Here is a 55,796-nt window from a genome sequence, read left to right on the forward strand (position 1 = left end):
GCCGAGCTCGATGCCGGAGGCCATCAGGCCCTTGGCCACGCCCGCGACCTCGCCGGCGAACTCGGCGGCGGTGACGTCCACCCACTTGCCGCCCACCAGCTTCCGGAAGGGGACGTGCTGCGGACATTCCTTCTCGTAGCGGAACACCGTGTCGGCCATCGAGATGTCGTCCGGAACGGAAAACGACTGCGGAACTTCGAACTCTCGCACTGAGGATCCCTCCAGGAACTACTGATCGGTACGGGTGTGCATTGGATCACATCGTAGGGGACCGTGCACAGTCTTCGTTGTCCGGATTGACCGGATGTAATCTGCGGGAAACGAGATAGCTGTTACCGAAAGTCTCGGGAACTGGCCCGTTTGCCCCCTGTGCAGCGACGACAGAGGCGTAGATCACAATCGCAGGGCAGTGCTCACCTCCGTGTCCGTGAGCTGGTGAAAATCTCGATACGCACCGCCGACCCCGCCGAGCCACCGCGGCACCAACGGGCACACCACCTCGTCTGCCTCGTCCGCGAGCCTGGTCATCGCCTCCTCCGACGACACCGGCATCGCGACCACCACGCGCCGGGCACCGCGAGCGCGCGCGACCCGGCACGCGACGGCCGCGGTCGCCCCGGTGGCCATGCCGTCGTCGACGATCACCACCAGCCGCCCGGTCGGCGGAACGCCGGGCCGGTCCCCGCGGAGCAGGCGGACCCGACGGTCGAGTTCCCGCCGCTCCGCTGCCTCGACCTTCGCGATCGCCGGCTCGCCGACCCGCGACTGTGCGATCACGTCCGCATTGAGCACCCGCACGCCGTCCTCGCCGATGGCACCCATCGCAAGTTCCGGCTGCCACGGCAACCCGAGTTTTCGGACCACGATCACGTCCAGGTCGCCGCCGATCGCGCGGGCCACCTCGGCGGCGACGGGCACACCACCACGCGGAAGTCCCAGCACCAGCGGTGCGGCGTCACGCAGGTGCGTCAGGGAGGCGGCCAGTTCGCGGCCAGCGTCGGCGCGGGTGGCGTAGTGCATCTCGACTTCGACGGTACGCCGCGGGCCGGTCGGGGCCTACCTCTCGACGACGCCGAACCTGCGCAGGGCCAGCGCCGGGTTCTTGGCTCTGGCCTCGGAAATCCGGGCGACGCTCAGCTCGGCGCGGGCGGTTCCGACCTGCTCCCCGAGGGACGCGAGCACCACGCCCATCGGGTCGACGATCATCGAGTTGCCGGACCCGCTGCGGCCGCACTGGTCGGAGGCCGCGACGTAGATCGTGTTCTCGATCGCCCGGGCCCGCACGAGCGTCGTCCAGTGGTCCTCCTTGAGGGGACCGGGAACCCACTGCGCGGGCAGCGCGAGGACGTCGGCGCCCGCGTCGACGATGCGCCGCGTCATCTCGGGGAAGCGCAGGTCGTAGCAGGTCTGCATGCCGAAGGTGAGGCCGTCGACGACGAACGTGGCCGGCGGCGTGACGTCCCCGGCCCGGATCACGTCGGACTCGCGGAAACCGAAGGCGTCGTAGAGGTGGATCTTGCGGTAGACGGCCGCGATCCCGCCGTCGGGCGCGACGGCGACGAGGGTGTTGGACACGTGGTCGTCCCCGGCGAGAGACTCGGTGACACCGGCGACCACGTGCACGTCGAACTCGGACGCGATCCCCTGCAGTCCGGCGAACCACGGACCGTCGAGGGGTTCCGCGGCGGCGGCGAGGCTCTCGTCGATCCGCCCGCCGGTGTACATCGCGTACTCGGGGGCGATGACGACCCGGGCGCCGCGGGCGGCGGCTTCGCCGACCAGGGCCCGCACCGCGGAGAGGTTCTCGTCCTTGTCGGTGCCCGAGGCGAACTGGGCCACTGCGATGTCGACCATGCGACCCATTGTGCCGGGCGACCGTTCCCGGTCGCCCGGCAGCGAGCTCACTCCGCCGTGGAGGCGAGGTTGCCTTCCAGGTACGAGTGGTACGCGGGCAGGTCGAGCATGCCGTGTCCGGACAGGCCGATGACGAGGACCTCGGGCTCGGTCAGGTTCTTCGCGTACTCGGCGCAGGCCGCGATGGCGTGCGAGGACTCGGGCGCGGGCACGATGCCCTCGGCGCGCGCGAACTGGACGCCTGCGGCGAACGAGTCCGTCTGGTCGACGGCCTGGCCGGTGACGTAGCCGAGTTCGACGGTGTGACTGAGCAGAGGCGCCATGCCGTGGTAGCGGAGCCCACCGGCGTGGATCGGGTCCGGGACGAAGTCCTGGCCGAGGGTGTGCATCTTCATCAGCGGCGTCAGGCCGGCGACGTCGCCGTGGTCGTAGCGGTACTCGCCCTTGGTGATCGACGGGCACGCAGCGGGTTCGACGGCCATGACGCGGGTCTTCGCCCGGCCGTGCAGGACCTCGCGGATGAACGGGAACGCGAGACCGGCGAGGTTGGAACCGCCTCCCGCGCAACCGAACACGACGTCCGCGTTCTCCTCGCCCGCGGCCCGGAGCTGCTCCACGGCTTCGAGTCCGATGACGGTCTGGTGCAGGACGACGTGATTGAGCACGCTGCCGAGGGCGTACCGGGTGGCCGGCTCGGACGCGGCGACCTCGACCGCCTCGGACACCGCGATGCCGAGGCTGCCCGGGGTGTCGGGGAACTCGTCGAGGATCTTGCGTCCGGACGCGGTGAGCGGGGACGGGCTCGGGTGCACGGTGCCGCCGTAGGTCTCCATCAGGAAGCGGCGGTACGGCTTGGAGTCGTAGGAGGCGCGTACCTGCCACACCTCGAGGTCGATGCCGAACTTCGCGCACGCGAACGACAGTGCCGAGCCCCACTGGCCGGCACCGGTCTCGGTGGTGATCTTGGTGACGCCGTCCTGGGCGTTGTAGTAGGCCTGTGCGACGGCGGTGTTGGTCTTGTGGCTGCCGACGGGGCTGACGCCCTCGTACTTGACGTAGATGCGGGCCGGGGTGCCGAGGGCCTTCTCGAACTCTCGGGCCCGGATCAGCGGCGCCGGACGCCAGGTCCGGTAGACCTCACGGATCGGTTCCGGGATGGCGATGTACGGCTCGGTGGCCGCCTCCTGCGCGATGAGTTCGGACGCGAACAGAGCGTCGAGGTCCGCGGGGGTGACGGGCTCGCCGGTCCCCGGGTGCAGGTGCGGCGGCGGCGGCACCGGAAGGTCGGCCGCGATGTTGTACCAGTGGGTGGGGATCGGCGTATCGGACACGAGCTCTCCTGCTGCTGGGTGGGCGACTTCTGACCCGCATTGTGCCGGTGAATGTGATCAGGGATACGGGGCGGGTGCCTTCGAGTCGGCCACCCGAAGGGCGATCGACTAAACTCCAGGTGAAATGAGTGACACCGAGCAGTACCCCGAGCCGGAAACCGACAGCACAACCTTTGCCGATCTCGGCATCGACGATCGGGTGCTTCGGGCACTGAACGACGTCGGGTACGAGTCGCCCTCCCCGATCCAGGCTGCCACGATTCCCCCGCTGATGGCGGGCAACGACGTCGTCGGCCTCGCGCAGACCGGCACCGGCAAGACCGCCGCGTTCGCCGTGCCGATCCTCTCCCGCATCGACACCGAGCAGAAGCGGCCACAGGCCCTCGTCCTGGCGCCCACCCGGGAGCTGGCACTGCAGGTCGCCGAGGCGTTCGGCAAGTACTCCGCGCACATCCCCGGCCTGCAGGTGCTGCCGATCTACGGTGGCCAGTCCTACGGCGTGCAGCTGTCCGGGCTGCGTCGCGGGGCCCAGGTCATCGTCGGTACGCCCGGCCGCGTGATCGACCACCTGGAGAAGGGCACCCTCGACCTCACGTCCCTCGACTACCTGGTGCTCGACGAGGCCGACGAGATGCTCAAGATGGGCTTCCAGGAGGACGTCGAGAAGATCCTCGCGGAGACCCCCGAGTACAAGCAGGTCGCGTTGTTCTCCGCGACCATGCCGCCCGCGATCCGCAAGATCTCCAAGCAGTACCTGCACGATCCGGTCGAGATCACCGTCAAGGGCAAGACCTCGACCGCCACGAACATCACCCAGCGGTGGGTGCAGGTCGCGCACCAGCGCAAGCTCGACGCGTTGACCCGGATCCTCGAGGTCGAGCAGTTCGAGGCGATGATCATCTTCGTCCGCACCAAGCAGGCCACCGAGGACCTCGCGGAACGTCTTCGCGCACGCGGATTCTCCGCCGCCGCGATCAACGGCGACATCGTGCAGGCGCAGCGTGAGCGGACCATCGGCCAGCTCAAGTCCGGTGCCCTCGACATCCTCGTCGCCACCGATGTCGCGGCCCGCGGCCTCGACGTCGACCGCATCTCGCATGTCGTGAACTACGACATCCCGCACGACACCGAGTCGTACGTGCACCGCATCGGCCGCACCGGCCGCGCCGGCCGCACCGGCGACGCCCTGCTGTTCGTGGCACCGCGGGAGCGGCACCTGCTCAAGGCGATCGAGCGGGCGACCCGGCAGCCGCTGACCGAGATGCAGCTGCCCACCGTCGAGGACGTCAACGCGCAGCGTGTCGCGAAGTTCGGGGACTCGATCACCGAGTCCCTGGGCTCCGAGAACCTGGCGCTGTTCCGCAAGCTGATCGAGGACTACGAGCGGGAGCACGACATCCCCCTCGCCGACATCGCGGCCGCGCTGGCCGTGCAGTCCCGCGACGGCGAGGCGTTCCTCATGGAACCGGAGCCGCCCGCCCCGCCGCGCAAGGAACGCGAGCCGCGCGAGCGTCCGCCGCGCCGGTTCGACGAAGGCCCGAAGGTCGGCCGGGACGGCCAGGAGCTGGCGACGTACCGGATCGCCGTCGGCAAGCGGCACCGGGTGGTGCCGGGTGCGATCGTCGGTGCCATCGCCAACGAGGGCGGCCTGCGCCGCAGCGACTTCGGGCACATCAGCATCCGCCCGGATCACAGCCTCGTCGAACTGCCCGCCGATCTCGCGGACGAAACCCTCGAGGCCCTCCGCAGCACCCGGATCTCCGGTGTCCTCATCCAGCTCACCCCCGACTCGGGGCCGCCCGGGCAGCGGCCGCAGCCCGGCAAGGGCAAGGGACGGTTCGACAAGGGCGGCAAGTTCGACCGCAAGCCCAAGCGCGACCGCTACTGATCCCTACCGGTGACGCCGACCCGCCCGGACGATCGGGCCGGGTTCGGCGCCACCAGAGCGGTCACCTCGTCTCGACCGAGCACTCCACCCCGTTCCCGGCCGTCCGCGAGTGCGGCCGGGGAGAGGGCGGCGCGGATCTCGCTGTCGTAGGCGGCGAGGTCGACGGGGTCCATCGAGGCGGGGCGATAACCGATCGCTGCGCCACGCCGGTCGACGACGCCGGTGAGCAGCGCCGCCTGGTCGAGGTCCCCGCGCCGCAGCGCGGCGCACGCCAGGGTTGCGACGGCCACCAACCAGGACGTGATGTCGTCGTTGTCGACGCAGACCTGGACCATCCGGGTCAGTTTCGCCTCCGCCGGTCCGCCGTGGCGGCCCTGGGCGAGGTCCACCTTCGCGCCGATCCACAGTGCCGACGCCTCGCACCAGCCGTAGCCGCAGCGAGCGGCGACGGCCGCCGATTCGGCGAGGTGTGTTGCGGCGGAATCGAAGTCGCCGGCTCGGAAGTCGGCGGTGCCGAGACACATGAGGGCTTCGGCGGCGGTGAACTCCCGACCGGTCCGTCGCCCGAAGTCCAGGGACGCCGCGGCGTGTGCGCGGGCCTGGTCGACCAGCCCCGACCCGGCCTCGAAGAACGCCAGCGTGGACTCGGCGTCGGCGCGGGCGGCGGGATCGGCGAGGTCGGCGGCGAGGTCGGTGAGCAGTCCGAACGCGGTGAACACACCGGGGAGGTCGCCCGCCAGGTAGTGGATGACGACGGCGCCGGCGACCGCGCGGGCGTGGACGGGCAACGCGGCCTGCTGGACGGTGCCGCCGCGCGGTGTCATCGCGGGGGAGAGCCATCGGATCGCCTCGGCGACGTGCCCGCCGCGGTACCAGTACCAGTACACGCCACCTGCGATGCGCAGGTAGGTGTCGATGTCGTCGTCGCAGGCCGTGAGCGCGGCACGGACGTTCGCGATCTCCAGTTCCATCCGGCGCATCCACCGGGAACTGTCCGGTCCGCGCAGGCCCGTGAACGCTGCGTCGGCGAGGTCGCAGACCCAGTCGGTGTGCGCCCGGCGCAGGGCGACGGTGAGGTCGGGTTCGCGGACGAGCGCCGCGTAGCCGCGCATCGTCTCCAGCATCCGATACCGGCGCGGATCGCCGCCGACGACCGACACGAGCGACTTGTCCACCAGGGACGTGAGGTTCGTCAGCAGGGCGGCGTCTCCGACGACGACGTCCGCCGAGTCGAGGTCGAATCCGCCCTCGAAGACGGCGAGCGACTGGAACAGGTGCTGTTCGGGTTCGGTGAGCGTCTGATACGACCATTCCACCGCCGCCAGCATGGTGGTGTGCCTCGCGTTCGTGCGCGGTCCGCCGCGGAGCAGCGCGAACCGATCGTCGACGAGTGCGCTCAGCTGCCGCACCGACAACGTGCGGCACTGGGCGGCAGCCAGTTCGATCGCCAGCGGCATGCCGTCCAGTTCGGTGCAGAGTTGGGTGAGCATGGCGAGTTCGTCGTCGTCGGGCTCGAACACGCCGAGCTGAGCCGCAGCGCGAGCGACGAAGAGTGCGACGTCGTCGCCATCGCCCAGCGGCGGTACCTCGTATGCGAATTCCCCTGCGGCGAAGAGTGCCTCGCGACTGGTCGCGAGGACTCGGATGTCCGGGCAGCGGGTCAGGATCGCGGTGACGACCTCGGCGACGGACGCCACGGCCTGTTCGCAGTTGTCGAGCACGAGAAGGGTGTCACGGCCACGCAGGACCTCGGTGATGCCGTCGACACCGCCGGGCACCGTCAGTCCGAGCGCGGTGGCGAGTGCGTCCGCGACCTGGTCGACCTCCCGGGCACCCGCGAGCTCGACCAGCCACGGACCGTCGACATCCGTTCGGGTTCTGGCTGATTCCAGTGCCAGCCTGGTCTTTCCCATTCCTCCGGGCCCGGTCAGGGTGACCAGCCGGTGGCGCTCCAGGAGCCTCGTCAGGTCCGCGAGTTGTGCGCGGCGCCCCACGAGCGGAGTCAGGGCGAGTGGGATGTTGTGCGCGAACGGGTCCGACGCCCGGGCAGGGGCAGGATCGGGCTCCGGCTCAGGCTCGGGCGCGATCGTTGCGGCGGCCGGCTCGGGCAGCAGGAGGTGATCGTCGTGGGCGAGGATCGCGGACTGCAGGGCGAGCAGGCTCGGCCTGGGGTCGGTGCCGAGTTCCTCGGCGAGGACCTCCCGGGCCCGGCGCAGCGCGTCGAGGGCGTCGCCGGGCCTGCCCGCGAGGTAGTGCGCACGCGCCAGCAGTTCCCATGCGCGTTCGCGGAGCGGGTGGATCCGGGTTAGCGCGTCGAGTTGTGCTGCAGCCCAGGCGTGCTCGCCGATCTCGAGCGCTGCCTCCAAACGGTCCTCGGTCGCGTCGGTCCGGAGTGCGTCGAGCCGGCGAGCCTCCACCGCGACGGTGCCGGATTCGGTGACGTCCGCGTAGGCGTCGCCGCGCCAGTGGTCGAGCGCCGTGTCCAGCGCCTCGGCGGCTGCCGTGAACTCGCCGCGAGTCAACCGGTCCCGGCCCAGCCCCGCGAGCGCGGTGAACTGCTGCCAGTCGGTGGCGTCCGGCTCCAGGGCGTAGCCGTTGCCGCGGCGTACGAGGACGCGGGACTGCGCGCCGGGCCGGTGCGGATCGAGCACCTTGCGGATCCGGGCCACGTAGCCCTGCAGGGTCTGCCGCGCACTCGGTGGCGGTTCGTCGCCCCACAGTTCGTCGATCAGGGCGTCGTCTGTGACCGCCTCGCCCGCCGCCACCGACAGCCGGGCGATCAGGGCGCGTGGGATCGGGCCTCCGACCGAGACGTCGGCATCGCCGACCAGCACGCGCACCGGACCGAGAACTTGCAGGTAGACCGACATCGGGGGCGGCGGTGCGGAACTCGATCCGGGCATGGGCACCAGCATAGGTTTCCGGCTGCCAGTGGACTGCAAGTGGATTGCAAGTCGGGTGAAGCGCACGCCCAGTCGATTCCAAGAGGTGCCGGGCATCGTCTGTCGTGTCGGAAACGCCGACACGTCCAACGAAGGAGACGAACATGCGCAACACCACCATCACCGAGATCCCCGCGGCCGGCGCCGAGCTGAACGAGGCGGAGCTCGCGTCCGTGGCAGGCGGCATGCGCGATCGCGGCCGCTCCAGCAAGGTCATCGACGTCGTCGACGGCTGGACCGGGACCGACCCCGACTTCTGATCGGGACGAACGGGGCCCCCGGGGTGCTGCCCACCAGGGCAGCACCCCCGGGTGCCGGCCCCGTCGACATTCCACCACCGCCACCCACAACGAGGAAGCTGCGATGTCCACCGAAATCCTCGTCCTGACCCAGCCCGGTGACACCCACGCCGACGCGGTGACGCGGCGGCTGGTGGCCTCCGGTGCCCGGGTCACGACGGTCGACCCCGCCGAGTTCCCCTCGGCGGCAACTCTGTCCCTGCGCCTGTCGTCGACGGGTGCGATCCGCCGGACCCTGCAACGCGGTGACGAGTGCGTCGACCTCGACCGGATCGACTCCGTGTGGTTCCGTCGTCCCCAGGACCCGCGCGCCCACGACGAGATCACCGATCCCGCGGTCCGCGAGTACGTCGAGCAGGAGTGCGAGGCCTTCGCCGGTGCGCTGTGGGACGACCTGGACGCGCTCGCCGTCCCCGGTACCCGCTCCGACATCCGGCTCGCCGGCCGCAAGCAGATCCAGCTGCGGCTCGCAGGGCGGCTCGGGTTCGAACTGCCACCCACTCTGATCACGACCGACCCCGACGCGTTCCTCGACTTCTGGGACGAGCACGAGGGCCGGGTCGTCACCAAGCCGCTGCAACGGTCCTGGCTGATCCGCGGCGACGAGAGTTTCGCCCGGATGGCCGAACCCGCGAGCACCGTCGACATCGCAGCGGCGGAGTCGATGCGGCTGTGCCCGCTGATCGTGCAGGCATACGTCCCCAAACGGGTCGAACTGCGGGTGACGGTCGTCGGCACCCGGGTGTTCGCCGCCGAGATCCACAGTCAGGACAGCAATCACACCCGACTCGACTGGCGGTGCTACGACCCGTCCACCACCCGGTACGGCGTGCACACCCTGCCCGACGACGTGGCCCGGCGGTGTGTCCTGCTCGTCGCCGAACTGGGTCTGCGCTACGGCGCGATCGACCTGATCCTCACGCCGGACGGGCGCTACGTGTACCTCGAGGTCAACCCCTCCGGGCAGTGGCTGTGGATCGAGGACGCCACCGGCCTGCCCGTCACCGCGGCGATCGCGGACCTCCTGCGGTCCGGCGCCGACCGACATCTGACCCAGCCCGCGATCGGAGCACTGTGATGGCCCACCCCACTGACACGGTCACGGCGGACGATTCCCCGACGACCCTGCTCGCCGATGCGCTGGGGCTGCTGCGCCGGCTCGACCCCCGCGAAGCGGGCGCCGAACGGGCACTCGAACCGCTGCGCGCCTGCCATCCGGGAAGCCGGATGCGCCTGCTGCGGCACCGCGAGGCCGTCGACGAGTCCGTGCACTTCGGACTACTCATCACCGAGCCGGGCGCGGGCACCACGACGCTGTCCTGGACGCCGGAGCACGCCGTGCCGTGGTCGTTGCGCGGCAGCCAGCGCACGGCCGAGTCGATGCTGTTGCGGGTCAACGGGGAACCGCTCGCGATCGAGGAGGCGATGGGGTACCTGGACGTGCTGTGGGAGGAAACGCAGCTGCTCGAACGCCTGGTCACCGTGTGCCTGGTGCGTCAGGAGCTCGCCGAACGTCCCGTCCGCCTCGACCCGGAGGCGCTGCAACACGCGATGGACGCGTTTCGCCGGGCCCGCGGGCTGCTCACCCCGGACGCGACCGGGGAGTGGATGCGTGAGCGCGGGCTCGGGATCGAGGCGCTCGAAGACCTGGTGGAACGGGAGGCTGCGATCGCGGAGCTCAAGGCGCGGATCCTCGCCGAACGACCCGTGGACCGCTCCGAACTCGATCGTGCGCGGATCGTGCGGGTCCGGTTCACCGAGCGTTCCCTCGCGGACGCGTTCGTCGCGATGGTCCGGGGACGGACCGGAGCGTGCGACGTCCGGGCGGTCGCATCGGCCGCCGCCGGGGCGTTCGCGGTCGCCTCCGCGGTCACCGGCACGGAGTTCCTGGAGGTGCCCGCGAACTCCGTCGGCAGGTCCGCCGCGGGCACGGTCCTCGGACCGCACGCGGACGGGGACGGGGACGGCTGGACGGTGACGCAGGTGGTCGCGGTGTTCCCGGCGACCCCGGGGCCACGCACGGACCGGCAGGTTGCCGACCTGGCATTCGAACGCTGGGTCGCGGATCGCCGTCGGGACGCCAGGATCGAGTGGTTCTGGGGCCCTGCCGCGAAGACGCCCACCGGGGCGGTGACGTCGACGTGAGCGTGCCGGTCGTCGTCCAGGAAGGTCTGAGCGACTGCGGCGCCGCATGCCTGGCGATGATCCTCGGGCACCACGGCCGCCGCACGACCGCAGCCGAGATCGCCGACGAGATGGGCGCCGGACGTGACGGGCTGACCGCCCTGGCTCTCGTCCAGTCCGCGCGCAGGCACGGACTGGAGGCCCGCGGCGTCGGGGTGGCCGCGGACCGTGTTGCAGACGGCGGCGCGACGCTTCCCGCGATCGCGCACTGGTCGGACAATCACTTCGTCGTCGTCGAGGCCGTGACGCGGACGTCGGTCCGAATCGTCGACCCGGCGCGGGGCCGCCGCCGCCTGACCCACGAGGAGTTCGACGAGCGGTACTCGGGTGTGTTGCTCGAATTCGGTCGAGGCACGGTGGAACCGCGGCGCCGGGCGCCGCGCGGGCCGTGGCGGCGCCAGGCCGTCGAGACGGCGCGACGTAGCCGGGGCCTGCTGGTCCGGATCGTGATCGCCTCGGTGGTGTTGCAGTCCCTGGCCATGGCTCTGCCGCTGACCGCGGGGGTGCTCGTCGACCGGGTGATACCGGATGCGGACCTGACGCTGTGGTGGGTGGTGGCCGGGGTCGTCGCCGTCGCCGTGTCCGCGCATCTGGTAACCGGGCTGGTGCGCAGTGCCCTGCTGGTCCGGCTGCGGACCCGCATAGACCGCGATCTCACCTCCGCGGTCGTCGACCGCCTGATGCGGTTGCCGCTCGGATGGTTCACGCGACGTGGGACCGCCGACGTCACAGCTCGGATCGCGTCGGCCGGCGCACTGCGCGAACTCGTGACCGGACCGGTGCTCGCCGCCGTCCTCGACGGCCCGATCGCCGTCGGCTACATCGTCGTCCTACTGTGGCTGTCCCCGCCACTGGGAATCGGGGTGTGCGTGTTCGCGCTCGTGCAGGCCGCTCTGCTGCTGACGACGGCCGGTCGCGTCGTGGAGGCGGGCCACCGCGAGCTCGCGTCCGCCGCCGCTGCCGAGGGGGCACTGATCGATGCCGTCGGCGGCATCGAGACGATGAAGGCGTCGGGCGCGGAGGACGCAGTCGCGGCCCGATGGGCGTCGCGGTTCGAGGTCGCGATCCGCGACGCGGCGACCGGCGCGAGGCTGCAGGGCCGGCTCGACGCCGTCCTGCAGGCGCTGCGGGTCGCCGCGCCCGCAGTCCTCGTCTCGGTCGGCGCGCTCCAGGTCGTCGCCGGGACCCGGTCGCTCGGAGACTTGATCGCGCTGAACGGAATCGCCCTCGCCGCTCTCGCACCCGTCGGGTCGCTCGCCGGAACGCTGCAGCGACTCCAGACCGCGGGTGCACACCTGCGACGACTCGGCGACATCCTGGTCACACCGCCGGAACAGGACGGCGTGGACACGCGTCCGGCGCCGGTGCTTCGCGGTGGGATCTCGGTGCACGGGCTCGGATTTCGCTACGATCCGCGGGCACCCTGGGTGCTTCGCGAGCTCGACCTCGACATCCCCGCAGGTGCGACGGTGGCACTCGTCGGCCGTTCCGGTTCCGGCAAGAGCACCCTGGCGCGACTCCTGCTCGGGCTCGTGCCGCCGTCGGAGGGGTGTATCGCCTACGACGGTGTGGATGCGGCGAACCTCGAGGTGCGCTCCCTGCGAGCGCAATTCGGGGTGGTCACCCAGGAGTGCGCCCTGCTCGGCGGCACCATCGCCGACAACATCGCACTGTGTCGTCCGGCCGCGACGCGCGCGCAGGTCGCCGCCGCCGCCCGGATCGCGTGCCTGGACGGCGAGATCGACGCCATGCCGATGCGCTACGACACCGTGCTCCGGGACGGCGGCGGGCTCTCCGGTGGTCAGCGGCAGCGCCTCGCCATTGCGCGCGCCGTCCTGTCCGACCCCCGGATCGTGCTGCTCGACGAGGCGACGAGTGCGCTGGACTCGGTGACGGAGGCGGCGGTGACGGCGAACCTCGACGAGTTGGACCAGACGCGCATCGTCATCGCGCACCGGCTCAGCACGATCCGTGACGCGGACCTGATCGTCGTCCTCGACGGCGGCCGGATCGTCGAGCAGGGCACCCACGACGCCCTGCTCGACGCGGACGGCGCCTACGCCGATCTGGTGGCGGCGGCTGTTCACCAATGACGGACGTGTGGGGCCGCTTGTGGGCTGGATCGGACCTCGAGATGGGTCAGACGAATAGCATGCCGCCGTCGATGAGTGGCGACTGACCCGTCATGTAGTCCGAGTCGGGGCCGGCGAGGTAGGCGACGAACCCGGCGACATCCTCGGCTGTCTCCGGCCGTCCGAGGGTGATCTGTGCGGCTTGTTTGGCGAAGGATTCTCCGAGTGGAACGCCGTCGCGTTCGGAGAGGATGCGGTCGATCTCCTCCCACATGCCGGTGTCCACCGTTCCGGGGGAGTAGCCGTTCACGGTGATTCCGTATCGGGCGAGTTCCTGTGCAGCCGACTGGGTGAGACCACGAACAGCGAACTTGGTCGCGGAGTACACGCCGAAGATCGGTTGGCCGGAGTGGGCTGCGATCGACGCGGCATTGATGATCTTGCCTCGGACGCCACGCCGGATGAAGCTCTCGGCGGACGCCTGGATTCCCCACAGCACGCCACCGATGTTGATGGCGGTCAGGCGATTCAGATCTGCCGGGGTGACGTCGGACAGCGGCAGAACCTGAGCGACGCCCGCGTTGTTGATCATGATGTCCAGTCCGCCGAGGGAGTCCTCGCACTCCCGTACCGCAAGGTGGACGGATTCCTGTTCGCTGACATCGCATTTCAGTGCGACCGCGCGTCGGCCTGTCTCGGTGAGTTCGTCCACGACGCGTTGTGCGCCCGCCATGTCGATGTCGGCAACGGCGATGTGTGCCCCGTCGGCGGCCAGTCGCTTCGCGATGGCGCGTCCGATTCCCTGTGCCGCGCCGGTGATCAGTGCGATCTTGTTCTCGAGTGGTCCGGTCATGATGTTGTTCCTTGTTCGTCGGTGATCTATTGGGCGGTGTATCCGCCGTCGATGACCAGTTCGGTACCGGTGACAAACTTGGCCTCGTCCGAGGCGAGGTAGAGAACTCCGTATGCGATGTCTTCGGGGTCCCCGATGACTCCGAGTGGGTGCTTCGCGCGCATGGCGTCCAGATAGCCGGGATCCTCCTCGCCCTTCGCGAGATTGAGTGGCGTGAGGATCGAACCGGGGCACACCGCGTTGACGCGAATTCCCTCCGGTGCGTACACTATTGCGTCGGTCTTCGCCATCATCCGAACCGCGCCCTTGGCGGCGTGATAGCTGGGGGAGTCGGCGTTGCCCACCAGCCCGTAGATCGAGGAGATGTCGACGATGCTCTTGCCGCCCTCGCTCCGGCGCATCAGCGGGATCGCGTGCTTGGTGCACAGGAACGGCCCGGCGACGTTGACGGCAATCATGCGTTGCCACTGCGCGTAGTCGACCTGGTCGGGCGGTTCGCCGGGGCCCGAGATGCCCGCGTTGTTGACCAGGATGTGCAGGGCACCGAATCGTTCTTCGACCTCGGTGAACGCGAATCGGATCGATTCCTCGTCCGTCACGTCGACCTGGTGGTAGCTGGCTCGCACACCGTCGGCGTCGAGTTCGTTCACCAGGGTCGTGCCGGCGGACTCGTCGACGTCAAACACGGCAACGGAGGCTCCCTGGCGGGCAAGGAGTTCGACGATGCTGCGGCCGATCCCGGCCGCGCCCCCGGTGACCACTGCGGCCTTTCCGAGGACGCGGCCGCGGTCGTGACGAGTCATCCGTCGATCCGCATCTCGACGTGGAGCAACTCCACTGTCTCACTGGTGCATTCGATGTCGATGCGGCCGTGTGCCGGAAGCGCAAGCGCAGAATTCTTCTGGAGCGCAAACTTGGTGCCGTCGGAGTTGGTGACGGTCGCGGTGCCGGAGAGGAAGAACAGCGAGTGCTCGAGTTCGTCCGACTCGAGGGTGAGCGTCTGGCCCTCGTGCAGGGTGTCGATCCGGATGTCGTTCCACGGTCCGGCCATCACCTCGCGAATGTTGCTCGGCTCCTGGTAAAGGTTGGCGAACTTGTTGCTCATGTCAGGTGTCCTTTCGGGTCAGGCTTGGACTTCGCTGGGCCGGTAAGCCGGCAGCAGTTCGACGATCGACGGGGGCAGGGCTTCCACCACGATGAACTCGAGGTCCACATCGCCGATGTTCTCGATGGAGTGGCGGCCGTTGAGCGGCGTCATGGCGAGGTCGCCGGGACCGACGTCGCGGGTTTCGCCGTTGAGCGTCATGCGGCCGTGTCCTGCAACGATGTAGTAGATCTCTTCGGTTCGAGTGTGGATGTGCTCGCCGACGGCGGCGCCGGGGGCAAGCCGGTTGTGCTCGTACGAGTCCCAGTGCGCGTAGAGCATCAGGCCGGTGACGAAGCGCTTCCAGCGGTTGACTCCGCGGCCGCCGTGCAGTCCGTGAATCTCGCTGGGGCAGCCGGTGTCGGCCACGATGAGGGGGTGAGCCATGATTCCTCTTTCTCTGTGTGGTGGTGGGATGTTCGTGGGGTGGCCTGCCGCCGGTCAGACGGCGCGTCGGTGCTCGCGGGCGCCGGTGAAGTGGTTGAAGATCAGTGCCACGAGGATGATCACGCCGTAGGTCGCCTGCACCCAGTAGCTCGGCACCCGGGACAGGGTCAGGATGTTCTCGATGATTCCGAGAAGGACGACGCCGAGGAACGCACCGATCATCGATCCCTTGCCGCCGTTGAGGCTGATGCCGCCGATGACCGCGGCGGCGAACACGGTGAAGATGAGCCCGTCGCCCTGGCTCGAGGTTGCGGCGGCGATGCGAGCGGTCATCATGAAGCCGGCGAAGGCGGCGATCAACGCACCGACGAGGAACACGGTCATCGTCAGGCGGAGGGTGTTGATTCCGGATGCCTCCGCTGCGGCGGGGTTGCCGCCCATCGCGTAGAGCTTCCGCCCGGTGGGGTGGTTCCGCATGAACAACCACGCGACAGCGAAGATCAGAACGAACAGCCAGACCTGAATCGAGATGCCGAAGATCTTGGTGCTGCCGAGGAACAGCATCGGCTCAGGAAGTCCGCTGAGGGTTTGTCCGCCGGAAACCCCCATCGTGATGCCGCGGAGCAGGATCAGCATCGCGAGGGTGACGATGAAGGCATTGAGCCGCAGCTTGGCGACCAGGAAGCCGTTGATCAATCCGACGATCGCGGCCAGCGCGAATCCCACTCCCATCGCGAGATAGGCATTGAGTTCGATTCCGATCCCGCCGGCGATCTCGGGCGCGATGAGCCACGCGGCGATCATCGGTGCGACGCCGACAATCGACTCCAGTGACAGATCGAAGTACCCGGAGATCAGGATGATGCTTTCCGCGACCACCACGACACCGAGGACAGCCGAGGTGACCAGGACGTTGTTGATGAGGTTGTTCGGCGACAGGAACCGCGGAGACAGGATCGCGCCGAGCACCATGACGGCGATGATCACTGGTACAAGGGCAAATTCGCGTAGCGCGGGTGAGGTGCGCAGTCGTTGGCTCCATGTGGGACCGGTGTGCGTGTGTGTGGTGGCCGGGTTGGTCAATTGCGCAGTCATGATCGTTCTTTCGGGGAGGCTGTCGGGTGGAGACCGGGGACTAGGCGGTTGCGCCCTGGATGCTGCGGACGAGTTCGTCCTCGGCGTAGCCCTGGTCCAGCTCGGCGGCAATCGAGCCGCGGTACATGACCAGGACCCGGTCGCACGCTGCGAGATCGGCGTCGTCGGACGAGACGACGAGGACCGAGCGACCCTCACGGGTGAGGCTCCGCAGGGACTCGTAGATCGATTCCTTCGCTGTCACGTCGACACCTGCTGTCGGGTTGATTACCACGACGGTGTCCGGATCGGAGGCCAATGCCCGAGCCAGCACGACCTTTTGCTGGTTTCCGCCGGACAGTTCCTCCACCGATTGAGTCGGGCCGCTGCATGCAATCGACCAGGATGTGGAGAGCTCGTTGAATCGGGAGCGTCGGACGCGCCCATCGACCAGTCCGACCTTGTTCCGGATGCGATGCAGGATGGTGAGGGTGGCGTTCTCCTCGATCGACATCTGGGGCACGTAGCCGTTGTGATGACGATCCTCGGGGACGAATCCGATTCCTGCCTTGATGGCCGCCAGTGGCTTACCGATCGGGAGAGCTGCACCGTTGTGGCGGAGCTTGCCCGACCCGGGAACCACATGACCGGCGACCACCTGTCCGAGCTGGACATGACCGGCTCCGTCGAGACCGGTGATTCCCACACACTCGCCGACCTTGACGTCGAACGAGACGTCACTGACTCGCGACTCGACGGTGATTCCGCTGACTTCGAGGCGGGGCGGCAGGTCCGCCCGAATCGAGCTCGACGTGTTAAGTGCGCGCTCACCGGTGGTTGTGCCACCACTGCCGGTCATCGCTGCCACCAGGCTGTGCATGGTCAGTTCGGACGTGGCCTTGTCCAGCACGTCACGCCCGTCGCGCAGCACCGTGACGCGGTCGCAGATCTCGAAGATCTCTTCCAGATGGTGTGAGACGTAGATGACGGTGACACCGGCTCGTTTGAGCGATTCGACTTGGCGGAACAGCTTTTCCACGCCCCCGCTGTCGAGGCCGGCCGTCGGCTCGTCGAGGAGGAGAATCCGCGGTCCACGCGACAGCGCCCGGCAGATCTCGACGATCTTCTTCTCGATGGGTTCGAGGGTTGCGACGAGTCGCCCCGCCAACTCCCGGTGTCCCCACTCGTCGAGAAGGCGCTCCGCGGTCGCGTTGATGGACTTCCAGTCGACGGAGCCGAATCGTGTTTCCGGATAGGCTCCCAGGGCGATGTTCTCGGCAACCGACAGCTCCTCGACCAGGGTGCTCTTCTGGTAGACGCAGGCGATGGCGGCTTGACGTTGCTCGGCCTCGTCGGAGCTCTCACCGAGCACCGAGATGATGCCGCTGTCCGCGTGGACGAGGCCGGTGAGAATCGCAATCAGGGTCGACTTCCCGGCGCCGTTACGTCCGAGGAGCGCGTGGCATTCCCCCTGCAAGACTGTCAGATTCACGTCACGCAGAGCTCGGGTGGGGCCGAAGGACTTGACCAGGTCCCGGATCTCTATCGCGCGTGTTGTCACGTTGACGGAGTCGGTGGTCATGGCTACGCGTTACCCCACAGGCTCTGGTCGTCGACGTTTGCCGTCGTCACGACAGGTGCGGGAAGCATGTCGGCGAGTGTTCCCTTGTAGTCGACGATCTCGCTGCCGTGCTCGGTCGGACCGACCTGGTAGGTCTTGCCCGCGAGCGCGTCCTGCAGGTACTGGACCGCGTACTCGCCGTACAGATCCACAGGCTGCGACACGACGGCATCGACGTAGCCGTCGCGGATTCCCTGGAGCGCGCCGGCGGTTCCGTCGATGGTGACGAGCGGAACGTGGTTCGCCTCTCCTGCGGGATGCAGCTTGCCCTGGTCCTTCATCACGTTCTGAACCCCGTTGAGGAAGACAGAGTCGCTGGCGAGGAAGATACCGGCGTAATCTCCTGTGCTCAAGACGGTTTGGGCGACGTCGACCGCCTGGTCGGTCTTCCACTTCGCGTCACGCGAGACGACTTCGATGCCGGGGAACTGCGTGCGCATGCAGTCGTTGAATCCGTTGTTGCGATCGAATCCCGAGGTGGTTCCGAGATCTCCGTGGATCTCGAGCACGCGACCCTGTCCGTTCGCCCGGCGCCCGAGCTCCTCGCAGGCACTGCGTCCCATGGCCACGTTGTCGGCCCGGATCTGCATGTAGACGTCGCCGCCGTTGGCGGCCACGTCCACGGTGACCACCGGGACGTTCTGCGCGTTCGCGGCCTCGATCGCGGGAACGATCGCGGAGCTGTCGGTGGGGAACATCACCAGTCCGCGGACTCCCAGCGACAGCAGGGTGTTGACGTCGGTGATCTGCTTCGCCGGGTCGCTGTTGGCATCGGTGGCAGGAAGCATGTCGAGGCCGGATGCGTTGGCCTTGTCGACAACGGCGTTGACCAGGCCGGAGTTGAACGGGCTGTCGAGGAAGCCGGCCGAGAAGCCGACGGTCTCGCCGTCACCGCCGGTGGAACCACATGCGGAAATCGACAGCACTGCGGCGAGTGATGCAGCGGTGATGGCGGGACCGCGCATTGATGTGAACATGGCTGTTGTTCCTTCTGGGAGTGGGAAACGGGACTGATCGGATCGGGAGTCGTCGGCCGGATCACTCGGTGTGACGAGGACTCTTGGTGGAAACATGCTTCGTCGCGGTGATCCGCACGCGCTGTCGAGGGGAGACGGGCCGCATTGGGCGGCGGGATCGTCGACGCGGGAGGCGGTGACGGGCGACAACTGGCCGTCGGTGTCGGGAGCGGTGGGCACTGGCTGCGGCCGAGAAGAGGCACGCCGCCGGTGTCGCGGCGAGTCGCGCGGCCGAAGCTATTCGCGCTGGGTCCAGCTTTGATGGATCGACACCGCGAGAGGCGCCGGCGACGCGGCCGACATGCAGTTCATTGTGGGTGAAAGATCAGCTGCTCGGACGTAGCTGTTGCAGAGTGCCTGCGCTACCCGACGGAGTCTCCGTTGGATGCCGCTGGCCGCACGATTCCGGCCGCTGGTCGCGAGATGCGTCCGGGGGAGCGTGATTCCGTCGCGCTGTGCCGAGTAGACGCCTTTTACTGCTGCTTTAACATCCAGGTCAGTAGTGGTCCGCGTCCCTGCGGTCCGGTCGATCTTGGTCACTGCCGGTGTCCCCTCGCTCAATGGGAATGCTGTGTGACGTGAGCCTGCACATCGGCGGACGGGATTTCGCCGAGTTTCATCTACGCTCAACTGTGTGATGTTGAGCATGATCTAAATGAAGTGTGACTGTCAACACCCTGGATGAAAATTCTCGTCTATCATTAAGTGAGAGTGGATTCTGTGGTGAAGGGGCTGGTGGGTCGTGGACGAGGAGATCGGTGTCGCGTTGAAGCGGGCACGGCTGGACAAGAAGATGTCGCTTCGCCAGGTCGCGGAGCCGTTGGGGATTTCGACGAGCCTGCTGTCGCAGGTGGAGAACGGTAAGACCCAGCCGTCGGTGAAGACGTTGTTCGGTCTCGCGACGGTCCTCGGTGTTTCTCTCGACGAGATCGTCAGCGGCCGTAGCGGGGATGTTCACGCTCCGCGGAATCTGGATGCCGCAGCCGGGATTCAGCGATCGACGGATGACCCGGTCCTCGAGATGGAGAACGGTGTCGTGTGGCGGAGGCTGGCCACAGCGGGCCGTACCGAGGTCGAACCGCTGCACGTGACCTACGCGGTCGGTGCGTCGAGTTCGTTGGAGGGCAAGATGATGCGCCACGCGGGCGTCGAGTTCGCCTACATCCTCGAGGGCACGCTGCGTCTGAGGCTCGATTTCGACGAGCACGAGCTGCGGGCCGGTGACTCGTTCTGCTTCGACTCGAGCCGTCCGCACCTGTTCTTCAACGCCGGGGCGGTCGCAGCGCGTGGCGTCTGGTTCGTGGTCGACGCGGAAGCGTTCACGTCCCTCGGACCCGGGGTCACATACGACTCGATGTCGAGGACACAAGGATCCGTTCGCGACGGAAGCTCACCCTGGCTGACGCCGCGGACGATCCCCACCGAGTCCGACCAGGCCGGTACAGGATAGAGCCGGTACAGGATGGAAACAGGAACGCCGGCTCACGCGAACTCGGGGAGTTCGGGTGAACCGGCCCTGTCGGTGTGGGCAGGCGGGCTACTGCGGTGCGGACGTTCCCTGGTATCCGAGGAGCTTCCATCCCTCATCGGTGTTGACCCACACGGCCAACGAGAGCGTGTCGATGGTCTTGCGGGTGCCCTGGACGGAGAGATCTGCCTTCATTCGTCCGTGTACGAGGGCGGTGTCACCGTGCACGGTGATCGCCTCGATCGGGTGCTCGATCTGGTGGTAGACGTAAGTCGACGCCTTGCATTCGTCGATGTAGCGGTCGAGACCTTCGCGTACGCCGCTGGAGTGCGTGTACTGCATCTCCGGGTGGCACAACTGTGCGAATGCAGTGAAGTTCCGCGCGAGAATCAGGTCGAAGCGTTCGTTCTCGAGGTCGGTGATGATTCCCCGGATCGTGTCGAGTTCGGTCTGATCGAGTGCGCTGTCTACGGATTCGGTGGGGGACATTCGGTACCTTCTGTGGAGCACTCTTCCCGAAGCGGGGTCAGGTGAAGAGCATCCGTGTCGATGAGCGGGGACTACGTGCCGAGATCTGCGATCGGCAACCGGAGTGTGCGAGGGCGCGCGGTCGATCAGGGGTGCGTCGGTCGTTCGCCCTGCAGCGCCTGAGTGAGCAGGTGCTCGAGGCCGGCCTCGGTGACCGGCGCGGGGTTCGAGTACGGGTTGGACAGCACCTCCTCGATGACGGTGGGAAGCTGTTCTGCGCGTACGCCGAGCTCGGCGAGCGAGTGCGGGATACTCAGTTGCTGCTCGAGGTCCCACAGTGCGAGCGAAGGGTCGTCGTCCGTGGCAAGCGCGCGCTGGAGCGCGGCGCGGGCGTCCGGGGCGTGAGTTTCGTTGTAGGCGAGCGCATAGGGCAGCACGATCGCGTGAGTCTGAGCGTGCGGGAGATCGAGGGATCCGCCGAGCACGTGGCAGAGCTTGTGGTGGAGCGACATCGTGGTCGAGCCGAGGCATGCTCCGCACAACCACGCTCCGAACAGGGCTCGGGAACGGGCACCGAGGTTGTCGCCGTCGGCAACGACCTCGGGCAGCGATCCCGTGAAGGCCCGCACGCCTTCCTCGGCCATCAACGAGATGATGGGTGAGGTGTCGGGAGCGTAGAGAGCTTCGACGGCGTGCGCGACGGCGTTGAGGCCGCTGGCCGCGGAGATCTCGGACGGCAGTGTCCTGGTCAGCGAGGGGTCGTAGATCACCGACTGTGGAAGCACCACAGGATCTCGGCCGGTCTGCTTGCGCCCGTCTCGGGTCAGACCCCAGATCGGCGTCATCTCCGAACCGGCGTAGGTCGTGGGGATTGCGATGATTGGCAGGCCGTGCTCGAGAGCAATCGCCTTGCCGAGCCCGATGGAGGAGCCGCCGCCGATGACGACGCAGCTGTCGGCACCGAGGTCGCGAGCCTGGTCACGAGCCTGGTCGGCGGTTTCGACCGGGACGTGCATCCGGGCCTGGTCGAAGATTCCTGCGCTCCGGTCACCGAGATGGCCGGCGACGAGTTCGGCGAGGTTGCGCTGCTCAGGGGTGCACAGGATCAGCGCCCGATCGAGGCCGAGGTGATCGAGTTCCTCGCCGACCTTGGCGACGGCGCCAACTTCGAAGAGGACCCGCATGGGGAGTGCCTGGTATTGGAACGAACTGCGAAAGGCCACGGCTGTCATGCCTCCTTTGACTGGGCTTCGAGCAGGGTCACGTCGAAGTGCACGGTGCGGAACGGGTTGTCCAGGCCCAACGCGGCGGCGCGCTCGGGGTCGTCGACCACCGGGAACTCGCGAATCAGGCTCTCCTTCACTCCGAACACGACGTCGGAGTCGATGTAGGGGGTGCCTTCGACGAACAGGTGCGTTGTCACCGGTTCGTGCCCGTCCGCGGTGACGATGAAGTGCACGTGCGCTGGGCGATTCGGATGTCGGCCGGTGGTGGCCAGAAACTCGCCGACCGGTCCGTCGTCGGGGATGGGGTAGTACCGCGGGACGATCGAGCGGAACCAGAACTTGCCCTCGTCGTCGGCGGTGAACAGTCCTCGCAGGTTCAGTTCGGGCTGAATGCCGGGCTGCTGGACATCGTAGAACCCTTCTGCGTTGGCCTGCCATACATCGACCGAGGCGCCCGCGAGCGGTGTTCCGTCGGAGCTGCGGACCTGCCCCGTGACCAGGCACGGCTCTCCGCCGTCGTCCAGCGCAATGGTGTCCCCGAGTTCACGCGGTGGGGAGTCGACCATGTGGAACGGGCCGAGAACGGTCTGCTCGGTGGCATGGCCGAACGCGCGGTGGTTGATCGTCTCGACGAGCATCGACACACCGAGGACGTCGGACAGCAGGATGAACTCCTGACGAACGTCGTTGCAGGTGTGTCCCGTGCGCGTGAGAAAGTCGATGCCCTCGTCCCACTCTGCTTCGGTGAGCTGGACCTCTTTGACGAAGTCGTGAAGGTGATGGATCAGCGAGGTCAGGATCTTCCGCAGGCGGGGATCGGTGTCGGCGCCGAGACTGTCGATCACCACCTGGGCCGAGCCTTCTTCGGTGAACAACCGGCGGTCGGTCATGGGTAACACTCCCTTCAGGGTGCGGTGTAGCCGCCGTCGACGGGCAGCTCGATTCCGGTGACGTAACTGGCTTCGTCGCTGGCCAGAAACAGTGCCCCGTAGGCGATTTCGCGGGGGTCGGCAGCGCGCTTCATGGGCGTTGCCGCGATGACGTCGGCGGTGATCGCATCGTCCTGAGCGGCGATCATCGGCGTGCTCGCCAGGCCAGGGTGCAGCGAGTTCACCCGAATGCCGTCGCTGACATAGGACAGAGCGGCGTTCTTGCTCATCATGCGCACCGCTGCCTTGCTCGCCTGGTACGCGGACACGCCGGCAGCTCCGACGATCCCCCAGATCGACGACACGTTCACGATCGACCCTGCCTGCTGAGCCTGCATCGTGGGGATCACCGACCGCATCCCGTAGAACACCCCGGTCTGGTTCACTCCGACGATGTGATGCCAGTCGTCCAGGGAGATCGTCGCCACGGGCTCGTACGAGCCGACGAGACCTGCGTTGTTGACGAGGATGTCGACGCGACCGTGAGTGTCGAGTACCGATTCGACGAGGGACTGCCAGCTGTCGAGCCGGGCGACGTCGAGCGGGAGGTAGGTGATGGAGGGGTTGTCCAGCGACTCCGGCCCGTGGATGTCACCGATGACAACCTTCGCGCCTTTCTCAGCGAACAGTTCGGCGATCGCCCAACCGATGCCTCGGGCTCCACCGGTGACTATCGCAACCTTGTCGGTCAATCGCGCCATTGCTATTCCTCGTCCTTTCGGTGTGATGGGTCTGAAGCGGAACGTCAGGTCCGGCCCCGGTGTCGCTTGGGTTGAGTGACGACCGACGCGTCGCTCGACCACCAGGCTCAACGCGCTCGTCGTCTCAACGGGAGCCGGTGTTCCCGATGGCCGTGGGGTCGACTGCGGCGGACAGCGCGCTGAGTGCGGTGTCGTGCGCCCGCCGGAGCCCTTCCTCCACCGGCGTGTCGCGATGCAGCGCAGAGATGATCTCCACACCCCAGTAGCCCTTGTAGCCGGTCGAGAGGATGGTCGTCGCGAACGCCGCGACGTCGAAATCTCCCTCGCCGCAGTACTTTCTGCTGTTCACCGTGTCGTCCCACAGGGATCCGATCGGCGTCCGGGCGCCGTCGTTGAGCTCGACGACGAACACCATCTCCGGATCGATGGCCGCGGCCAGCTCCTCGTAGGACGTACCGGCGCGGTAGACGTGCCAGATGTCGATGCAGAGGCCACCTGCTCGGGCTCCGGCGTTCCTGACGATGTCCGCCGCTTCCTGCACGGTTCGGGGGCTCGCCATCGGCATGAACTCGAGCGCCACGCGGACGCCGTGCTGTTCGGCGTCCGTGGCCAGCGCTGCGAAGTGCTCGGTGTATGCCGCATAGGGCTGCGGGTTGGGCGAGAGATCCGAGCTCACCTTGACGGTCCGAACCCCCAACTCCTCTGCCGCCTCGAACATGTGCGTGCGAATGCGGTCGGACTCGGCGCGGGCCGCGCCGTCAGCCCACCAGTCGGTCAGGAACTCGAACTCGACGTGCTTCATCCCGTTGTCGCGAAGGATCGCGCCGAGGGTGGGCAGGCCTATGGTCTCGCGGGCTTCGATGAGGTCCTTGTGGAACAGGCCGAATCCCGACCAGCCGGTCCGGCCGGCGGCCTCGATACGGTCACGCAACGAGACCGGGCTCATCTCGTCCGCGAAGGACGGTCCGGTGTTGCCGGCTGACGTCCAGCAGGACGCGAGAAGCTCGGTGTTGATGGTCATCACATTCCTTGCTGCAGAATCGGTCGTGGACTCGGATGTACGAACGAGGTCAGGTCGGGTCACTCGGCGTCGGAGCGTACTGCGGTGCTGTGGCAGTCGTGCGGAACCCAGTGTGGTTCACCACCAATGGGATGAGCGGTGTACCCGACGCGGTCGGCAGGCATGTACGAGAACCCCACCGCCAACGCCTCGATCGGTGTGTCCCCGATCGGCCTGATCGAATGAATGGCGTTCGGAGGGATACGAACCAGATCACCGGGACCGAGTTGGGCGGTCTCGTCGCCGACCCGCATCTCGGCACACCCCGAGAGGAGGTAGTACACCTCGTCGCTGTCGTGTGAGTGGGGTTCGAGCTGTGTGCCGGGCTCGAGCCTGAATCGGGAGAACAGCTCGAGGTAGCCGCCCATCGTTTCGTGGCGAAGTTCTTCCTTGTCGATGTAGAACCTCGTCGTGCATGTTCCGGCATGCTCGGAGACTGTCGGTCCGTCGTTGGTTCTGAGATCCATCGCGTCGTCCTTGGGAGTCGATGACATCGCGTTCAGCGGAAGTGGACTCCGCCGTTGACGTCGAGCGCAGTGCCGGTGATGTAGGACGCTCGTTCCGAGGCGAGGAAGGCCACGGCGTCGGCGATGGTGCTGGGCGGTCCGGCGTAGCCGAGCGGGATCTTGGCCCACTCGATCGACTTCATCTCGTCGAAGGTGATTCCGCGCTGCTCGGCCTCCACCTGAAGTGCGTCGGTGTGCATCGAGGTGGCGATGTTGCCCGGGCAGACCGAGTTGGCACGGATGCCGCGGCCGGCGAGCTCGGATGCGACCGACTGCATGAACACGATGACGGCGGCCTTGGACGCACAGTAGGCGGTGAAGAAGGGACTTCCGAGCTGACCCGACCAGGACGCGATGGCCGTCAGAGATCCTCCCTCGTTGGCGGGAATCAGGGGAACGAGCGCACGGGTCATCAGGAACACCCCACGGACGTTCACATCCATCACCCGGTCGAACTCCTTCAGCGGAAGCTCCTCGACCGGATGCGCCTGCTGGAGAACACCGGCAACGAGAGCGACGGCGTGGACCTTGTCCGTCCACGTTCCGATGGCCTCGGCGGCGGCTGCAACCGACGACTCGTCGGCGACATCGCAGCGCACCCCCAGGATGTCCGCATCGGGGTACTCGGCCGCAACCGCGGCCTGTGCCCGAGCGACAGCATCGTCGGAGTAGTCGAGCAGTGCGAGGCGGTAGCCCTCGGCCGCGAGCCGCAGGCTCGTGGCTTCGCCGATACCTCCGCCCGCTCCGGTGACGACGGCGACTCGCTTGTTCGTGGTTTCCATGTGTCCTGTTCCTCTCTGGTGGTGCGGGTGTCAGGCTGCGCCGCGGACGGTGTCCTTGCGGAGGCCGCCGAACACCAGTGCGATGACGAGAATCGCTCCGGTCACGATGTTCTGCCAGTACGACTGAACCTGGAGAAGGTTCAGCGCGTTGCCGATCAGCGTGATGAGCAACGCTGCGGTGAAGGTGCCGACGATCGTTCCGCGGCCGCCGCGCAGGGCCGTTCCGCCGACCACGGCGATCGCGATGGCGTTGAGCTCCATCCCCTGGGCCATCGTTCCGCTGGCCGAGGACAGCAGAGAGGACAGCCCGACCGCCGCCAGGCCGGTGAGCAGACCCGCGATCGCGAAGGCGGTGATCTTGACGCGGTTCACGTGGACGCCGGCCAGGCGCGCGGCGGTCTCGTTCGAGCCGACGGCACGCAGCTGACGGCCGAAGTAGGTCCTGTTCACCAGTGCGTAGACGGCGACGCAGCTGATGACGAAGACGATGAACACCAGGGGGATGCCGGCGATCCGGTCGATTCCGAGCTGCTGGTAGTGCACGGAGGTGATTCCGATGACGTCGCCGCTCGTGATGATGAAGGCCAACGCGAGGTACACGTTGTACATGCCGAACGTCGCGATGAACGGGGGGATCCGGATCTTGGTGACGACGATCCCGTTGAGCGCCCCGAGCGCGGCGCCCACGCCGAGAGCGACGAGGATCGCCGTCCCGATCATCGTGGAGGGCAAGACCTTTGCGGTGACGACTGCGGCCACACCGATGATCCCGGCAACCGAGAGGTCGAACTGCCCGCCGATGATGAGGAGGGTCATTCCGCAGGCGACGACGCCTGCGAAGGAGGCCTGGGTCAGGATGTTCTGGACATTGCCCGTCGTGGCGATGTTCGGCACCAAGACGGCGGCGACGATGATCGCGACCAGCAACGTCGCTTGCAGGTAGTAGGTGCTCGCGAGGTGCTTCGCCAGCGCAGTGGCGGATTTTCGGGTTTCGATGGTGTTCCCGTCGGCCGCGCGTGCGGACACCGAGTCATCGACTGGGGCGGTCCTTGTACTCATCGAAACTCCAGGGCTTTCTTCTCGGCCAGGTAGCGATGTCCACTGTCGAACGCAAGAGCGGCGATCAACAGCACGCCGGTGGCCAGGTACTGGTAATAGGACGGAACGTTGAGCAGGTTCAGGGCGGAGGAGATCACCGCAAGCAGCAGACTCGCAATCATCGTGCCGATCAGGTTGCCGGCACCCCCGGCAAGGCTTGTCCCGCCGAGTACGACGACCGCGATGACCTGGAGTTCGAACCCGACGCCCAGACTTCCGGTGGCCGAGCCGAGCTGCCCGCAGAGCAGGACACCGGCAAGCGCTGCCGCCACTCCGGAGAGCACGAAGACGACGAAGGTGACGCGCTGAACGCGGATTCCGCTGTCCGCTGCCGCTTCGGGGCTGCCGCCGACGGCACATACGTGGCGTCCGAACGGCGTCCGGTGGAGCAGAACGTACGCGGCGCCGAGCACCAGGCACGCGATCAGGAACGGCGTCGGAATGTAGAGGACCTTGGAGGTGGCCAGCGCCTCGAGCATGCTGTTGTCGGCGCTGATCGTCCCACCGTCCGCCAACAGGAGCGCGGCCCCGCGGAAGATTCCCATGGTGCCGAGGGTGGCGACGAACGCGGGCACTCGCAGATAGCCGACCAGGAATCCGTTGACCGCTCCGACGAGTGCGCCGAGCAGGACACCACCGACGACTCCGCCGGTGAATCCCATGGTCGTCACGAAAGAGGCGACGGCGCAGGCCACGAGTCCCTGGATGGAGCCGACGGACAGGTCGAGTCCGCGCAACGCGATGACCAGGGTCATGCCTGCGCCGGCGATCGCCACGATCGAGGCGTTCACGAAGATGTCGGACGCCGTCGCCGTGGTCGCGAACCGGGGAACGAAGACGATGCAGCACAACAGAATCGCCAGGAACGGCAGGAGGACGGCGTAGTCCTCGAGTAGGCGTGTCCAACCCCGCAGGAGCGACGGTCGCCGGTTCTGCTGATCGGTTGGTGAGGAAGCTTCGAGCAGGTTAGACATCGGATTCACCCTGAGCTTTCGCGGCATGGGAGCGGTGGGCACTGGTGTCGGTTCCGGTGCTGTTGCCGAGCGAGGAAGCGAGAATCGTCTCCTCGTTCACGTCGTTGCCCACCAGTTCGGCCGCAACACCACCGTTCCGGAAGACAAGGCAGCGGTCGACGACGGTGGACAGCTCCGGCGCATCGCTGGAACTGACCAGGACGGCGACGCCCTGCTCGGTCAGGGACCTGATGAGCTCGTAGATTTCGAGCTTGGCGCCGACGTCGACCCCTCGGGTCGGCTCGTTGAGCAGAAGCACGCTGCATTCCGACAGTGCGGCCCGACCGAACAGGACCCTCTGCTGGTTGCCGCCACTGAGGTTGCCGATCAGCTGGCCCGCACGATCGACGCGGATGCGCAGCTCCGACTTCAGGCGATCGTACGTCGACGTCTCCGCGCGGCGCACCGGCAGCCACCGGTCGATGCCGGTCAGTCCTCGCTGCGAGATCACCAGGTTCTCGAGAACGCTGAGGTGAGGAAGGATGCCTTCCTTCTTCCGGTCCTCGCTGAGCATGAAGACGCCCGCCGCGATGGCATCCGCAGGCGAGCGGAGTGCCAGGGCGGTCCCGTCGATGGAGACGGTTCCCTTGGTCGGCAGCATTCCGAACAGGCTCTGCATGAATTCGGTGCGACCGGAACCCAGCAGGCCGGCAAGGCCCACCACTTCGCCGGCCTTGACGTCGAGTGACACGGGAGTGTGGACCCGCGGGCAGCGCACGTCGGTGAGCGACAGGCGCACCGGCGCGTGCTCGTCGACCGGTGTGACGGTCACCCTCTCCTCGAACTTCTGGAGGGTGCGGCCCAGCATGTGGGTGACCAGCTCGTCCTCGGCGGTGTCCTCGGTGACGAGATCGGCGACGTTGCGGCCGTCCCGGAAGACGACGATCCGATCCGACACCGCGAAGATCTCGTCCAGGTGGTGCGACACGTAGAGAATCGCCTTGCCGCGTTCCCTCAGCCGCTCCACGAGTGCGAGCAGCCGCGACACCTCGTCGCCGTGCAGTGCCGCCGTCGGCTCGTCCATGACGAGAACGTCGAACTCACGCGAGAGTGCCTTGCTGATCTCGACCATCTGCTGGTCTGCCACGCTCAGACGGGCCACCCGCTCGTCGGGATCGATGTCGAGCTGCATCTCGCTCATCAACGCCGCGGCTCGTCGGCGCATGTCCCGGTAGTTGATCAGTCCGCGGCTGTTCGGTTCGTGGCCGAGGAAGATGTTCTCGGCCACCGTCAACTGCGGCACCAGGCGGAACTCCTGGCTGATGACACTGACGTGACTCCGGACTTCGGCCCTCAATCGACAATTCAGGAGACTCCCAGTGTCAGTACTGTTCACACCGTTGACTGTCGGCGACCTCACCCTTCCCAACCGCGTCGTCATGGCTCCGCTCACCCGTTGCCGGGCCGGCGAGGGGCGGGTTCCGACGGACCTCATGGCCGAGTACTACGCACAGCGCGCCAGTGCCGGGTTGATCATCAGCGAAGCCACAGTCGTGAGCGCTCAAGGCGTCGGCTACCCGAACACCCCCGGAATCTGGTCGGACGAGCAGATCGCCGGTTGGCGGCCGGTCACCGATGCGGTACACGAAGCGGGCGGACGCATCTTCCTGCAGCTGTGGCACGTTGGCCGAATCTCTGATCCTGTGTACTTCGACGGAGACCTCCCCGTGGCCCCCAGCGCCATCGCTGCATCCGGTCGCGTGCGCCAGGTTCGCCCCTACCGCGACTACCCGATTCCGCGGGCCCTCGAGACCGACGAGATTCCGGGGATCGTCGAGGACTTCCGCATCGGTGCGGCCAACGCGAAGGCTGCGGGCTTCGATGGCGTAGAGATCCACGCCGCAAACGGGTACCTGATCGACCAGTTCCTGCAGGACAGCACCAATCTGCGGACCGACCGCTACGGCGGAAGCATCGAGAATCGTGCGCGCTTCCTTCTCGAGATCGCAGACGCCGCCATCTCGGTCTGGGGTGCCGACCGGGTGGGTGTCCACCTTCGGCCCCGCGGTGAAGAGCACGACATGGGCGACACCGACCCGCGGTCCCTGTTCGGGTATGTCGCCGAGCAGCTTGGCGAGCGAAACGTTGCCTTCCTGTTCATCCGAGAGACCGAGGCCGACGACAGCCTGCTGTCGCACATCAAGTCGCGCTTCGGCGGCCCCGTCATCGCAAACGAGGAAATGTCGGTCGAGGATGCGGAACGGCTCATTGGTGCTGGCTCCGCGGATGCAGTGGCCTTCGGACGCGACTTCATCGCGACACCCGACCTCATGGACCGGCTGGCGATCGGTGCCCCCCTCAACACCCCGGACCCATCGACGTTCTACCGAGGCGGTGCCAAGGGATACATCGACTACCCGGTCCTGGCGCAACTCTGAATCAGCAGGACACCGCGAAGCGTGATCGGCGCACAGGCATCCGTATCCTGACAGCGGAAAGGAGCCGACATGGCTTTTGCTGACGACGCGATCGAGGTGCGGGCACAGGGATGGCGGACCGTCGCCGCATTTCACAGCCTGATCGAGACGAAACTCGAGAACGCACTGCGATCGTCGTTCGAGTTGTCAGTGGTCGAGTACACGGTCCTCGATGTTCTCAGCCGGCAGGACGGCGACCTGCACATGCGGATGCAGCAACTTGCCCGTGCAACTGCGCTTTCGACCAGTGCTACAACCCGCCTGGTCAACCGCCTCGAAGCGCGCGGACTCCTTGCTCGATTCCTGTGCGTCGATGATCGACGAGGCATCTACACGGAGTTGACAGCAGCTGGTGCTGCGCTTCTCGAGCTAGCCCGCCCCACCTATGACACGGCACTGCAATCGGCATTGACCGAAGCAACTGCCGTGCCGGAGTTGGCACCGCTCGTCACAGCGTTCGAGGGTCTTTCTGCCGCTCCTCGAGGCACGTAACCTCACGCGCCAGCCGCAGGAAGGCCGCCGTGTTCGGAAGAGTTCGCGACATCGGCTCGACGCCCGATTTCCTTGGTCAACCGCAGCCTTGAACGACTCCGAGTCCCCGACGGCCGACCTCAGGGCGCCAGTCGCACACCTCTGAGTCGGGAAGCATAGTCGCGCAGCAGATCCCACAGGTCGCCGTCGTCCGCGCTGAGCCTGCCGGTGCGCCCGGTGGCGGTGAGCGCACCGGCGAGGCGACCGTCGTCGGAGCGCACCGGCACCGCGAGGGCGGTCCGTCCGATCCGGCACTCGTCGATCTCGCTGGCCGCGTCGACGTCACGCACTCGACGCAGCTCCGCCACCACGTCGGCCGGTTCGGTCTTGGTGCACTCGGTGACGCGACGAAGGGGCCCGCCGCCGATCAGTTCCGGTCGCTGTACCAGCAGCAGCTTGCCGATCGCCGACGCGTGCAGGTGGGTGGTCCACGTCGACTCGCCTGCCAACTCGTGGTCCGGGTCGCGGTCGACGAGGTGAACCCGCCCACCGCTGTAGGACGCCAGGTAGATGCCGTGTCGCACCTGCGACCGCAGCTCCTCGAGAACCGGGCCCGGGTCGGGCACCGGTGCGGTCGCGGAAGCGCCGGCCAGTTCGCGGGTTCGTCGTCCGAGGGCGAACCCGGACAGGTCCTCGACCCGGACGAGGTAGCCGTCCGCGACGAGGAGGTTGAGCAGGCGGTACGCCGTCGCGGGTGGGATCTTCGTCAGCACCGCGACGTCCCGCGCCGATGCGCCCGATCCGAGTGTGGCGACCGCCTCGAGCAGCGCCAGCGCGCGCTGGACCGCGCGCGGCTCGTGCCCGCCCGGCTCGGCCGTCCGCACGCTCACTGTCGCACCGCGTCCGGATGATCGGCGCCGACCAGTGCCATCCTGCCGTGGGAGTTCTCGGCGAACGCCCCGGCGCCCGGCAGGACGTCGCCGGACTCGGGACTGTCGAACACGCCCACCACGGCGAGGGCGCCGGGTCGCGCCCGGCGCAGGTACAGGTACCAGGCCGTGGCCACGGAAACGATCGCGACGGCTGCCACCAGCGCGCCGAACCGTCCGTCGACGGCGTGTCCGATCACGACGTATCCGCCGACCGCGACACCGCCTGCAGCCGCGACGCGAGCCGCCCACGCGGTCGGCGCCGTCAGTTCGTTGATCCGGGTCAGGAAGGCGACGGCGGCCACCGCCACCAGGACGTAGGCGATCAGGAGTGCCACCCGCAGGGTGACGCGTGTCCAGTCGGGGACGTGACCGACGGCGGCGAACGTCGCGGCGCCGACCGCGAGCACCGCGGTCGCCGCGACGAGCGCCACGGACGGCGTACGCAGGCCCCGGTGCACGACGCCGAGCGCGCGCGGTAACACGCCCTCGACGCCCATCGAGTACAGCAGCCGGGACGCGGCATTCGACGACGCCATCGCCGACGCGAGCCACGAACAGCACATGCCCAGGTGCAGGAGGGCGACCACCACCGGACTGATCCCGGTCGACGTGCCGTGCAGGTAGGCCCCGACCAGCGTGTCGGCGTGCCCGCTCCACGCCGCCCAGCCCGCGAACACGAACAGGGCGCCGCAGATCGCGGGTGTCGCGAGGACGGTGCGGGTCACCGTGACCATCGGCCGACGCGCTTCGGGTGCGATGAAGGTGGCGCTCTCGAATCCCGCGAGAGCGAACAGTGCGGTGAGGACGACGGGGAGCAACGCGCCACCGTCGTCGCCGGGGACGACGTGCACGGTCTCGTTCCCCGACAACGACATCAACCCGACGATGAACACCAGCGAGCACACCTCGACGACGAGAATCGCGAGTGCCGCGAATCGCACCCCGCGCAGCAGGGCCGTGAGGATCGCGGCCGCGATCGCCAGGTACACGACGCTCGTTGCCGGGCCGCGGATCTCGACGCCGCACTGCGCGGCGACGGCGATCACCGCCTGCCCTCCGTGATACAGCGTCAAGGCGCCGCTCCCGAGGTACTTGACCGCCATCGCGACGCCGGTCGTGAGTGCGGCGCGGACCCCGAGGCCCTTCGCGACGAACGCGTAGAGGCCGCCCGAGGCCACCATCCGGCGGGTGAACTGCGTCATGCACCACGCGATCAGGGTGACGAATACGGTCGCGACCACGACGGCGATCAGTCCCGACGTCAGTGCGTGATGGGTCAGCATCGTCGCGGGCAGCAGCACCATCGACGCGGCGGGTGCGGTGGTCGCCACGGACTGGGCGAGTACCTCGGCGCCGGACAGTTGCCTGCGGCCGAGGGCACGCAGCGGTGACATCGCCGGTCGGGTCGGCTCGTCCTCGGTGAACGAGCGGGCGATCGCGTCCGCCAGCGCGGACGATCCGAGCGCGGTCATGGAACCTCCCACTGGTGGCCGGGTGTGGCGAAGCCGGCCGCGCCAGACGCTAACGACGTCGTGTTGCACGCACGTTTCTGTCGTGAGTCGTGCGAAGTACTTCGAGTGGGACGGGTCGGCGTGCGCCTCTCCCAGTCAGTGGTCCGAACCGTTTTCGTCGGCGTAGCGGATCGGACTCACACCACCGAAACCATTGCCACCGAACAGCGACGAGGGTGCCTTACCCCTCGGCCGAGCGATCGGCGTGAGTGCGATGGGAGTCGAGAAGTGAACGTCACCAGAAGATCTTTCGTGCGGGGCCTGGGCATGACCGGCGGAGCGGGACTCGCCTACGGCGCGATGGCGACCCTCGGGCTTGCCCCTGCGACGGCCGGTGTCCCCGTCCGGTTCCAGGCACCCGCCGCGGGTGACCTGATCGGGAAGGCGCCCGGCTCCACCTCGGTCGTGGTTCTCGGCGGCGGCCCCTCCGGGCTGGTGTCGGCGTACGAACTCGCCAAGGCCGGCTACGACGTCACCCTGCTCGAGGCGCGCACCCGGCCCGGCGGTCGTGTGTACTCGGTGCGCGCAGGCACCACCGAGACCGAGATCGGTGGCGAGACGCAGACCTGCACCTTCTCCGAGGGGCACTTCTACAACCTGGGCGCCACCCGCATCCCGCAGAGCCACATCACCCTCGACTACTGCCGTGAACTCGGCGTCGAGGTGCAGCCCTTCGGAAACCAGAACTCGAACACCGTCGTCCACTACACCGGCAACACGGCGACCTCGAACCAGTCGATCCAGTACCGCGCCGCCAAGGCCGACACCTACGGCTACGTCTCCGAACTGCTGCACAAGGCGACGTCGATGGGGGCCCTCGACACCGAGCTGACGCCGGAGGACAAGGAGAAGCTGTCCAGCTTCCTGCGTGACTTCGGCGACCTGTCCAGCGACGGCCGCTACCTCGGCTCGTCCCGCCGCGGGTACGAGGGCGGCCCGGCCGCCGGTCCCGGCGCGGGTCTGAACTTCGGCACCGAGACGAAGCCGTTCGGAATGTCCGACGTGATCCAGGGCGGCATCGGCCGCGCGTTCTCCTTCGAGTTCGGCTTCGACCAGGCCATGCAGATGATGACGCCGGTCGGCGGCATGGACCGCATCATGTACGCCTTCCGGGACAAGCTCGGCGACAAGATCAAGTTCGGCGCCGAGGTCACGTCGATGAAGAACGTCCCCGACGGCGTCACCGTCGAGTACAAGCAGAACGGCACCCGGCACACGATCACCGCCGACTACTGCATCTGCACCGTCCCGCCGAACCTGGTCGGCCGCCTCGACAACAACCTGCCGTCCGATGTGCTGCTCGCGCTGCAGGGCGCGGTGCCCGCGTCCGCGGGCAAGCTCGGCATCGAGTACTCGCGGCGCTGGTGGGAGACCGAGGACCGCATCTACGGCGGCGCCTCGAACACCGACATGGACATCGCGCAGATCATGTTCCCGTACGACCACTTCCACTCGGATCGCGGTGTCGTGGTGGCGTACTACAACACCGGGCGTCGACAGCAGGCGTTCGAGTCGCTGACGCACCGGCAGCGGCTGGCGAAGGCGCTCGCGGAGGGATCGCTCATCCACGGCGAGCGGTACAACCGGGACGTCGCGTCGTCGTTCTCGGGCAGCTGGCGGCGGATCAAGTACTCCGAGGGCGCCTGGATGAGCTGGAAGGGTGCGGGCGACTCGCACGGCGGCGTCGCCACCCCCGAGTACGAGAAGCTGCTCGAACCCGTCGACCGCATCTACTTCGCGGGTGACCACCTGTCCAACGCCATCGCGTGGATCCACGGCGCCCTCACCTCGGGCCGCGACACCGTCACCAAGCTGCACGAGCGCGTCGCCACCGCCGCCTGACACACCCCCACATCTCAGGAGATCCCATGAAGCTCAGCACTCGCACCAGCACGTTCGCCGCAGGCCTCGCGGCCGCCGCGGTGGTGCTCACCGCCTGCTCGTCGTCCGACGACGCGACCGAGCCGGCGCCGACCGAGTCCACGCCCGTCGCCGCCCCGGTCCTGGAGCCGGGCCAGGCGAACCCGATGATCGCGCAGGGCGTCACCATCCGGTCCGGCGCCACCGTCTACAAGTCGAGCGGTCTCGGCCCGTCTGCGTCGAACAAGGCCGCGCCACAGGGAAGTCCGGAGTCGTACATCGACTCGATGTTCACCGGCGGCGTCCTTCCCGCCGGTGTCACCGTCACCGAGGCACAGGGCATCAACGTGCTCAAGAACATCCGGACCAACCTCGAGGCGCAGGGACTGACCCTCGCCGACGTCACCACGATGCGCGTGTTCCTCGACAACGCGCCCGGCACCGACCGCGCCGACTACGCCGGCTGGAACCGTGCCTACCGGCAGTTCTTCGCCAACACCAACCTCGACAGCGGCGACACGGAACTCGTTCCGCTCGGCACCGCCGAACCCGCGGCGCCACTGGAACGCAACGACTCCCGGCCCACCCGATTTGCACTCGAGGTCGGCAGCCTCCCGGTGAACGGCTGGCTCGTGGAGGTCGAAGTGGACGCGGTGTACCCCGATGACGCGGCGGCCGGCTGATGGGCGCGCTGAGCCCGGCGCACTGGGCGATAGTCGCGGTCGTGCTGCTGGTGCTGTTCGGATCCAAGAAGCTGCCCGAGGCGGCTCGGGGGCTCGGGCGGTCGATGCGGATCCTCAAGTCGGAGGTCGGTGAGATGCACGCCGACGACACTGTGCCCGTCGGTATTTCCGGTCCGGCTGCGGACCGCAAGGACTCGCAGGCGGTGTGACTGGCGGGGCCGGCTCAGCTCGTGCCGAGCCGGCCCCGGCCGTCCGCGGCCCGCACCGCGTCGACGAACTCCGACTTGTGGGCGTCGTACCGCACGCGGAAGTCGTCGCAGTCGTGGATGCCGTCCATGGTGGCCTCGGTGACGAGGCGGAAGAAGTCGGTTGCGGCGTTCACGACGGAAGTCGGTGCGAGAAGGCGCAACTCGTTGACCATGACGTCCAGGTCGACGATGGAGCCCGCGAGGGCGCGGAGATCGGGGTCGCCGGAGTCGAGTGCCTCGGCGAGGTCGGCATCGGCGAGGACGTCCGGGTCGACCGATACGGCAGCGTTGTGTGCGATGTCGGTGGCGGAAACGAATCGGACGTAGAGTGCGCGCACAGACGGATCGAGGGGCGCCGCGGCGACGGGGGCGGGTGCGGGACGACCGCGCCGGACCGCGAACACACCGAGCAGCACCCCGACGATCATCGACACCGGCACCGCCCACCACGGAGCGGACGGGGAGGACAGGGTGTCGAGAAGGGAATCCACCCGCCGAATTTAACAATCGGCCGGGAGACTGCCGGGCACCGACATGTTCACGAGAAAGAGTGCAACTGAAAGGTTGCACTCGGCTGGCATTTATGCAACCATTGGGTTGCACAGTGATCGACTCGGGCGAACAGGAGCACGACATGACGAACACACATGCGGCCGTCATCGACGCCGATCGGTACACCGTCAGCCGCACCGTGGTGGTGAACGCCCCCGGCGAGAAGGTCTGGCAGGCGCTCACCGACCCCGCGCACATCGCCCGCTGGTTCGGGCAGACAGCCCGCATCGACAGTCTGGAAGTGGGTGCGCGCGGCAGCTTCGGCTGGGACGGCCACGGTGAGTTCCCGCTGGAGGTCACCGAGGTCGACGAGCCGACGACGTTCGCGTACCGCTGGCAGAACCGGCCGGGCGACCTCGAGTTCGACCGCGCCACCGAGGTACGGTTCACGCTCGTCGCGGAAGGGGAGTCGACCGTGCTGACCGTGGTCGAGACCGGCTTCGACAGGATCGGCGACGACGAGGAGACCCGCCTCGGTGGGCTGGAGAGCAACCGGCAGGGCTGGAACTCCGAACTCGACGAGCTCGTCGCCTACCTGGAGGGAGTCGCGGCATGACGGTCCGGGACCCGGAGGCCGCCCCGACTCTGGTGTTCGCGGCGCTCGCGGACGACACCCGCTGGGAGATCCTCACGCTGCTCGGCGCGGAGGACCTCTCGGCGTCGGCGTTGGCCGAACGACTTCCGGTCAGCAGGCAGGCCGTCGCGAAACACCTCACCGCACTGGAGGCCGCCGGCCTCGTCGAGAGGGTGCCGGTCGGTCGGGAGGTGCGCTACCGCGCCCTCGGATCCGCGCTCAGCGCGGTCGGCCGCCGGCTCGAAACGATCGGCGCGCAGTGGGATCGTCGCCTGGCGCGCATCAAGGAGATCGCCGAACAGTTGTAGGCGCTACGCGCCCTGTGCGCACTTCCGGTAGCCCCAACTACCAGAAGTGCGCACAGGTCTAGAGCTGTTCGCGCAGGTAGGCGAGGTCGTCCGCGATGCCGTCGGCGGGGGTTTCGAGGATGACCGGTGCATCTGCCGTGCGGACGATCTCGGCGAGCACCGCCGCGTCGATGGTGCCGTCGGCGAGGTTCGCGTGGCGGTCCCGCGCGGAGTCGAACTCGTCGCGGGAGTTGTTCAGGTGCACCAGGTCGATGCGGCCGGTGATCGCCTTGACCCGCTCGACGACCCCGACGAGGTCCTCGCCGCCCGCCCAGGCGTGGCAGGTGTCGAGGCAGAAGCCGGCGCCGAACTCGCCGACCTCGTCCCACAGCCGGGCGATGTCGTCGAAGCGACGGGCCATCGCCGCGTCGCCGCCGGCGGTGTTCTCGATCAGGATCGGCACCGCGAAGCCGCCCTTGTCGGCCTCGCGCTCGAACAGCTTGCGCCAGTTTGCGAACCCCTCGGCGGGGTCCTCGCCGTCCCGCACATGGCCGCCGTGCACGACCAGCCCGATGGCGCCGATGTCGGCGGCCGCCTTCGCCTGTTCGGTGACGGACTTGCGGGACGGGATCCGGATCCGGTTGTTCAGTGAGGCCACGTTGATGACGTACGACGAGTGCACCACCACGTCGATCGGGCTGGCCAGGATCTGCTCCGTCTTCGGGTGCGGAGTCAGCTTGTTCCATTTCTGTGGGTCGGTCAGGAACAGCTGCACGATCTCGGCGCCGAGCGCCTCACCTGCTCCGATCGGGTCGTCGTCCTGGCGTACATGAGCTCCGATGCGCATGGAGTCCAGCCTAGGCGTCGCCGCCCACGATCCGCCCGACGATCTGGAGGAGTTCGTCCATTTCCTGGTCCGTCGCGGTGAGCGCCTTGCCTGCGAAAGCGGCGCGGTAGTAGAGCCCGTCGCCGAGCAGGACTATCGCCCGCGCGACCGCGGGATCGCGGACCTGGTCGGTGAGCGCGTCCATCCAGCCCTGCTGGATGCGCTGCAGGGTCTGCTGGGCGGCGGCGTTCTCGCCCTGGCTCAGCCGGGTCGCCGCGACGATGGCCCGATCGAGCGCCGAGTTCTCGAAGTTCGAACTCCGCACGTAGTAGGCCGCCGCGCCCTCGGGTGCCTCCCGCATGATCCGCACGTCGTCGTCCGCGAGTTCGACCAGGTGTGCGAGCAGGCCGTCGACGAGGGCGTCCTTGGATCCGAAGTGGTACAGCAGGCCGCCTTTGGAGACCCCGGCGGCGGTGGCGACGGCTTCGAGAGTCGTGGCGCGCTCACCCTGGTCGATGAGGATGGTGACGAACGCGTCGAGGAGCTTGGCGCGGGCGGCGGGTGGGCGGGGCACGAATGGAGATGCTACCCACATCCACCCCCCGAACCCGGGTTACTGTACCGTCCAGCTGGTACAGTAACGATGTTCATCCGTCCCCTCGGGCACCATCACGAGAGCAGAAAGCCGAACAGTCATGTCGACCACCCTCAGCCATCGCGCACAGCCGACGTACGCCCCCTCGGTGGGCGCGCGTGGCTGGATCGCACTGGCAGTGCTCATGCTGCCGGTGCTGCTCGTGTCGGTCGACAACACCGTTCTCTCCTTCGCGCTGCCGTCGATCTCGTCCTCGATGGGTCCGACCGGAGCCCAGCAGCTGTGGATCATCGACATCTACCCGCTCGTCCTCGCGGGCCTGCTGGTCTCGATGGGCAGCATGGGCGACCGACTCGGCCGTCGCCGCCTGCTACTGATCGGCGCGACCGGATTCGGCGTGGTCTCCGTGCTCGCTGCGTACGCGCCGACGCCGGAAGCACTCATCGCAGCACGTGCGTTGCTCGGCTTCTTCGGCGCCATGCTCATGCCGTCGACGCTGTCGCTGATCCGCAACATCTTCCTGAACCCGAACCAGCGCAGGCTCGCCATCGCGATCTGGGCGGCCTGCTTCGCGGCAGGCGGTGCGCTCGGACCGATCGTCGGCGGATTCCTGTTGGAGCACTTCTGGTGGGGTTCGGTGTTCCTGCTCGCCCCGGTCGTCCTGATTCCGCTCCTGGTCCTCGCCCCGATCTTCGTGCCCGAGTCGAAGGACCCCAATCCGGGACCGGTGGATCCGACGAGCATCCTGCTGTCGCTGATCGCGCTCGCCCCGATCGTGTACGCGGTCAAGAACCTCGCGCACGGTGGACCGATCGGGCAGACCGTCATTCCCGCGGTCGTCGGCGTCACCGCGTCGATCCTGTTCGTCCGTCGTCAGCTGACGCGCAGGACTCCGATGCTCGACGTGCGCCTGTTCCGGGTGCCGACATTCTCGGGTGCCGTCGCGGTGAACCTGCTCAGCGTGTTCTCCCTCGTCGGCTTCCTGTTCTTCGTCTCGCAGCACCTGCAGTTGGTGGTCGGGCAGAGCCCCATGCAGGCGGGAATCTCGCTGCTTCCGGGCCTGGCCGTCATGGTCGTCTCGGGTCTCGCCGTGGTCCCGCTGGTCCGCCGCGTGCAGCCGAGGACCGTGGTCGTGGTCGCCCTGCTGGTGTCGTCGCTCGGATACCTGACCGTGCTCGCGTTCGCCTCGCCGACCGCGATCGCCCCCGTCATCGCCGCCTTCGCCCTGCTCGGTGCGGGTATCGGCGCTGCCGAGACGATCTCGAACGACCTCATCGTGTCGGGTGTCGCACCCGAGAAGGCGGGTGCCGCCTCGGCAGTCTCCGAGACCGCCTACGAACTCGGCGCCGTGCTCGGCACCGCCGTGCTGGGGTCGATCCTGATGGCGTCGTACCGGGCGCACCTTACGGTGCCCGCGGGCGTCGACGCCGGGGCTGCGGCCCAGGCGGGCGAGACCCTCGGCGGCGCACACCACGTCGCGGCGGACCTCCCCGCCGCGGAGGGTTCCGCACTGCTCGACTCGGCCCACGCCGCGTTCGATGCCGGTGTGGTCGTGACTTCGGGTATCGGTGCGGTGCTCATGGTCGTCGCGGCGGCAGTCGCGTTCGCGACCCTGCGGCCCCGGTCCTGAGCCCGGTCGGCCCCGTCTGGGACCACCCCGAATCGAAGATCAGGGTGGTCCCTGATGGCGGCTGTCGGCGCCGACGGTAAGTATGGACGCGTCGGATCGACCGGTCCGGCGACCCCTGAACCTCAGGAAGGCCGCCCATGAGCGCGCACGCCGCACCCGACCCGACATCCGCGGAGGTCGCCGCGCGAGCGGTGAACCTGACCAAGACGTACGGCTCGGGAGAGACGACCGTGACCGCGCTGGGCGGTGTCACCGCGGACTTCGCCCGCGGAGAGTTCACCGCAATCATGGGGCCGTCCGGTTCCGGCAAGAGCACACTCATGCACTGCCTCGCCGGCCTGGACGCGGCGACGTCGGGTTCCGTGCTGATCGGCGACACCGACCTGACCGAACTGTCGGACAAGCAGATGACGGCGCTGCGCCGCGACCGTATCGGTTTCGTCTTCCAGGCGTTCAACCTCGTCCCGACGCTGACGGCCCTGGAGAACATCACACTCCCGCTCGACATCGCCGGCCGCAAGGTCGACCAGGAGTGGCTCGACTCCGTGCTCACCCGCCTCGGGCTGACGGACCGGCTCACGCACCGGCCGAGCGAACTGTCCGGCGGCCAGCAGCAGCGTGTCGCGTGTGCGCGTGCACTGGCCGGGCAGCCGGAGATCATCTTCGGCGACGAGCCGACCGGCAACCTCGACTCGCACTCGTCGGGTGAGGTGCTGTCCATCCTGCGCGCGGCGGTCGACGAGTTCCGCCAGACCGTCGTCATCGTCACCCACGACCCGCGCGCCGCGAGCTACGCCGACCGGGTCGTGTTCCTCGCCGACGGGCAGATCGTCGACGAACTGCGCGAGCCGACCGCCGACACCGTCCTCGACCGGATGAAGGGTCTCGACTCCCGCGTTCAGGTTCGGGGCTGACCGTGGCGACAGTGGTCAAGAACCCGATGCGCAAGGTCTCACTGCGCAACCTCGCCGCACACAAGGTGCGGCTCGCCCTGACGGTGCTCTCGGTGGTGCTCGGCACCGCCTTCGTCACCGGGTCGTTCGTCTTCACCGACACCCTGCAGCGCACCTTCGACGGGCTGTTCGAGGACGCGGCGAAGGGCGTGGACGTCCGGGTGTCCGCCCAGGAACAGGGATCGAGCGGTGTCCCGCTCGCGGACGCCGCGACGGTCGGCGAGCTTCCCGGCGTGCGTTCGGTGGTGCCGTCCGTCGAGGGGCAGCTCGTCCTGCTCGGCGCGGACAAGACACCGGTGCAGACCGGCGGCGCGCCCAGCATGGGCTCGACGTACATCCCGCCGGACCAGGCGCTCGGTGAGCCGGAGACCTTCGTGGCGGGAGCGCCGCCGTCCGGTCCCGGCCAGATCGCGCTGAACGAGGGCGGCGCCGAGCGCGCCGGACTGTCGGTCGGCGACACCACCCAGGTACTGGTCCCGGCACACGGCGTCCTCACCGTCACCGTCACGGGCATCTACTCCGTGCCCACGGACACCGGCGGATACGTCGGCGCGCTGTTCCCGGCCGAGCAGGCCACGGAACTCTTCACCGACGGCGAGCACGTGAACTACGTCGACGTGGCAGGCGACGGCAGCCGTACCCCGGAGCAGTTGCGCGACGAGGTCGCCACCGCGCTGCCCGACCTGAAGGTGCAGACCGGCGACGAGGTCCGCGAGGACGTGAAGGCGGAGGTCACCTCCGCGCTCAAGTTCATGAACTACTTCCTGCTCGCGTTCGGTGCGATCGCGCTGCTGGTCGGGACGTTCATCATCTACAACACCTTCTCGATGATCGTCGCGCAGCGGCTCAAGGAGCTCGCCCTGCTCCGCGCGGTCGGCGCCAGCCGCGGGCAGGTGGGTCGCTCGGTGGTCACCGAGGCGCTGATCGTCGGCGTCATCGGCAGCGTGATCGGCATCGCCGCCGGCGTCGGGTTGGCGTACGGTCTGCGGGCCGTGCTCAACGCCGCCGACGTCGGGCTGCCGTCCGGGCCGCTGCAGCTCGAGCCGCGCACGGTGATCGTCGCGGTGCTCATCGGTGTGCTGGTCACCGTCGTCAGCGCGTACGCGCCTGCCCAGCGGGCCGCGAAGGTTCCGCCCGTCGCCGCGATGCGGGAGGAGTCGTCCTCCACGGGAGACTCGCTCCGGGTGCGCACGCTCGTCGGTGCGGTGTTCGGCGTGCTCGGTCTCGCGCTGCTGGTGATCGGGTCGCAGGGCACGGGAGGCAGTGCCGCGGCGACCGTCGGCGCCGGCGCCGCGACGCTGATCCTCGCTGTCCTGCTCGGTTCGCCCGCGCTGTCGCGTCCCGTGGTCGGCGGCCTCGGAGCGGTGTTCACCCGCCCGTTCGGTGCCGTCGGCCGACTCGCCCGCACCAACGCCGTCCGCAATCCGCGGCGTACCGCCGCGACGGCGTTCGCGCTTACCCTCGGGCTGATGCTGGTCACCGTCATCGGCGTGTTCGGATCCTCCGCCAAGGCGAGCATCGACGAGCTCGTCGACAGCGGGGTGTCCGCCGACTACATCCTCACCGGACCGCCGCAGATCGGCGTTCCCGTCGGCGTCGCCGACGCCGCCGCGCAGGTCCCGGGGGTCCACGAGGCGGTGGCACTGCATCCGCTGCCCGTGACCATCGACGACGAGGACTCGTTCGGCACCGGCATCGGCGGACAGCTCGACGGCGTCATCGACTATGAACTGAGAGAGGGCAGCGCGGCGCTCGACGGCACCGTGATCGTCGTCTCCGAGTCGTTCGCCGCCGAGAAGGGGCTGACTCTCGGTTCACCGGTGACGATGACGAACAAGGACGGCGTCGTGGTGACCGCACCCGTCACCGGCATCCTGGTCGACAACCAGCTCCTGGGTGACTGGTTCACGTCCGAGTCGGTGTACCAGCAGCTGGTGCCCGCCGTGATGCGCGCTGACCTGGCGGTCCTCGTGAAGGCTGCCCCGGGCACCGACATCGCCGGCCTCCGAGGACAACTGGAGCAGGCGAGCGACCCGTTCCTCGTCGTCCAGGTCAAGGACAAGGACGAGTTCAAGGGTGAGCAGGCGCAGCAGATCAACACCCTGCTGGCCGTCCTCTACGGACTGCTGGCGCTCGCGGTGGTGATCGCCATCCTCGGCATCGTCAACACCCTCGCGCTGTCGGTGGTCGAACGCCGCCGGGAGATCGGCATGCTGCGGGCGGTCGGCATGCAGCGCCCCCAGGTGCGTCGCATCATCTACCTTGAGTCGGTGCTGATCGCGGTGTTCGGTGCCGCCGTCGGCGTGATCCTCGGACTCGCGTTCGGGTGGGGCTTCGTCCGGACCCTGGCCGACGAGGGCCTCGGCACCCTCGCGGTGCCGTGGGGCCAGGTCGTCGGGATGCTCCTCGGGTCTGCCTTCGTGGGTGTTCTCGCGGCGATGTGGCCGGCCGTCCGCGCGGCGCGCACCAAGCCGCTGGAGGCGATCGCGGGCGTTTAGGAGTGACACGACGAGGGGCCGGTGGACGATTCGTCCGCCGGCCCCTCGTCGTAGCGTCGGCTACCGCCGCAGTCGCGCGGCGAGACGCTCGTTCACCCCCGGCCAGTCCTCCGCGACGATCGAGAACATGACCGTGTCGCGGACGCTGCCGTCCGCGCGGCGGAAGTGTCGCCGCAGCGTCCCCTCGTACCGCGCACCCAGCCGCGCGATGGCCTGCTGCGAGCGGTGATTGCGGGTGTCGGTCTTGAGCTGGACCCGCCCGGCGTGCAATGTCTCGAAAGCATGGGTGAGCAGCAGGAGCTTGGACTCCGGATTCACCGCGCTCGCCCACACACGCGGATCGAAGGTGGTGGCTCCGATCTCGAGGCTCGCGTCGTGGACGCTCACGCCCAGGAAACACGTCATCCCGACGACCGACCCGGCCGGTAGGCCGCCGACCTCACGCCGCAGCCGGACCGTCCAGGCATGCCAGTCCGGCGACGCCGCCCACTTCCGGAGCAGCTCTGCGAGCTCGTCCGGTCCCGAGGGCCGCAGGGGAATGTGGGACCAGACGGCATCGTGGTCGATCGCGGCGAACAGTTCCACCGCGTCCGCATCCGGATCGGCGGTCGTCAGGCGCACGACGTCGCCGACCAGTTCCACGCCGTCGGCGATCGGCCACTGGAGTTCCGGCCACGGGGTGTCCACCGGGCGCGGATCCACCACGGGCTCAAAGCGATCCAGGTCTGCGATCTCGTTCACGGTCACGACTGTATCGACGGGCCGGACACCCGCCGGCGGTCAGGGCTGGATCTCGACGACGACCCGCACCGGGTCGACCGCCGTCGTCACCGCGGCCGGGCGGGGTTCGTTCGCCAGTCCGACGACCGACTGGGTGCGACCCTCGAACGCCGGCATGAGGTGGACCTCCGTCACGAACCCGGTGCCCGGGCGCGGGTTCGGGCCCCCGTAGGGCGCGATCCCGGTGTCGAACGGGTACCCGACACCGCTGAGCGACACCTCGAGCACCGATTCACCGGGGACGTCCAGGGTGTCGCCGCTGCCGTCCAGGACCGCGCTGTCGACGTACCGGACGTTCCAGCCGGGCATGCCGTTCCCGGTGAACACGTAGGTGACGCGGACGACGCCGGCGCGTGACTCCACCAGCACGTCCGTCACCGCCAGCGCGGCACCCTCGGTCGGCGGCGCCACTCCGTTCGCGACCACGGGGAGTCCGGTCGGGAGAACGGGAAGTTCGAAGGTGGCCGGATTCCTGGTCGTGGTCCGCGACCGGGTGGTCGGGGCCTCCCGGCTCGTGGTCGGAGGCGGCGTCGGCGCATCCCGCGTGGTGCTCGGGGTGCTGGGCGCCGGATCGTCGGTGGTCGGGTCGCCGGTGTCGGATTCGGTGGCGCTCCGGGCGACGGCGCCGTCGGCGTCGAAGCCGCACCCGATGGGAACCAGGAGGGTCGCCGCAGTGATCGCCGTCCACAGACGGAGATTCCGCCCGCTCATTGTTCCAGGGTATGCCGTACGGCGTCAGGACACCACTGTCGGTTCGCGGCCCGGTCCCGGAACCGTCACCGCACGACCAGGTCCGACTCGGTCGCGCTGAGGGTGACGGGGGCGACGGTCTTGCCGCGCATCCAGTCGCGGGCGAAGGCGTCCCGCGCGGGGCCGGGCCCGTCGTCGGTCGTCTCGATCGCGCCGACCAGATGCCGGGGGTTGTCGTCGAGACCAGGTCCGCGCGGCGTCATCCGCAGCCCGTCGGCGGTGTGCAGCAGCACCGGTATCCGGGACCCGTCCGGCGCGACGACGGTCGCCGGGCGCGTCGTGGACGCGGGATCGAACGCCGTCACCTCCAGCCGGTACCCGGACGGGGTGGCGTGACTGCCGACGGCGTCGAGCAGACGCGGATCGACCACCGAGTACGGGAATCCGATGTCGATCAGCACCTGGGCGTCGAGCGCACCGTCCCGTGCGGGTAGCGAGGCGGACAGGTTCCACGGTGCGGGTGGCGCCAGCGTGTCCGCCGAGCGGTCCTGCGGTGAGTTCTGCAGCGGCCTGCCGAGTGGGTGCGCGCCTGTCGCGGTGAAGTCCCAGGACGGCGCGCTCAGGTCCTTGTGCCAGAAGCCGTCCTCGCCGCCGCGGCTGCCCTCGACCCGCAGTTCGCGTCGTCCCGGACCGGGGCCGGTGGAGTGCACGCTGATCGCGGAGGTGATCTCTCCGGGGATCTTCGGCTGATGCACCCAGTCCGGCGCCGGGAGCTGGATCGCGGCGGTGTTCTTGTCGAGAGTCTCGACCACCAGGTTCGGTGCTGTCGGCTTGCCGGACTGGTCGTCCCAGCTGTAGCGGAAGAAGATCGAATCCGAGCCGGAGGAGTCGAAGTCGAATGTGCGCGTGTACATGTCGCCGAACTCGTTCGTCACGAAGGTGGTCGAGCCGGACGCGGACAGTGCGGTGGCGCGGAACCGGCCGCCGAGCGGACCGCCGATCTCGTAGCTGTCGTCGTTGGGCAGCCACGGATCGGCGTAGGTGATGCGGCTGCCGTCGCCGGTGAGCGCGGGCAGCATCGTCATCTTGCCGAACCCGATGTAGTGGATGCGGCCGGCGATGTCTGTGTACGTCTGGTTGTCCCACGGCGAGGACACGCTCAGTGCCCACCCGCCGGTCCGGGCGTCGGGCAGTTGCCGTCCGGAGTCGAACCACAGCGGTGCACCCCACGCCGAGGTCCAGTTCCACCAGATCGGATCCTGCGACGCATTGTCCATCGTGTAGATCCACCCGGACTCGTCCACCGCGATCAGTTCGTCGTCGTCCAGTGAGATGCCGACCAGGTGGCCACGCAGGCACTCCGGCATCGGAGCGTACCGCCACGGCTCGGCGGACCCGCGCGGCCTGGTCAGCAGGGCGCGGTCAACCAGTGCGAAGTCCCAGAACCTGTTGAACTGCGTTGTCTCCGTGCGGAGTTCGACACTGCCCGGAGCGGAGGAACCGAGGTGTTCCGGGAGGTTCGTCAGACCCAGTCGTCCGCCGCCGGACGGGACGCCGGGAGGCAGTTGCGCGGTCCCGAACGGAACGCACCCGGCCGGGGCCGACGATGCGACGGCCGTCGCGGGCTGGGGGAGCGACAACGCTGTCAGGAGTACGGCCGCCGCGGCCAGGTGTGATCGGCGCACCCCCACAGTATGGCCCGAGGCGTCGTCCGGGCACCCGCGCGACCCGCCGCGACGCGGCCCGCGTTCACGGTTCGACCGGTGCCCGCTCCACGACGCCGTAGCCGTTGACGGTGTGGAGGTTCCACTGGGTGCCGTCGTGACGGAACGTGGTGATCCCCGCGTTCGGGATCCGCGGTGCCCACAGGCCGCTGACGGCACCGATCACCGAGCGGATCAGTCCGCCGTGGCTGACCGCGACGACCGAAGCCCCAGGGTGACGGGAGGCGAGGTCGTCGAGGACGCCGAGCCCACGGCGGGTCATCGAGGTCCGTGATTCCATCCCCGGGTAGCGGCCGTCCGGCCAGCGGTCCCAGAGATCCTCGTCGGTCGCGCCCTCGGCCTCCCCGAAGTGCCGTTCGACCAGCCCCGGATACGTCGCGGACCGGGTCAGACCGATGCGTGCGCCGATGATGTCCGCGGTCTCCGCAGCGCGTGACAGCGGCGAGCTGACCAACAGGTCCCAGGTGCTGCCGGTGAGGAGTTCGGCAGCGCGTGCGGCCTGGACGCGGCCGGTGTCGTTGAGCGGAATGTCGGACGAGCCCTGCAGTCGTCGTTCCGCGTTCCACTCGGTCTCGCCGTGCCGGACCAGCGCCAGAAAAGTCATGGTCGCCGCAGGTTAGCACCTGGACAGGGTTCGGTGGTCGGCGCAGACTGCACACATCTGACGCGAGGAGATGGTGCGCGGTGACCGACGCCGGACCACCGACGATCGACGCCCGCTCGCGTCCGCGGCGCAGCACCCGCCCGTCCGCCGGTCGCCTCGCCGACGGGTTCGCGGCCCGCCGACTGCAACTCGGGCTCACGCAGGCCCGGCTCGCGGCACGGGCAGGCGTGTCCAGGTCGAGCGTGCAGGCCATCGAGTCGGGCCGCGCGACAGTGCAATTGGACGTGCTCGCCGCCGTCGCGGACGTGCTGGGGTGCGACATGGTGCTCGCGGCGCGTGCGGGCCGCAACATGCCCGACCCGACGGTGCCCGACGACTGAATGCCAGGTCGCCCGGCGGGTCACGTTGCCATGAAGCCGGAATCAGTCCTCAGGCATCGCCGACGAGTGGTGGTTGACGATCAGCCAGTCGTCGCCCTGCTTCTCGTAGACGAATGAGTAGCGCGCGTCGACGGTCGAGACCTCGTTGCCGTCGTGGAGCGTGAAGCGGTACACGCCGGAGTCGATCACGTGGTCCGTGTCGAGGGCGGTGATCACGGACTGCTCGACGACGGCGCTCGGCCGCCGGGGCAGGAAGTCGGTGAAGTAGGCGACGATCGCGTCGTGGCCGGTGCGGATCTCGTTCGAGACGGTGGGTATCAGCACCGCGTCAGGGGCGTAGAGCGCCGCGACGGTCTCGGGGTCACCGGTCGCCAGGGCGTCGTTCCACTCGGCGAGCAGGCCGGCAACGTCCTCGTTCGACGGCGGACCCGGATCCTCGCTGTTCGAACAGCCGGCGAGGAACAGCAACCCGACCGCGCCGACACCGGCAACGGTGGTACGTATGTGCGCCTTCACATCTCGCATCGGAGCACCCGATCGTTCGGTGATTCGCGTCGCATCAATCATAGGTTCGTGGTCTGGTGGTTCGTGTCGGAACCACGAATCGCGTGATGTCCCGGTGGGAGGGAAGGCCGTCGCGCGGCGGATACCGCATCCGTGATGCTGACGGGCATGACTGCGCAGATCACGTTGAGTCCGGCCGAACAACTCCTGGCGATCGAGGAGATCAAGCGACTGTTCGCCGCCCGACTGCGCTGCATGGACGAGAAGCGTTGGGAGGTCTATCCCACCCTCCACACCGACGACGTGGTGTCCGAGACGTGGGGCGGCCTGCCGGACGACAAGCAGCCGCGGACGTCCGGAACGGCGAACCGCGTCGTCGGTCCGGAGGCCCTGACGCGGGCCATCAGCGGACTGCTCGACGGGACGACCCGTGTCACCACGGTCCATCACGGTCACACCCCGGAGATCGAGCTGACCTCGGACACGACAGCACGTGGGGTGTGGGCGATGGAGGACAAGCTGTGGTGGACGAACGGTGACCGTGAGGAGCACCTGCACGGATACGGGCACTACCACGAGGAGTACCGGAAGCAGGGTGACCGGTGGCTGATCGGCTACCGGAAACTGACCAGGCTGCGGGAGGACCGGACCCCCGGCTTCTACGAGTTCCTGAAGCCGTTGTGACAGGTACCCGACCTCGGTGACGGCGGTGGTGGCTCTCGCAGCGTGAGTGGTGCGATCTCACATGCCGAGCGGGGGGATTTTCTGGGACAGTGGAGGTCAACGCTTCGACCCGGGAGGCCCAGATGGCCGAGTCAACCGCCGGGCGCAACGGGCGGCCGGACGATCCGGTGGCCCGTCGCGCCGAGATCACCGCGCAGGTTCGCGCGTGGTGCGAGTCGGCGCATGTCGTCGACGGTCCGCTCGCCGGTCCGGCGGCGGAACTGTCGCAGGACGCCGCGGTGCTGATCGCCGCCGGGCACCTGGACCTCGAGACCCGGCAGGTGCTGACGAACCGTCGCCGGCTGGGTCGACGACTGCCCGACGCCGGTGGCTACGGGCAGCTGCGCCGCTTGGCCGACGAGTTCTCGCGGGCAGACGTCAAGGCGCGGCAGATGCGTCCCGGTGCGATGCAGGTGCTCGCGTCCTATCGAGCGGGTGAGGTGGAACGTCGGTTGCTCACCGCCCGAGCGCATTTCGTGCACTCGCCGTCGCACTACGCGAACGGGGTCCGCGCGATCCGCCGGGACCGGCGGGACGGCGTGCATCTCGAACCGATGCAGCGGGAGGTGCTGTTCGACGCGTTGACGCGGACCCCCGGTCCGGTGTCCGATCGTCGCGGCCCCACGGACCAGGCCACCGTCGCGGCGCTGTCGGCGACAGCGGAGCGGCTCGCCGGGCTGGCGCAGCGGACGCCGTGGGGCGCCACGGCCCGGAAGGCCGCGGACGCACTGGCGGGGGCGACGGCCGAGCCCGGTGACCGATTCGCCGATCGCTTCGACGCGCTGCTCTACCTCGCCGGACGGCTGTACGACCGGATCGACGGCTCGGCGGCCTGGCGGTCGGATCACTTCGCGGTCCAGCGGATGCAACTCGACCTCGCGGACGAGTTGATGCAGATCGCGGTGGACACGATCGCGTTGCGGGGGCTCGAGGGGGAGCTCGCGGCGGCGATGCGGTCCGCCCACGACGACTCGTCGCGCGATCAGATCCTGGCCCGGCGGCGGGCGCTCGCGCCGGTGTGGGGTCAGCTGGTGGAGCGGGTGGCGGCCCTCGCCCGGATCGGTGATCTCCTCGGCGAGGCCGAGCGGCAGTTGCAGTCGATCGCCGCGGTGCAGCGGACCATGAGCCTGGATTCGCGGATCGACGACCTCGTCGCCCGCGCAGGCAACCGCGAACTGTCCACCGCGAACACCCACAACGTCGGGGACCAGATGGGGAGTGTCGACGAGCTGATGCTGGGCTACCAGGCCCTCATGCACGGCGACATCCTGGCGTTGCAGTCGCGACTGCGCTGAGCGCTAGCGCCCGACCGGGCCGCCGACCATCCGCAGTGCGAGTTCTGCGTAGAGGTCGGCGACTGCGTCGGGATCGGTGAAGCCGCCCCCGGGGAACCAGCGGCAGACGTCGACGCAGAGCGAATTGATGGCGAGGTTGACACCCTCGACATCGGGGACGACGAACGATCCGTCGGTCACACCCGAACGGATGATGCGCTTGACGATCCGGCTGATGTCCCGTCGGAGCTCGACGATCGTGCCGTAGTGCTCGGGGGAGAGGGCGGTCAGTTCGTACTGCACGACCCGGCCCCTGGCGTGGTGGGTGGCGTGCCACGCAGTGAAGGCGTGCACGACCGCGTGGAGACGTACGGCGGGTGTGGCGTCGGTCGGGTCCGCGTCCCGGAGGAGTTCGACGCATCTGACGTGACCGTCGTAGCTGATCGCGAAGAGGAGATCCTCCTTCGACCGGTAGTGCGGGTACATCGCCGCGGGGGACAGGCCGAGGCGCGCCGCGATGTCGCGGGTGGTCGTGCCGCCGTAGCCGTTCTCGGCGAACGCCTCGATGGCAGCCTCGCGGATGCGGGCCGCGGCCTTCGACGAACTCACCACGGGGGTGTCGGTCGACTGCTCTGTCACGTCCACCCTCCCTGGGTCGCCTTGACAACATTCACGGACCCGGTGAGTATAAGCATGCGCTTAGATTATGAGCGAGCGCTTAGTTCTGGCGCTCGCCTGGATCGGACCCCACTCGATCTGACACAGAAAGCACGCGATGAACCTGACACTCACCGACGAGGAACTCGCGTTCCGCGACGAGCTCCGGACGTTCTTCACCACCCAGATCCCCGCCGAGATCCGGCAGCGCGCTGCCGAGGGCGAGGTCACCAAGGACGATTTCGTCACCACCCAGAAGATCCTCAACGCGAACGGCCTCGCGGTTCCGCACTGGCCGGCCGAGTGGGGTGGCCGGGGCTGGACCCCGGTGCAGCGGCACATCTACCTCGACGAGCTGCAGCTCGCGTCGGTGCCCGATCCGCTCGCCTTCAACGCCGACATGGTCGGCCCGGTCATCGCGGCCTTCGGTTCGCAGGAGCAGAAGGAGAAGTTCCTTCCCGCGACCGCGAACCTCGACATCTGGTGGTGCCAGGGCTTCTCGGAGCCGGAGTCCGGCTCCGACCTCGCGTCGCTGAAGACGCGCGCCGTCCGCGACGGTGACAGCTACATCGTCAACGGCCAGAAGACGTGGACCACGCTCGGTCAGCACGCCGACTGGATCTTCTGCCTCGTGCGCACCGATCCCGACGCAAAGAAGCAGGCCGGCATCTCCTTCCTGCTCATCGACATGAAGACCCCGGGCATCACCGTCCGCCCGATCAAGCTGATCGACGGCGGCTACGAGGTCAACGAGGTCTGGTTCGAGGACGTGCGCGTCCCCGCCGAGAACCTGGTCGGCGAGGAGAACGCAGGCTGGTCCTACGCCAAGTTCCTGCTCGGCAACGAGCGCACCGGCGTCACCCGCACCGGTGCCAGCAAGGCTCGCCTGGCCCGCGCCAAGGAGTACGCCGCGCAGACCAAGGTCGGCGACGGCAGCCTCCTCGACGAGCCCCTGTTCGCGGCCCGGTTCGCCGAGCTCGAGAACCAGCTCGTCGCACTGGAACTCACCCAGTTGCGGGTCGTCGCCAGCTCGTCTGACGGCAAGCCGAACCCGGCGTCCTCGCTGCTGAAGCTGCGCGGATCCGAGCTGCAGCAGGCCGCGACCGAGATCCTGATGGACGTCGCCGGTCCCGACTCGCTGCCGTTCGAGGCCGAGGACATCGCCTCGCCTGCGTGGGCACAGCACAGCGCCCCGCTCTTCCTGAACTACCGCAAGGTCTCCATCTACAGCGGATCGAGCGAGGTTCAGCGCACCATCATCTCCTCCTCGATTCTCGGATTGTGAGCAGCAGCCATGGATTTCGAACTCAATGACGAACAGGTCATGTTGCGGGACACCACCCGCGGGCTGCTGAGCCGCAGCTACGACGCCGAGAAGCGCAACGCCGTCACCGCCCAGGGCAAGGGCTGGAGCGACGACGTCTGGGGCAAGCTCGCCGAGATCGGCCTGCTGGGCCTGCCGTTCGCCGAGGAAGACGGCGGCATGGGCGCCGGACCGGTCGAGACGATGGCCGTGATGACCGAGATCGGCCGGGCGCTGGCGCCGGAACCGTACCTCGACGGCGTTCTCACCCCCGGCGGACTCGTCGCCGAGCTCGGCTCCGCCGACCAGCGCGCGAAGATCCTGCCCGCGCTCGCGGAGGGCTCCACCCTCCTCGCCTTCGCGCACGCCGAGCCCGGCACCCGCTGGCCGAACGAGGTCGTCGAGACTACCGCGACCGCCTCCGGTGACGGCTGGACCCTCACCGGTACCAAGAACCCCGTGTTCCACGGTGACTGCGCCGAGACCCTCGTCGTCTCCGCGGTGCTCCCCGACGGCGGACTCGGCCTGTTCCTGGTCGCCGCGGACGCCGCGGGCGTCACTCGCAAGGCGTACGCGACGCACGACGAGCTGCGCGCCGCGCAGATCGAGTTCGACGGTGCCGTCGCCGAGCAGCTCGGTGACGGCGGCGACGCCTCCGCTGCGATCGTCGCGTCCCAGGTCCGCACCCAGGCGGCGCTGTGCGCCGAGGCGGTCGGCGCGATGGAGGAGGCGCTGCGTCTGACCACCGAGTACCTCAAGCAGCGCAAGCAGTTCGGGGTTCCGCTGTCCAAGTTCCAGACGCTGACCCACCGCGCGGCCGACATGTACGTCGAGCTCGAGCTGGCCCGCAGCATGAGCCTGTACGCGACGATGAACCTGGCCGACGGCATCGTCGACCCGATCGTCGCGTCGCGGGCCAAGCTGCAGATCAGCAAGGCCGCCCGGCACATCGGACTCGAGGCCATTCAGATGCACGGTGGCATCGGCATGACCGCGGAGTACCCTGTCGGACACTACGTCTCGCGTCTGACGGCGATCGGCCACACGCTCGGTGGCGCCGACGAGCACCTCCGCGTGCTCGCCGGTGTCGTCGCGGACCACGAGATGGTCAACATCACAAAGTAGGACCTGCACCACAACGATTCCCCCTCACGACTCGGCCCCGGCGACCTGATGGTCACCGGGGCCGAGGCGTTCGCGGGGCCGTGCGTCAGACGAGGGTTCCGACGTCCTCCGCGACGATGTTGTCCATGGCGCGTTCCGCGACGGCGGCGATCGTCATGGACGGGTTGCAGGCGGCGGTGGTGCCGGGGATCAGGGCGCCGTCGAGGACGTACAGGCCGGGCTGACCCTGGACGCGGCCGTCGAGGTCGCAGACGGTGCCCATGCAGGCTCCGCCCAGGCCGTGCCAGGTGGAGTTCAGCACGAGGTTGGTGTCGGTGAGGATTCCGGTGGGCCCGGCGATCTTTCGGGCCGTCGGGCCGATCGCAGAGTTCTGGATCTCCGCGTCGCCGGTCGCCGGCCAGAACAGCTGGGCCTTGTCCGCGGCGGAGTCCCACGCGAAGTGTCCACGGTCCCGGCTGACGCCGTAGCCGACCATCATGGTGCTGCGCAGATCCATCGCGAGGCCGGGGATCGACGCCTGGATGAGGGTGTGCGCCGTGCGCGGGTCGTCCCAGTTGAGGCTGCCGTAGACGACGGGACCGCCCTGCGACGGTCCGAACTCGTTGGCGGGATCGGACCAGATGTAGATCCGGTCGGCGTTGGTTCCCCAGCCGCCGCCCAGTCCGTCGGGCAGGTCGGGGATCGTGCCGTGGGCGTCTGCGCGCACCAGGAGCTTCGTGGTGTTCATGCTGCCTGCGGCCATGATCAACGCCTTGGTGGTCAGCACCTTGTTCTCGAGGACCGTCCCGTTCTCGTCGGTGCGGTCGACTCGGACGATCCACCGGCCGTCGGGCGCCCGCTCCACGTCGGTCACCTCGTGCATCGTCTCGACCGTCGCCAGCCCCGTCGCCTCCGCCGCGGCGATGTAGGTGACGTCGACGGAGTGCTTGCCGCCGTTGTTCACGCCCATCGCACCAGAGCCGTCCGTGTACGCGGGCGCCATCTCGCCGCGCAACTCCGCCAGGGCGAAGTTCCAGTCGATCGGCATCGGGATCTTGGACACGGGAAGTCCGGCTTCCCTGGCCCGCTGGGCGAACACCCGCGGCGCCTTGTACGGGGCGCTCTCGATCAGTTCGTCGGGTGCCGTCGCGAGCTTCAGCATCTTCGCGACCCGGGGGTAGTGGACGCGGTCCATCAGGCCCCAGTCGAGCTCGTTCGGAAAGTACGCGTTGAACACCGCCTCGGCGGGCTGGAGCGACATGCCCTGGTAGACGAGTGAACCGCCGCCGACGCCCGAGGCGCAGAGCGCGGTCATGTTCTGCCCGCCGATCGCCTCGACCAGGCCGACGTAGGGGTCGAAGACTGCGGGCCGGCCGAACAGTTGCGGGTCCGACTTGTGCCAGAGCAGTCGCTTGTCGGGATTGAGGACGTTCGCGAAGGTCTTCGCGTTGGGTCCGGTCGGCCAGCGCTTGCCACGCTCGAGAACGAGGACCGGCACGCCCGCCTCGGCCAGGCGCAGCGCCGCGACGCCGCCGCCGAAGCCGGATCCGACGATCACGACCCGGTGCTCTTCGTGGGTGATCGGAACCCGGCGGACCTTGGCGCCGATCCCGGTCGTGGCCTGGGCCGGTCCGGCGCCCAGGGCGAGACCGGCGGTGGCGGTGGCCGCTGCGGCAGCGGCGAAGAAGGATCGGCGAGTGATCCCGGACATCGACAACCTCCGTTGGACTGCATACGACGTGGTGTCCTGGTCGCGGGGTGTGCCCGGGCTGACGAAACCCCCACGACACGACTGCAGAAACCCCCGTCACGGTCGACCCCCGAAGGTGACCGTGGTTACATCCTCGCCAGGACGGGGACAAAACTAGACAGAACTTGTCGAAAGTGTCAATAAGTCGAGCGGAATGCACTACCGTCGGGACGGCGATGTGACAGGTGGCCCGAGCGTGCGCGCTCGGAACCGGTCATGTGGGGACCATCGGAGGGGGCGAACGATGAACACGGACAACGGAGTTCGGCGGCGGATCACACTCGGGCTGGCCGCGGTCGCGCTGCTGCTGCCACTGGGTGCGGTCGCGGCAGCCGCGCCGGCCAGGGACA

At 68.3% G+C, this 55,796-nt stretch carries 56 protein-coding genes (2 of these 56 cut by a window edge); 22 read left to right on the top strand and 34 right to left on the bottom strand.

What is annotated here, in order from left to right:
• The 4 genes from ACFSJG_RS05350 to ACFSJG_RS05365 form a co-directional block, all read right to left on the bottom strand.
• Nucleotides 1–210: the start of an AMP-dependent synthetase/ligase gene (locus ACFSJG_RS05350; RefSeq protein WP_378484162.1), read on the bottom strand. The gene continues 1,578 nt to the left of window position 1, outside the view; only the first 210 of its 1,788 coding nucleotides appear in the window; its start codon is at nucleotides 208–210; its stop codon lies beyond the left edge, outside the window.
• Nucleotides 211–393: 183 nt separating this feature from the next.
• On the bottom strand, nucleotides 394–1,020 hold the full coding sequence (locus ACFSJG_RS05355; RefSeq protein WP_378484163.1) for a phosphoribosyltransferase: 627 nt from the start codon (nucleotides 1,018–1,020) through the stop codon (nucleotides 394–396).
• A 36-nt stretch (nucleotides 1,021–1,056) separates the two neighbouring features.
• Entirely contained in the window at nucleotides 1,057–1,854 is a 798-nt protein-coding gene (locus ACFSJG_RS05360; RefSeq protein WP_378484164.1) for a carbon-nitrogen hydrolase family protein, read from the bottom strand.
• Nucleotides 1,855–1,901: 47 nt separating this feature from the next.
• Entirely contained in the window at nucleotides 1,902–3,185 is a 1,284-nt protein-coding gene (locus tag ACFSJG_RS05365) for a TrpB-like pyridoxal phosphate-dependent enzyme (RefSeq protein WP_378484165.1), read from the bottom strand.
• Nucleotides 3,186–3,309: 124 nt separating this feature from the next.
• On the opposite strand from ACFSJG_RS05365, the gene ACFSJG_RS05370 reads away from it, so the two are divergent.
• The gene (locus ACFSJG_RS05370) at nucleotides 3,310–5,073 is read left to right on the top strand and encodes a DEAD/DEAH box helicase (RefSeq protein WP_378484166.1); all 1,764 of its coding nucleotides are present in this window, start codon (nucleotides 3,310–3,312) and stop codon (nucleotides 5,071–5,073) included.
• Here the strand turns inward: ACFSJG_RS05370 and ACFSJG_RS05375 are convergent.
• Nucleotides 5,067–7,976 carry an AfsR/SARP family transcriptional regulator gene (locus ACFSJG_RS05375; protein ID WP_378484167.1) on the bottom strand — a complete coding sequence of 970 codons (2,910 nt, stop codon included), beginning with the start codon at nucleotides 7,974–7,976 and terminating at the stop codon, nucleotides 5,067–5,069. The two genes, ACFSJG_RS05370 and ACFSJG_RS05375, sit on opposite strands and share 7 nt — an antisense overlap.
• Before the next feature lie 143 nt (nucleotides 7,977–8,119).
• On the opposite strand from ACFSJG_RS05375, the gene ACFSJG_RS05380 reads away from it, so the two are divergent.
• From ACFSJG_RS05380 to ACFSJG_RS05395, 4 genes are all read left to right on the top strand, one after another.
• On the top strand, nucleotides 8,120–8,275 hold the full coding sequence (locus ACFSJG_RS05380; RefSeq protein WP_378484168.1) for a putative ATP-grasp target RiPP: 156 nt from the start codon (nucleotides 8,120–8,122) through the stop codon (nucleotides 8,273–8,275).
• A 103-nt stretch (nucleotides 8,276–8,378) separates the two neighbouring features.
• The gene (locus ACFSJG_RS05385; RefSeq protein WP_378484169.1) at nucleotides 8,379–9,392 is read left to right on the top strand and encodes an MvdC/MvdD family ATP grasp protein; all 1,014 of its coding nucleotides are present in this window, start codon (nucleotides 8,379–8,381) and stop codon (nucleotides 9,390–9,392) included.
• Nucleotides 9,392–10,459, top strand: coding sequence for a TIGR04500 family putative peptide maturation system protein (locus ACFSJG_RS05390; RefSeq protein ID WP_378484170.1), 1,068 nt, complete (start codon nucleotides 9,392–9,394; stop codon nucleotides 10,457–10,459). The genes ACFSJG_RS05385 and ACFSJG_RS05390 overlap by 1 nt, the downstream gene beginning before the upstream one ends.
• A complete protein-coding gene (locus ACFSJG_RS05395; RefSeq protein ID WP_378484171.1) occupies nucleotides 10,456–12,591 on the top strand; it encodes a peptidase domain-containing ABC transporter in 2,136 nt (711 codons plus the stop codon). The genes ACFSJG_RS05390 and ACFSJG_RS05395 overlap by 4 nt, the downstream gene beginning before the upstream one ends.
• Before the next feature lie 46 nt (nucleotides 12,592–12,637).
• On the opposite strand, the gene ACFSJG_RS05400 is transcribed toward ACFSJG_RS05395, so the two are convergent.
• The 7 genes from ACFSJG_RS05400 to ACFSJG_RS05430 all read right to left on the bottom strand — a co-directional run bounded on the left by ACFSJG_RS05400 (nucleotide 12,638) and on the right by ACFSJG_RS05430 (nucleotide 18,626).
• Entirely contained in the window at nucleotides 12,638–13,423 is a 786-nt protein-coding gene (locus ACFSJG_RS05400; RefSeq protein ID WP_378484172.1) for an acetoin reductase, read from the bottom strand.
• Nucleotides 13,424–13,449: 26 nt separating this feature from the next.
• Nucleotides 13,450–14,226: an SDR family NAD(P)-dependent oxidoreductase gene (locus ACFSJG_RS05405; RefSeq protein WP_378484173.1), complete on the bottom strand. Its 777-nt coding sequence runs from the start codon at nucleotides 14,224–14,226 to the stop codon at nucleotides 13,450–13,452.
• Nucleotides 14,223–14,528 carry a hypothetical protein gene (locus tag ACFSJG_RS05410; protein WP_378484174.1) on the bottom strand — a complete coding sequence of 102 codons (306 nt, stop codon included), beginning with the start codon at nucleotides 14,526–14,528 and terminating at the stop codon, nucleotides 14,223–14,225. Before ACFSJG_RS05410 ends, ACFSJG_RS05405 begins: the two co-directional genes overlap by 4 nt.
• 18 nt (nucleotides 14,529–14,546) lie before the next feature.
• A complete protein-coding gene (locus tag ACFSJG_RS05415) occupies nucleotides 14,547–14,936 on the bottom strand; it encodes a cupin domain-containing protein (protein WP_378484175.1) in 390 nt (129 codons plus the stop codon).
• Between the two features lie 72 nt (nucleotides 14,937–15,008).
• On the bottom strand, nucleotides 15,009–15,941 hold the full coding sequence (locus tag ACFSJG_RS05420; protein WP_378484176.1) for an ABC transporter permease: 933 nt from the start codon (nucleotides 15,939–15,941) through the stop codon (nucleotides 15,009–15,011).
• 148 nt (nucleotides 15,942–16,089) lie between these two features.
• Nucleotides 16,090–17,610 (bottom strand): sugar ABC transporter ATP-binding protein, encoded by a 1,521-nt coding sequence (locus tag ACFSJG_RS05425; protein ID WP_378484177.1) that lies wholly within the window; start codon nucleotides 17,608–17,610, stop codon nucleotides 16,090–16,092.
• Nucleotides 17,611–17,612: 2 nt separating this feature from the next.
• Nucleotides 17,613–18,626: a sugar ABC transporter substrate-binding protein gene (locus ACFSJG_RS05430; protein WP_378484178.1), complete on the bottom strand. Its 1,014-nt coding sequence runs from the start codon at nucleotides 18,624–18,626 to the stop codon at nucleotides 17,613–17,615.
• Between the two features lie 781 nt (nucleotides 18,627–19,407).
• On the opposite strand from ACFSJG_RS05430, the gene ACFSJG_RS05435 reads away from it, so the two are divergent.
• Nucleotides 19,408–20,115 (top strand): helix-turn-helix domain-containing protein, encoded by a 708-nt coding sequence (locus tag ACFSJG_RS05435; protein WP_378484179.1) that lies wholly within the window; start codon nucleotides 19,408–19,410, stop codon nucleotides 20,113–20,115.
• An 87-nt stretch (nucleotides 20,116–20,202) separates the two neighbouring features.
• On the opposite strand, the gene ACFSJG_RS05440 is transcribed toward ACFSJG_RS05435, so the two are convergent.
• From ACFSJG_RS05440 to ACFSJG_RS05485, 10 genes are all read right to left on the bottom strand, one after another.
• Nucleotides 20,203–20,622, bottom strand: coding sequence for a nuclear transport factor 2 family protein (locus ACFSJG_RS05440; RefSeq protein WP_378484180.1), 420 nt, complete (start codon nucleotides 20,620–20,622; stop codon nucleotides 20,203–20,205).
• Between the two features lie 125 nt (nucleotides 20,623–20,747).
• Complete coding sequence (locus ACFSJG_RS05445; protein ID WP_378484181.1) at nucleotides 20,748–21,833, bottom strand: maleylacetate reductase; 1,086 nt, start codon at nucleotides 21,831–21,833, stop codon at nucleotides 20,748–20,750.
• Complete coding sequence (locus tag ACFSJG_RS05450; protein ID WP_378484182.1) at nucleotides 21,830–22,717, bottom strand: intradiol ring-cleavage dioxygenase; 888 nt, start codon at nucleotides 22,715–22,717, stop codon at nucleotides 21,830–21,832. The genes ACFSJG_RS05445 and ACFSJG_RS05450 overlap by 4 nt, the downstream gene beginning before the upstream one ends.
• 14 nt (nucleotides 22,718–22,731) lie before the next feature.
• A complete protein-coding gene (locus ACFSJG_RS05455) occupies nucleotides 22,732–23,457 on the bottom strand; it encodes an SDR family NAD(P)-dependent oxidoreductase (protein WP_378484183.1) in 726 nt (241 codons plus the stop codon).
• 124 nt (nucleotides 23,458–23,581) lie between these two features.
• Nucleotides 23,582–24,478: a sugar phosphate isomerase/epimerase family protein gene (locus tag ACFSJG_RS05460; protein WP_378484184.1), complete on the bottom strand. Its 897-nt coding sequence runs from the start codon at nucleotides 24,476–24,478 to the stop codon at nucleotides 23,582–23,584.
• Between the two features lie 59 nt (nucleotides 24,479–24,537).
• Nucleotides 24,538–24,984, bottom strand: a complete 447-nt coding sequence (locus ACFSJG_RS05465) for a cupin domain-containing protein (protein WP_378484185.1) — start codon at nucleotides 24,982–24,984, stop codon at nucleotides 24,538–24,540.
• A 32-nt stretch (nucleotides 24,985–25,016) separates the two neighbouring features.
• Nucleotides 25,017–25,805, bottom strand: a complete 789-nt coding sequence (locus ACFSJG_RS05470; protein ID WP_378484186.1) for an SDR family NAD(P)-dependent oxidoreductase — start codon at nucleotides 25,803–25,805, stop codon at nucleotides 25,017–25,019.
• A 30-nt stretch (nucleotides 25,806–25,835) separates the two neighbouring features.
• Nucleotides 25,836–26,831, bottom strand: coding sequence for an ABC transporter permease (locus ACFSJG_RS05475; protein WP_378484187.1), 996 nt, complete (start codon nucleotides 26,829–26,831; stop codon nucleotides 25,836–25,838).
• A gap of 29 nt (nucleotides 26,832–26,860) precedes the next feature.
• Entirely contained in the window at nucleotides 26,861–27,877 is a 1,017-nt protein-coding gene (locus tag ACFSJG_RS05480; RefSeq protein WP_378484188.1) for an ABC transporter permease, read from the bottom strand.
• Nucleotides 27,870–29,351 carry a sugar ABC transporter ATP-binding protein gene (locus tag ACFSJG_RS05485; RefSeq protein WP_378484189.1) on the bottom strand — a complete coding sequence of 494 codons (1,482 nt, stop codon included), beginning with the start codon at nucleotides 29,349–29,351 and terminating at the stop codon, nucleotides 27,870–27,872. Before ACFSJG_RS05485 ends, ACFSJG_RS05480 begins: the two co-directional genes overlap by 8 nt.
• Between ACFSJG_RS05485 and ACFSJG_RS05490 the strand changes: the two genes are divergently transcribed.
• Both ACFSJG_RS05490 and ACFSJG_RS05495 read left to right on the top strand, forming a co-directional pair.
• Nucleotides 29,236–30,294, top strand: coding sequence for an alkene reductase (locus ACFSJG_RS05490; RefSeq protein WP_378484190.1), 1,059 nt, complete (start codon nucleotides 29,236–29,238; stop codon nucleotides 30,292–30,294). The genes ACFSJG_RS05485 and ACFSJG_RS05490 overlap by 116 nt on opposite strands.
• 69 nt (nucleotides 30,295–30,363) lie before the next feature.
• A complete protein-coding gene (locus ACFSJG_RS05495) occupies nucleotides 30,364–30,825 on the top strand; it encodes a MarR family winged helix-turn-helix transcriptional regulator (RefSeq protein ID WP_378484191.1) in 462 nt (153 codons plus the stop codon).
• A 119-nt stretch (nucleotides 30,826–30,944) separates the two neighbouring features.
• On the opposite strand, the gene ACFSJG_RS05500 is transcribed toward ACFSJG_RS05495, so the two are convergent.
• Entirely contained in the window at nucleotides 30,945–31,694 is a 750-nt protein-coding gene (locus ACFSJG_RS05500) for an IclR family transcriptional regulator (RefSeq protein ID WP_378484192.1), read from the bottom strand.
• Nucleotides 31,691–33,208, bottom strand: a complete 1,518-nt coding sequence (locus ACFSJG_RS05505) for an APC family permease (RefSeq protein ID WP_378484193.1) — start codon at nucleotides 33,206–33,208, stop codon at nucleotides 31,691–31,693. Before ACFSJG_RS05505 ends, ACFSJG_RS05500 begins: the two co-directional genes overlap by 4 nt.
• A 291-nt stretch (nucleotides 33,209–33,499) precedes the next feature.
• On the opposite strand from ACFSJG_RS05505, the gene ACFSJG_RS05510 reads away from it, so the two are divergent.
• The 3 genes from ACFSJG_RS05510 to tatA are packed head-to-tail and all read left to right on the top strand — an operon-like array spanning nucleotide 33,500 to nucleotide 35,999.
• Nucleotides 33,500–35,089: a flavin monoamine oxidase family protein gene (locus ACFSJG_RS05510; protein ID WP_378484264.1), complete on the top strand. Its 1,590-nt coding sequence runs from the start codon at nucleotides 33,500–33,502 to the stop codon at nucleotides 35,087–35,089.
• Nucleotides 35,090–35,115: 26 nt separating this feature from the next.
• Entirely contained in the window at nucleotides 35,116–35,790 is a 675-nt protein-coding gene (locus ACFSJG_RS05515) for a Rid family hydrolase (RefSeq protein WP_378484194.1), read from the top strand.
• Entirely contained in the window at nucleotides 35,790–35,999 is a 210-nt protein-coding gene (gene tatA / locus ACFSJG_RS05520; RefSeq protein ID WP_378484195.1) for a Sec-independent protein translocase subunit TatA, read from the top strand. The genes ACFSJG_RS05515 and tatA overlap by 1 nt, the downstream gene beginning before the upstream one ends.
• A 14-nt stretch (nucleotides 36,000–36,013) precedes the next feature.
• On the opposite strand, the gene ACFSJG_RS05525 is transcribed toward tatA, so the two are convergent.
• Nucleotides 36,014–36,529, bottom strand: a complete 516-nt coding sequence (locus ACFSJG_RS05525; protein ID WP_378484196.1) for a hypothetical protein — start codon at nucleotides 36,527–36,529, stop codon at nucleotides 36,014–36,016.
• A 143-nt stretch (nucleotides 36,530–36,672) separates the two neighbouring features.
• Here ACFSJG_RS05525 and ACFSJG_RS05530 point away from each other — a divergent pair, with 143 nt between their 5' ends.
• The gene (locus ACFSJG_RS05530) at nucleotides 36,673–37,146 is read left to right on the top strand and encodes an SRPBCC domain-containing protein (protein ID WP_378484197.1); all 474 of its coding nucleotides are present in this window, start codon (nucleotides 36,673–36,675) and stop codon (nucleotides 37,144–37,146) included.
• The gene (locus ACFSJG_RS05535; protein ID WP_378484198.1) at nucleotides 37,143–37,472 is read left to right on the top strand and encodes an ArsR/SmtB family transcription factor; all 330 of its coding nucleotides are present in this window, start codon (nucleotides 37,143–37,145) and stop codon (nucleotides 37,470–37,472) included. Before ACFSJG_RS05530 ends, ACFSJG_RS05535 begins: the two co-directional genes overlap by 4 nt.
• A gap of 58 nt (nucleotides 37,473–37,530) precedes the next feature.
• Here ACFSJG_RS05535 and ACFSJG_RS05540 read toward each other — a convergent pair whose 3' ends face one another.
• Nucleotides 37,531–38,298 (bottom strand): deoxyribonuclease IV, encoded by a 768-nt coding sequence (locus ACFSJG_RS05540; protein WP_378484199.1) that lies wholly within the window; start codon nucleotides 38,296–38,298, stop codon nucleotides 37,531–37,533.
• 10 nt (nucleotides 38,299–38,308) lie between these two features.
• The gene (locus ACFSJG_RS05545) at nucleotides 38,309–38,851 is read right to left on the bottom strand and encodes a TetR/AcrR family transcriptional regulator (protein ID WP_378484200.1); all 543 of its coding nucleotides are present in this window, start codon (nucleotides 38,849–38,851) and stop codon (nucleotides 38,309–38,311) included.
• Nucleotides 38,852–38,972: 121 nt separating this feature from the next.
• Between ACFSJG_RS05545 and ACFSJG_RS05550 the strand changes: the two genes are divergently transcribed.
• From ACFSJG_RS05550 to ACFSJG_RS05560, 3 genes are all read left to right on the top strand, one after another.
• On the top strand, nucleotides 38,973–40,502 hold the full coding sequence (locus ACFSJG_RS05550) for an MFS transporter (RefSeq protein WP_378484201.1): 1,530 nt from the start codon (nucleotides 38,973–38,975) through the stop codon (nucleotides 40,500–40,502).
• Between the two features lie 137 nt (nucleotides 40,503–40,639).
• Nucleotides 40,640–41,416, top strand: a complete 777-nt coding sequence (locus ACFSJG_RS05555; protein ID WP_378484202.1) for an ABC transporter ATP-binding protein — start codon at nucleotides 40,640–40,642, stop codon at nucleotides 41,414–41,416.
• Between the two features lie 26 nt (nucleotides 41,417–41,442).
• The gene (locus ACFSJG_RS05560; protein WP_378484265.1) at nucleotides 41,443–43,953 is read left to right on the top strand and encodes an ABC transporter permease; all 2,511 of its coding nucleotides are present in this window, start codon (nucleotides 41,443–41,445) and stop codon (nucleotides 43,951–43,953) included.
• Between the two features lie 60 nt (nucleotides 43,954–44,013).
• On the opposite strand, the gene ACFSJG_RS05565 is transcribed toward ACFSJG_RS05560, so the two are convergent.
• The 4 genes from ACFSJG_RS05565 to ACFSJG_RS05580 all read right to left on the bottom strand — a co-directional run bounded on the left by ACFSJG_RS05565 (nucleotide 44,014) and on the right by ACFSJG_RS05580 (nucleotide 47,751).
• Nucleotides 44,014–44,694 (bottom strand): GNAT family N-acetyltransferase, encoded by a 681-nt coding sequence (locus ACFSJG_RS05565; RefSeq protein ID WP_378484203.1) that lies wholly within the window; start codon nucleotides 44,692–44,694, stop codon nucleotides 44,014–44,016.
• Nucleotides 44,695–44,733: 39 nt separating this feature from the next.
• Nucleotides 44,734–45,444 carry an AMIN-like domain-containing (lipo)protein gene (locus ACFSJG_RS05570; protein ID WP_378484204.1) on the bottom strand — a complete coding sequence of 237 codons (711 nt, stop codon included), beginning with the start codon at nucleotides 45,442–45,444 and terminating at the stop codon, nucleotides 44,734–44,736.
• A 65-nt stretch (nucleotides 45,445–45,509) separates the two neighbouring features.
• Nucleotides 45,510–47,114 (bottom strand): hypothetical protein, encoded by a 1,605-nt coding sequence (locus ACFSJG_RS05575; RefSeq protein ID WP_378484205.1) that lies wholly within the window; start codon nucleotides 47,112–47,114, stop codon nucleotides 45,510–45,512.
• A 58-nt stretch (nucleotides 47,115–47,172) separates the two neighbouring features.
• A complete protein-coding gene (locus ACFSJG_RS05580) occupies nucleotides 47,173–47,751 on the bottom strand; it encodes a histidine phosphatase family protein (RefSeq protein ID WP_378484206.1) in 579 nt (192 codons plus the stop codon).
• Nucleotides 47,752–47,831: 80 nt separating this feature from the next.
• On the opposite strand from ACFSJG_RS05580, the gene ACFSJG_RS05585 reads away from it, so the two are divergent.
• Nucleotides 47,832–48,131, top strand: coding sequence for a helix-turn-helix domain-containing protein (locus ACFSJG_RS05585; protein WP_378484207.1), 300 nt, complete (start codon nucleotides 47,832–47,834; stop codon nucleotides 48,129–48,131).
• A 42-nt stretch (nucleotides 48,132–48,173) separates the two neighbouring features.
• Here the strand turns inward: ACFSJG_RS05585 and ACFSJG_RS05590 are convergent, their stop codons facing one another.
• Nucleotides 48,174–48,656, bottom strand: coding sequence for an SgcJ/EcaC family oxidoreductase (locus ACFSJG_RS05590; RefSeq protein ID WP_378484208.1), 483 nt, complete (start codon nucleotides 48,654–48,656; stop codon nucleotides 48,174–48,176).
• A gap of 147 nt (nucleotides 48,657–48,803) precedes the next feature.
• On the opposite strand from ACFSJG_RS05590, the gene ACFSJG_RS05595 reads away from it, so the two are divergent.
• Complete coding sequence (locus ACFSJG_RS05595) at nucleotides 48,804–49,319, top strand: nuclear transport factor 2 family protein (protein ID WP_378484209.1); 516 nt, start codon at nucleotides 48,804–48,806, stop codon at nucleotides 49,317–49,319.
• 122 nt (nucleotides 49,320–49,441) lie between these two features.
• Complete coding sequence (locus ACFSJG_RS05600) at nucleotides 49,442–50,653, top strand: hypothetical protein (RefSeq protein ID WP_378484210.1); 1,212 nt, start codon at nucleotides 49,442–49,444, stop codon at nucleotides 50,651–50,653.
• 3 nt (nucleotides 50,654–50,656) lie between these two features.
• On the opposite strand, the gene ACFSJG_RS05605 is transcribed toward ACFSJG_RS05600, so the two are convergent.
• Nucleotides 50,657–51,271, bottom strand: a complete 615-nt coding sequence (locus ACFSJG_RS05605; RefSeq protein ID WP_378484211.1) for a TetR/AcrR family transcriptional regulator — start codon at nucleotides 51,269–51,271, stop codon at nucleotides 50,657–50,659.
• Between the two features lie 136 nt (nucleotides 51,272–51,407).
• Here ACFSJG_RS05605 and ACFSJG_RS05610 point away from each other — a divergent pair, with 136 nt between their 5' ends.
• On the top strand, nucleotides 51,408–52,574 hold the full coding sequence (locus tag ACFSJG_RS05610; protein ID WP_378484212.1) for an acyl-CoA dehydrogenase family protein: 1,167 nt from the start codon (nucleotides 51,408–51,410) through the stop codon (nucleotides 52,572–52,574).
• A gap of 9 nt (nucleotides 52,575–52,583) precedes the next feature.
• Complete coding sequence (locus ACFSJG_RS05615; RefSeq protein ID WP_378484213.1) at nucleotides 52,584–53,717, top strand: acyl-CoA dehydrogenase family protein; 1,134 nt, start codon at nucleotides 52,584–52,586, stop codon at nucleotides 53,715–53,717.
• Nucleotides 53,718–53,802: 85 nt separating this feature from the next.
• Here the strand turns inward: ACFSJG_RS05615 and ACFSJG_RS05620 are convergent, their stop codons facing one another.
• Nucleotides 53,803–55,407 (bottom strand): GMC oxidoreductase, encoded by a 1,605-nt coding sequence (locus ACFSJG_RS05620; RefSeq protein WP_378484214.1) that lies wholly within the window; start codon nucleotides 55,405–55,407, stop codon nucleotides 53,803–53,805.
• A gap of 283 nt (nucleotides 55,408–55,690) precedes the next feature.
• On the opposite strand from ACFSJG_RS05620, the gene ACFSJG_RS05625 reads away from it, so the two are divergent.
• Nucleotides 55,691–55,796: the start of an LVIVD repeat-containing protein gene (locus ACFSJG_RS05625; protein WP_378484215.1), read on the top strand. It continues 1,463 nt past the right edge of the window; 106 of the gene's 1,569 nt are visible here — the first part of the coding sequence; the start codon lies at nucleotides 55,691–55,693; its stop codon lies off the right edge, out of view.

It is taken from the genome of Rhodococcus gannanensis (genome assembly GCF_042681175.1).
Taxonomy (GTDB): Bacteria; Actinomycetota; Actinomycetes; order Mycobacteriales; family Mycobacteriaceae; genus Rhodococcus_G; species Rhodococcus_G gannanensis.

Coding starts and splice junctions, on each gene's coding strand:
- ACFSJG_RS05355 (WP_378484163.1), bottom strand. CDS start 1,020: ATGCACTACGCCACCCGCGCCGACGCTGGCCGCGAACTGGCCGCCTCC.
- ACFSJG_RS05360 (WP_378484164.1), bottom strand. CDS start 1,854: ATGGTCGACATCGCAGTGGCCCAGTTCGCCTCGGGCACCGACAAGGAC.
- ACFSJG_RS05370 (WP_378484166.1), top strand. CDS start 3,310: ATGAGTGACACCGAGCAGTACCCCGAGCCGGAAACCGACAGCACAACC.
- ACFSJG_RS05375 (WP_378484167.1), bottom strand. CDS start 7,976: ATGCCCGGATCGAGTTCCGCACCGCCGCCCCCGATGTCGGTCTACCTG.
- ACFSJG_RS05380 (WP_378484168.1), top strand. CDS start 8,120: ATGCGCAACACCACCATCACCGAGATCCCCGCGGCCGGCGCCGAGCTG.
- ACFSJG_RS05385 (WP_378484169.1), top strand. CDS start 8,379: ATGTCCACCGAAATCCTCGTCCTGACCCAGCCCGGTGACACCCACGCC.
- ACFSJG_RS05390 (WP_378484170.1), top strand. CDS start 9,392: ATGGCCCACCCCACTGACACGGTCACGGCGGACGATTCCCCGACGACC.
- ACFSJG_RS05400 (WP_378484172.1), bottom strand. CDS start 13,423: ATGACCGGACCACTCGAGAACAAGATCGCACTGATCACCGGCGCGGCA.
- ACFSJG_RS05405 (WP_378484173.1), bottom strand. CDS start 14,226: ATGACTCGTCACGACCGCGGCCGCGTCCTCGGAAAGGCCGCAGTGGTC.
- ACFSJG_RS05410 (WP_378484174.1), bottom strand. CDS start 14,528: ATGAGCAACAAGTTCGCCAACCTTTACCAGGAGCCGAGCAACATTCGC.
- ACFSJG_RS05425 (WP_378484177.1), bottom strand. CDS start 17,610: ATGACCACCGACTCCGTCAACGTGACAACACGCGCGATAGAGATCCGG.
- ACFSJG_RS05430 (WP_378484178.1), bottom strand. CDS start 18,626: ATGTTCACATCAATGCGCGGTCCCGCCATCACCGCTGCATCACTCGCC.
- ACFSJG_RS05440 (WP_378484180.1), bottom strand. CDS start 20,622: ATGTCCCCCACCGAATCCGTAGACAGCGCACTCGATCAGACCGAACTC.
- ACFSJG_RS05445 (WP_378484181.1), bottom strand. CDS start 21,833: ATGACAGCCGTGGCCTTTCGCAGTTCGTTCCAATACCAGGCACTCCCC.
- ACFSJG_RS05450 (WP_378484182.1), bottom strand. CDS start 22,717: ATGACCGACCGCCGGTTGTTCACCGAAGAAGGCTCGGCCCAGGTGGTG.
- ACFSJG_RS05455 (WP_378484183.1), bottom strand. CDS start 23,457: ATGGCGCGATTGACCGACAAGGTTGCGATAGTCACCGGTGGAGCCCGA.
- ACFSJG_RS05460 (WP_378484184.1), bottom strand. CDS start 24,478: ATGACCATCAACACCGAGCTTCTCGCGTCCTGCTGGACGTCAGCCGGC.
- ACFSJG_RS05465 (WP_378484185.1), bottom strand. CDS start 24,984: ATGGATCTCAGAACCAACGACGGACCGACAGTCTCCGAGCATGCCGGA.
- ACFSJG_RS05470 (WP_378484186.1), bottom strand. CDS start 25,805: ATGGAAACCACGAACAAGCGAGTCGCCGTCGTCACCGGAGCGGGCGGA.
- ACFSJG_RS05480 (WP_378484188.1), bottom strand. CDS start 27,877: ATGTCTAACCTGCTCGAAGCTTCCTCACCAACCGATCAGCAGAACCGG.
- ACFSJG_RS05485 (WP_378484189.1), bottom strand. CDS start 29,351: ATGAGGTCCGTCGGAACCCGCCCCTCGCCGGCCCGGCAACGGGTGAGC.
- ACFSJG_RS05495 (WP_378484191.1), top strand. CDS start 30,364: ATGGCTTTTGCTGACGACGCGATCGAGGTGCGGGCACAGGGATGGCGG.
- ACFSJG_RS05505 (WP_378484193.1), bottom strand. CDS start 33,208: ATGACCGCGCTCGGATCGTCCGCGCTGGCGGACGCGATCGCCCGCTCG.
- ACFSJG_RS05515 (WP_378484194.1), top strand. CDS start 35,116: ATGAAGCTCAGCACTCGCACCAGCACGTTCGCCGCAGGCCTCGCGGCC.
- tatA (WP_378484195.1), top strand. CDS start 35,790: ATGGGCGCGCTGAGCCCGGCGCACTGGGCGATAGTCGCGGTCGTGCTG.
- ACFSJG_RS05530 (WP_378484197.1), top strand. CDS start 36,673: ATGACGAACACACATGCGGCCGTCATCGACGCCGATCGGTACACCGTC.
- ACFSJG_RS05535 (WP_378484198.1), top strand. CDS start 37,143: ATGACGGTCCGGGACCCGGAGGCCGCCCCGACTCTGGTGTTCGCGGCG.
- ACFSJG_RS05540 (WP_378484199.1), bottom strand. CDS start 38,298: ATGCGCATCGGAGCTCATGTACGCCAGGACGACGACCCGATCGGAGCA.
- ACFSJG_RS05550 (WP_378484201.1), top strand. CDS start 38,973: ATGTCGACCACCCTCAGCCATCGCGCACAGCCGACGTACGCCCCCTCG.
- ACFSJG_RS05555 (WP_378484202.1), top strand. CDS start 40,640: ATGAGCGCGCACGCCGCACCCGACCCGACATCCGCGGAGGTCGCCGCG.
- ACFSJG_RS05560 (WP_378484265.1), top strand. CDS start 41,443: ATGCGCAAGGTCTCACTGCGCAACCTCGCCGCACACAAGGTGCGGCTC.
- ACFSJG_RS05570 (WP_378484204.1), bottom strand. CDS start 45,444: ATGAGCGGGCGGAATCTCCGTCTGTGGACGGCGATCACTGCGGCGACC.
- ACFSJG_RS05580 (WP_378484206.1), bottom strand. CDS start 47,751: ATGACTTTTCTGGCGCTGGTCCGGCACGGCGAGACCGAGTGGAACGCG.
- ACFSJG_RS05590 (WP_378484208.1), bottom strand. CDS start 48,656: ATGCGAGATGTGAAGGCGCACATACGTACCACCGTTGCCGGTGTCGGC.
- ACFSJG_RS05595 (WP_378484209.1), top strand. CDS start 48,804: ATGACTGCGCAGATCACGTTGAGTCCGGCCGAACAACTCCTGGCGATC.
- ACFSJG_RS05600 (WP_378484210.1), top strand. CDS start 49,442: ATGGCCGAGTCAACCGCCGGGCGCAACGGGCGGCCGGACGATCCGGTG.
- ACFSJG_RS05610 (WP_378484212.1), top strand. CDS start 51,408: ATGAACCTGACACTCACCGACGAGGAACTCGCGTTCCGCGACGAGCTC.
- ACFSJG_RS05615 (WP_378484213.1), top strand. CDS start 52,584: ATGGATTTCGAACTCAATGACGAACAGGTCATGTTGCGGGACACCACC.
- ACFSJG_RS05620 (WP_378484214.1), bottom strand. CDS start 55,407: ATGTCCGGGATCACTCGCCGATCCTTCTTCGCCGCTGCCGCAGCGGCC.